The sequence below is a fragment of the Xanthobacter sp. 91 genome, from assembly GCF_000702385.1.
Taxonomy (GTDB): domain Bacteria; phylum Pseudomonadota; class Alphaproteobacteria; order Rhizobiales; family Xanthobacteraceae; genus Xanthobacter; species Xanthobacter aminoxidans.
In genome coordinates this window covers 3148578-3204244 of the sequence record NZ_JNIB01000001.1, presented here as the reverse complement: position 1 = coordinate 3204244, position 55667 = coordinate 3148578, and the positions used below count along the sequence as shown (strand labels likewise).

At 66.0% G+C, this 55667-nt stretch carries 56 protein-coding genes and 1 pseudogene (1 of these 57 only partly in view); 25 read left to right on the top strand and 32 right to left on the bottom strand.

The window, feature by feature from the left end; genetic code table 11:
* From A37E_RS0115105 to A37E_RS0115080, 6 genes are all read right to left on the bottom strand, one after another.
* Positions 1 to 1036: the 5' portion of a branched-chain amino acid ABC transporter ATP-binding protein/permease gene (locus tag A37E_RS0115105; RefSeq protein WP_081837609.1), read on the bottom strand. It extends 731 nt beyond the left edge of the window; the window shows 1036 of its 1767 coding nt (coding positions 1–1036); its start codon is at positions 1034 to 1036; its stop codon lies beyond the left edge, outside the window.
* Positions 1037 to 1046: 10 nt separating this feature from the next.
* The gene (locus tag A37E_RS0115100; protein WP_029557367.1) at positions 1047 to 1943 is read right to left on the bottom strand and encodes a branched-chain amino acid ABC transporter permease; all 897 of its coding nucleotides are present in this window, start codon (positions 1941 to 1943) and stop codon (positions 1047 to 1049) included.
* 116 nt (positions 1944 to 2059) lie between these two features.
* On the bottom strand, positions 2060 to 2425 hold the full coding sequence (locus tag A37E_RS26015) for an OB-fold domain-containing protein (RefSeq protein WP_051679060.1): 366 nt from the start codon (positions 2423 to 2425) through the stop codon (positions 2060 to 2062).
* Positions 2426 to 2468: 43 nt separating this feature from the next.
* Positions 2469 to 3263, bottom strand: coding sequence for an enoyl-CoA hydratase-related protein (locus A37E_RS0115090; RefSeq protein WP_029557365.1), 795 nt, complete (start codon positions 3261 to 3263; stop codon positions 2469 to 2471).
* 32 nt (positions 3264 to 3295) lie between these two features.
* Positions 3296 to 4459, bottom strand: a complete 1164-nt coding sequence (locus A37E_RS0115085) for a beta-ketoacyl synthase N-terminal-like domain-containing protein (protein ID WP_029557364.1) — start codon at positions 4457 to 4459, stop codon at positions 3296 to 3298.
* Entirely contained in the window at positions 4456 to 6012 is a 1557-nt protein-coding gene (locus A37E_RS0115080; protein WP_051679059.1) for a long-chain fatty acid--CoA ligase, read from the bottom strand. The genes A37E_RS0115085 and A37E_RS0115080 overlap by 4 nt, the downstream gene beginning before the upstream one ends.
* A gap of 166 nt (positions 6013 to 6178) precedes the next feature.
* On the opposite strand from A37E_RS0115080, the gene A37E_RS0115075 reads away from it, so the two are divergent.
* Complete coding sequence (locus A37E_RS0115075) at positions 6179 to 6859, top strand: TetR/AcrR family transcriptional regulator (protein ID WP_051679058.1); 681 nt, start codon at positions 6179 to 6181, stop codon at positions 6857 to 6859.
* A gap of 54 nt (positions 6860 to 6913) precedes the next feature.
* Here A37E_RS0115075 and A37E_RS0115070 read toward each other — a convergent pair whose 3' ends face one another.
* The 11 genes from A37E_RS0115070 to A37E_RS0115020 all read right to left on the bottom strand — a co-directional run bounded on the left by A37E_RS0115070 (position 6914) and on the right by A37E_RS0115020 (position 19297).
* Complete coding sequence (locus tag A37E_RS0115070) at positions 6914 to 8083, bottom strand: ABC transporter substrate-binding protein (RefSeq protein WP_081837607.1); 1170 nt, start codon at positions 8081 to 8083, stop codon at positions 6914 to 6916.
* A 402-nt stretch (positions 8084 to 8485) separates the two neighbouring features.
* Positions 8486 to 10363, bottom strand: a complete 1878-nt coding sequence (locus A37E_RS26010) for an NADH:flavin oxidoreductase (RefSeq protein ID WP_081837606.1) — start codon at positions 10361 to 10363, stop codon at positions 8486 to 8488.
* A gap of 121 nt (positions 10364 to 10484) precedes the next feature.
* Positions 10485 to 11711 (bottom strand): ABC transporter substrate-binding protein, encoded by a 1227-nt coding sequence (locus A37E_RS0115060; protein ID WP_051679056.1) that lies wholly within the window; start codon positions 11709 to 11711, stop codon positions 10485 to 10487.
* A gap of 77 nt (positions 11712 to 11788) precedes the next feature.
* Complete coding sequence (locus A37E_RS0115055) at positions 11789 to 12892, bottom strand: CaiB/BaiF CoA-transferase family protein (RefSeq protein ID WP_051679055.1); 1104 nt, start codon at positions 12890 to 12892, stop codon at positions 11789 to 11791.
* A gap of 42 nt (positions 12893 to 12934) precedes the next feature.
* Positions 12935 to 13747 (bottom strand): SDR family NAD(P)-dependent oxidoreductase, encoded by an 813-nt coding sequence (locus A37E_RS0115050; RefSeq protein ID WP_029557357.1) that lies wholly within the window; start codon positions 13745 to 13747, stop codon positions 12935 to 12937.
* A gap of 4 nt (positions 13748 to 13751) precedes the next feature.
* Positions 13752 to 14891, bottom strand: coding sequence for a thiolase family protein (locus A37E_RS0115045; RefSeq protein WP_029557356.1), 1140 nt, complete (start codon positions 14889 to 14891; stop codon positions 13752 to 13754).
* The gene (locus A37E_RS0115040) at positions 14888 to 15298 is read right to left on the bottom strand and encodes an OB-fold domain-containing protein (RefSeq protein WP_029557355.1); all 411 of its coding nucleotides are present in this window, start codon (positions 15296 to 15298) and stop codon (positions 14888 to 14890) included. Before A37E_RS0115040 ends, A37E_RS0115045 begins: the two co-directional genes overlap by 4 nt.
* Positions 15295 to 16059 carry an SDR family NAD(P)-dependent oxidoreductase gene (locus A37E_RS0115035; RefSeq protein WP_029557354.1) on the bottom strand — a complete coding sequence of 255 codons (765 nt, stop codon included), beginning with the start codon at positions 16057 to 16059 and terminating at the stop codon, positions 15295 to 15297. Before A37E_RS0115035 ends, A37E_RS0115040 begins: the two co-directional genes overlap by 4 nt.
* Positions 16056 to 17678, bottom strand: coding sequence for an AMP-binding protein (locus tag A37E_RS0115030; protein WP_029557353.1), 1623 nt, complete (start codon positions 17676 to 17678; stop codon positions 16056 to 16058). Before A37E_RS0115030 ends, A37E_RS0115035 begins: the two co-directional genes overlap by 4 nt.
* On the bottom strand, positions 17675 to 18361 hold the full coding sequence (locus A37E_RS0115025; RefSeq protein WP_051679436.1) for a 3-hydroxyacyl-CoA dehydrogenase family protein: 687 nt from the start codon (positions 18359 to 18361) through the stop codon (positions 17675 to 17677). The genes A37E_RS0115030 and A37E_RS0115025 overlap by 4 nt, the downstream gene beginning before the upstream one ends.
* 57 nt (positions 18362 to 18418) lie before the next feature.
* Positions 18419 to 19297, bottom strand: a complete 879-nt coding sequence (locus A37E_RS0115020) for a 3-hydroxyacyl-CoA dehydrogenase family protein (RefSeq protein WP_029557351.1) — start codon at positions 19295 to 19297, stop codon at positions 18419 to 18421.
* Positions 19298 to 19560: 263 nt separating this feature from the next.
* Here A37E_RS0115020 and A37E_RS0115015 point away from each other — a divergent pair, with 263 nt between their 5' ends.
* Genes A37E_RS0115015 through A37E_RS0114995 form a run of 5 tightly spaced genes read left to right on the top strand, consistent with a single transcriptional unit; the run spans position 19561 to position 24237 of the window.
* Positions 19561 to 20787 (top strand): CoA transferase, encoded by a 1227-nt coding sequence (locus tag A37E_RS0115015; RefSeq protein WP_348550897.1) that lies wholly within the window; start codon positions 19561 to 19563, stop codon positions 20785 to 20787.
* Positions 20788 to 20792: 5 nt separating this feature from the next.
* Positions 20793 to 21971, top strand: a complete 1179-nt coding sequence (locus A37E_RS0115010) for an acyl-CoA dehydrogenase family protein (RefSeq protein WP_029557349.1) — start codon at positions 20793 to 20795, stop codon at positions 21969 to 21971.
* Complete coding sequence (locus tag A37E_RS0115005) at positions 21971 to 22729, top strand: enoyl-CoA hydratase/isomerase family protein (RefSeq protein ID WP_029557348.1); 759 nt, start codon at positions 21971 to 21973, stop codon at positions 22727 to 22729. The genes A37E_RS0115010 and A37E_RS0115005 overlap by 1 nt, the downstream gene beginning before the upstream one ends.
* A 12-nt stretch (positions 22730 to 22741) precedes the next feature.
* Positions 22742 to 23530, top strand: a complete 789-nt coding sequence (locus A37E_RS0115000; protein WP_029557347.1) for an enoyl-CoA hydratase-related protein — start codon at positions 22742 to 22744, stop codon at positions 23528 to 23530.
* Positions 23531 to 23538: 8 nt separating this feature from the next.
* Positions 23539 to 24237: a TetR/AcrR family transcriptional regulator gene (locus A37E_RS0114995; protein ID WP_051679054.1), complete on the top strand. Its 699-nt coding sequence runs from the start codon at positions 23539 to 23541 to the stop codon at positions 24235 to 24237.
* 80 nt (positions 24238 to 24317) lie between these two features.
* On the opposite strand, the gene A37E_RS0114990 is transcribed toward A37E_RS0114995, so the two are convergent.
* Entirely contained in the window at positions 24318 to 25532 is a 1215-nt protein-coding gene (locus A37E_RS0114990) for an ABC transporter substrate-binding protein (protein WP_029557345.1), read from the bottom strand.
* A 57-nt stretch (positions 25533 to 25589) separates the two neighbouring features.
* Positions 25590 to 27251: an AMP-binding protein gene (locus A37E_RS0114985; RefSeq protein WP_051679053.1), complete on the bottom strand. Its 1662-nt coding sequence runs from the start codon at positions 27249 to 27251 to the stop codon at positions 25590 to 25592.
* Between the two features lie 128 nt (positions 27252 to 27379).
* Here A37E_RS0114985 and A37E_RS0114980 point away from each other — a divergent pair, with 128 nt between their 5' ends.
* Positions 27380 to 28252 (top strand): enoyl-CoA hydratase-related protein, encoded by an 873-nt coding sequence (locus tag A37E_RS0114980; RefSeq protein ID WP_051679052.1) that lies wholly within the window; start codon positions 27380 to 27382, stop codon positions 28250 to 28252.
* 76 nt (positions 28253 to 28328) lie between these two features.
* On the top strand, positions 28329 to 29312 hold the full coding sequence (locus A37E_RS0114975; RefSeq protein WP_029557342.1) for a tripartite tricarboxylate transporter substrate binding protein: 984 nt from the start codon (positions 28329 to 28331) through the stop codon (positions 29310 to 29312).
* A gap of 18 nt (positions 29313 to 29330) precedes the next feature.
* Here A37E_RS0114975 and A37E_RS0114970 read toward each other — a convergent pair whose 3' ends face one another.
* The 7 genes from A37E_RS0114970 to A37E_RS0114940 all read right to left on the bottom strand — a co-directional run bounded on the left by A37E_RS0114970 (position 29331) and on the right by A37E_RS0114940 (position 35202).
* Positions 29331 to 30089, bottom strand: coding sequence for an SDR family oxidoreductase (locus A37E_RS0114970; protein WP_029557341.1), 759 nt, complete (start codon positions 30087 to 30089; stop codon positions 29331 to 29333).
* An 81-nt stretch (positions 30090 to 30170) separates the two neighbouring features.
* Entirely contained in the window at positions 30171 to 30944 is a 774-nt protein-coding gene (locus A37E_RS0114965; protein ID WP_197022985.1) for an SDR family oxidoreductase, read from the bottom strand.
* Between the two features lie 68 nt (positions 30945 to 31012).
* Complete coding sequence (locus A37E_RS0114960) at positions 31013 to 32167, bottom strand: thiolase (protein WP_029557340.1); 1155 nt, start codon at positions 32165 to 32167, stop codon at positions 31013 to 31015.
* A 16-nt stretch (positions 32168 to 32183) separates the two neighbouring features.
* On the bottom strand, positions 32184 to 32555 hold the full coding sequence (locus A37E_RS0114955; RefSeq protein ID WP_029557339.1) for an OB-fold domain-containing protein: 372 nt from the start codon (positions 32553 to 32555) through the stop codon (positions 32184 to 32186).
* 52 nt (positions 32556 to 32607) lie between these two features.
* On the bottom strand, positions 32608 to 33783 hold the full coding sequence (locus A37E_RS0114950; RefSeq protein ID WP_197022984.1) for an acyl-CoA dehydrogenase family protein: 1176 nt from the start codon (positions 33781 to 33783) through the stop codon (positions 32608 to 32610).
* A complete protein-coding gene (locus A37E_RS0114945; RefSeq protein ID WP_029557337.1) occupies positions 33770 to 34891 on the bottom strand; it encodes an acyl-CoA dehydrogenase family protein in 1122 nt (373 codons plus the stop codon). The genes A37E_RS0114950 and A37E_RS0114945 overlap by 14 nt, the downstream gene beginning before the upstream one ends.
* Before the next feature lie 23 nt (positions 34892 to 34914).
* The gene (locus tag A37E_RS0114940; protein ID WP_029557336.1) at positions 34915 to 35202 is read right to left on the bottom strand and encodes a DUF1330 domain-containing protein; all 288 of its coding nucleotides are present in this window, start codon (positions 35200 to 35202) and stop codon (positions 34915 to 34917) included.
* A gap of 353 nt (positions 35203 to 35555) precedes the next feature.
* Here A37E_RS0114940 and A37E_RS25390 point away from each other — a divergent pair, with 353 nt between their 5' ends.
* The 15 genes from A37E_RS25390 to A37E_RS27435 all read left to right on the top strand — a co-directional run bounded on the left by A37E_RS25390 (position 35556) and on the right by A37E_RS27435 (position 48436).
* Positions 35556 to 36182 carry a tripartite tricarboxylate transporter substrate-binding protein gene (locus A37E_RS25390; RefSeq protein ID WP_156026330.1) on the top strand — a complete coding sequence of 209 codons (627 nt, stop codon included), beginning with the start codon at positions 35556 to 35558 and terminating at the stop codon, positions 36180 to 36182.
* Positions 36183 to 36303: 121 nt separating this feature from the next.
* Positions 36304 to 37560 carry an ABC transporter substrate-binding protein gene (locus A37E_RS0114930; protein ID WP_029557334.1) on the top strand — a complete coding sequence of 419 codons (1257 nt, stop codon included), beginning with the start codon at positions 36304 to 36306 and terminating at the stop codon, positions 37558 to 37560.
* Between the two features lie 148 nt (positions 37561 to 37708).
* Positions 37709 to 38593, top strand: coding sequence for a branched-chain amino acid ABC transporter permease (locus A37E_RS0114925; RefSeq protein ID WP_029557333.1), 885 nt, complete (start codon positions 37709 to 37711; stop codon positions 38591 to 38593).
* Entirely contained in the window at positions 38593 to 39636 is a 1044-nt protein-coding gene (locus tag A37E_RS0114920) for a branched-chain amino acid ABC transporter permease (protein ID WP_197022983.1), read from the top strand. The genes A37E_RS0114925 and A37E_RS0114920 overlap by 1 nt, the downstream gene beginning before the upstream one ends.
* Positions 39633 to 40376, top strand: coding sequence for an ABC transporter ATP-binding protein (locus A37E_RS0114915; protein WP_029557331.1), 744 nt, complete (start codon positions 39633 to 39635; stop codon positions 40374 to 40376). The genes A37E_RS0114920 and A37E_RS0114915 overlap by 4 nt, the downstream gene beginning before the upstream one ends.
* Complete coding sequence (locus A37E_RS0114910; RefSeq protein ID WP_029557330.1) at positions 40360 to 41073, top strand: ABC transporter ATP-binding protein; 714 nt, start codon at positions 40360 to 40362, stop codon at positions 41071 to 41073. The genes A37E_RS0114915 and A37E_RS0114910 overlap by 17 nt, the downstream gene beginning before the upstream one ends.
* 123 nt (positions 41074 to 41196) lie before the next feature.
* The gene (locus A37E_RS0114905; protein ID WP_156026328.1) at positions 41197 to 41976 is read left to right on the top strand and encodes a transketolase; all 780 of its coding nucleotides are present in this window, start codon (positions 41197 to 41199) and stop codon (positions 41974 to 41976) included.
* Positions 41969 to 42949 (top strand): transketolase C-terminal domain-containing protein, encoded by a 981-nt coding sequence (locus tag A37E_RS0114900; RefSeq protein ID WP_029557328.1) that lies wholly within the window; start codon positions 41969 to 41971, stop codon positions 42947 to 42949. The genes A37E_RS0114905 and A37E_RS0114900 overlap by 8 nt, the downstream gene beginning before the upstream one ends.
* A 6-nt stretch (positions 42950 to 42955) precedes the next feature.
* A complete protein-coding gene (locus A37E_RS0114895; protein WP_029557327.1) occupies positions 42956 to 43750 on the top strand; it encodes an SDR family oxidoreductase in 795 nt (264 codons plus the stop codon).
* A 17-nt stretch (positions 43751 to 43767) separates the two neighbouring features.
* Entirely contained in the window at positions 43768 to 44847 is a 1080-nt protein-coding gene (locus A37E_RS0114890; protein WP_029557326.1) for a glycerol dehydrogenase, read from the top strand.
* Between the two features lie 14 nt (positions 44848 to 44861).
* Positions 44862 to 46013 carry an epoxide hydrolase family protein gene (locus A37E_RS0114885; RefSeq protein ID WP_029557325.1) on the top strand — a complete coding sequence of 384 codons (1152 nt, stop codon included), beginning with the start codon at positions 44862 to 44864 and terminating at the stop codon, positions 46011 to 46013.
* 17 nt (positions 46014 to 46030) lie between these two features.
* Positions 46031 to 47389, top strand: a complete 1359-nt coding sequence (locus A37E_RS0114880) for an MmgE/PrpD family protein (RefSeq protein ID WP_210165119.1) — start codon at positions 46031 to 46033, stop codon at positions 47387 to 47389.
* An 89-nt stretch (positions 47390 to 47478) separates the two neighbouring features.
* Positions 47479 to 47685 carry a 2-hydroxymuconate tautomerase family protein gene (locus tag A37E_RS0114875; RefSeq protein ID WP_029557323.1) on the top strand — a complete coding sequence of 69 codons (207 nt, stop codon included), beginning with the start codon at positions 47479 to 47481 and terminating at the stop codon, positions 47683 to 47685.
* A 34-nt stretch (positions 47686 to 47719) separates the two neighbouring features.
* Positions 47720 to 47956, top strand: coding sequence for a hypothetical protein (locus tag A37E_RS0114870; RefSeq protein WP_029557322.1), 237 nt, complete (start codon positions 47720 to 47722; stop codon positions 47954 to 47956).
* Between the two features lie 45 nt (positions 47957 to 48001).
* On the top strand, positions 48002 to 48436 hold the full coding sequence (locus tag A37E_RS27435) for a helix-turn-helix domain-containing protein (RefSeq protein ID WP_245279338.1): 435 nt from the start codon (positions 48002 to 48004) through the stop codon (positions 48434 to 48436).
* Between the two features lie 68 nt (positions 48437 to 48504).
* Here the strand turns inward: A37E_RS27435 and A37E_RS27430 are convergent.
* Positions 48505 to 48600, bottom strand: a pseudogene (locus tag A37E_RS27430) (hypothetical protein); the annotation flags it as partial.
* 413 nt (positions 48601 to 49013) lie between these two features.
* On the opposite strand from A37E_RS27430, the gene A37E_RS0114860 reads away from it, so the two are divergent.
* Both A37E_RS0114860 and A37E_RS0114855 read left to right on the top strand, forming a co-directional pair.
* The gene (locus A37E_RS0114860; protein ID WP_029557320.1) at positions 49014 to 50249 is read left to right on the top strand and encodes an ABC transporter substrate-binding protein; all 1236 of its coding nucleotides are present in this window, start codon (positions 49014 to 49016) and stop codon (positions 50247 to 50249) included.
* Between the two features lie 56 nt (positions 50250 to 50305).
* Positions 50306 to 51076, top strand: coding sequence for an MOSC domain-containing protein (locus A37E_RS0114855; RefSeq protein WP_029557319.1), 771 nt, complete (start codon positions 50306 to 50308; stop codon positions 51074 to 51076).
* Positions 51077 to 51110: 34 nt separating this feature from the next.
* On the opposite strand, the gene A37E_RS0114850 is transcribed toward A37E_RS0114855, so the two are convergent.
* The 5 genes from A37E_RS0114850 to A37E_RS0114830 form a co-directional block, all read right to left on the bottom strand.
* Positions 51111 to 52040 (bottom strand): LysR substrate-binding domain-containing protein, encoded by a 930-nt coding sequence (locus A37E_RS0114850; RefSeq protein ID WP_051679050.1) that lies wholly within the window; start codon positions 52038 to 52040, stop codon positions 51111 to 51113.
* A gap of 68 nt (positions 52041 to 52108) precedes the next feature.
* On the bottom strand, positions 52109 to 53164 hold the full coding sequence (locus tag A37E_RS0114845) for a GTP-binding protein (RefSeq protein WP_029557317.1): 1056 nt from the start codon (positions 53162 to 53164) through the stop codon (positions 52109 to 52111).
* 29 nt (positions 53165 to 53193) lie between these two features.
* Positions 53194 to 53421: a hypothetical protein gene (locus A37E_RS0114840; protein WP_051679049.1), complete on the bottom strand. Its 228-nt coding sequence runs from the start codon at positions 53419 to 53421 to the stop codon at positions 53194 to 53196.
* A 106-nt stretch (positions 53422 to 53527) separates the two neighbouring features.
* The gene (locus tag A37E_RS0114835) at positions 53528 to 54409 is read right to left on the bottom strand and encodes a polysaccharide deacetylase (protein ID WP_029557315.1); all 882 of its coding nucleotides are present in this window, start codon (positions 54407 to 54409) and stop codon (positions 53528 to 53530) included.
* 20 nt (positions 54410 to 54429) lie between these two features.
* Entirely contained in the window at positions 54430 to 55398 is a 969-nt protein-coding gene (locus A37E_RS0114830) for a PDR/VanB family oxidoreductase (protein WP_197022981.1), read from the bottom strand.
* Between the last annotated feature and the right edge of the window lie 269 nt (positions 55399 to 55667).

Below are 55667 nucleotides of genomic sequence, written 5' to 3'. Positions count from 1 at the left end.
TCTTGGTCACGCCCTCCACGTCGAGCCGCCCGGCGGCCCGGCCGCGTGCGGCAAGGGCCGGAAGGAAGGCCGAAACGGCATCCGCCGCGACGCCGCTCTTCGCCCGCCGCCTGCCGAACAGGCCGATGGCGCCTTCGGGGAAGAGGAGCAGCACCACCAGCAAGATGCCGCCATAGAGCATGAGCCCGATGTCGTGGACGGCGGCGATGGCTTCGGCGATGCCGATCAGGATCGCTGTTCCGAGCAGGGGCCCCGCCGAGCGCCCGAGCCCACCGATGACGGTGGCGATCAGCAGCGAGATCGTGAGACGGATGTTAAAGGCATCGGAGGAGACGAACCCGCTCTGGTGTGCAAACAGCACGCCCGCCAGCCCCGCCAGCGCCGCACTGGCCGCAAACACACCGATGCGCCAGAGTGGCACGTTGAGCCCGACCGTCGCGGCGAAGGATTCGCTTTCCTTCACCGCATTGAGACGCCGGCCAATGGAGGATCCGAACACGTAATCGCTGGCGATCTGCACCAGCAGCAGCAGGCCGGCGGCGAACCAGAAGAAATAGGTTGGCCCCATGCGGAAATTGCCGAAGTCGACCTGCGGCACGCCCATAAGGCCCATGGTTCCACCGGTCACGCTCACCCAGCGCTGGGCCACGATCTCGACGATGAAACCGAAAGCGAGCGTCGCCATGGCGAGGTAGAGCCCCCGCGTGCGGAGCGCCACCGCCCCCACCAGCAGCCCCACGACGAGGCAGGCGGCGAGCGCCATCGCCATGGAGACGGTGAGCGGCCAGCCATAGGTGGTGGCAAGGATGGCGGAGACGTAGGCACCCACAGCATAGAAGCCGCCGTGACCGAGCGACATCTGCCCGGAGAGCCCCAGCAGGATGTTGAGGCCGATCACCGCGATGGCGGTGTAGGCGAAGGTCTGCCCCACATGGACGAAGAAGGGGTTCGGAGCGACCAGCGGGAATATCGCGATGGCGGCGGCGGCGAGGCCATAGACGGCAAGGCGGGGAATGCGTGGCATAAGGCTTGGCATCTGGGCCTCCTCAACGCACGTCGGCACGTCGCTCGCCGAACAGCCCGGACGGGCGCACAGCGAGGAGGGCCATGACGAAGAGCAGCGGGTAGAGGTCGCCGAAGGCGCTGTCCCAATAGTTGGAAAATGCCTCCGCGACCCCGAACAGCAGGCCACCGACCAGGATCCCGACGGGATTGGTGAAGCCACCCACCGCCGCGACCGCCAATGCCTTGATGGTGAAGATCAGCCCCATGTGCGGATGCACCGACACCAGCGGCCCGACCAGCACGCCGGAGATGCCGGCCATCAGCGCGGCGAGCACGAACACCAGCACCACCACGCCGCGCACGTCGATGCCGAAGAGGGAAGCCGCCTCCGGATTGAAGGCCACGGCATAGACGGCCTTGCCCCAGCGCGAGCCGAACAGGAACCAGTAGAAGGCGCCCACGACGACGAAGGCGGTGATGATGATCGCCGCCTCCTCGAAAAAGATTCCGACACCGAGGATGTTGATGACGTTGTCGCGGGTCTTGGAGAACAGGGGCGGCGCATATTGCGCGGACTTGCCGAAACCGAGCTCGACGATGTTCTGGAGGATCAGCGCCGATCCCGCTGTGGTGAGCACCCAGGAATAGGCTCCGGCGCGGTCGCCGAGCCGGTCCAGGGGGCGGATGGCGAAGCGCTCCAAGAGATAGCCGAGTACGCCCATGATGACGAGCACGCCGAGCACCGCGAGGGGCGCCGGAACGCCCGCGGTGAGCATGCCGATGGAGGCGAATGCGCCCACCATGAGGAAATCACCCTGGCCGAAATTCAGCCGGTGGGTGGCAAGATGGGTAATGAACAGGCCCTTGGCGGTGAGCGTGTAGATGGCGCCCATCGCGATGCCGCTGACGAGGAGCTGGAAGAAGTTGAGGAGGGTCATGACGCCCCTCCCCGGCAGGGCGGAAAGGACGGATGCGGTTCGGGCGGTCTCGTGTGCATGCGTTCTCCCGGAGGCTTTCTCCGGCCGGTCTTGCGCCGGCCTCGTCGTGCGAAAACTCAGCGGCCGGCGTCGGCCGGCGCGAACAGCGCCATGCCAGCGGTTCCGCCGCAGACGCGCATGCGGGCACCGAGCGGCGGCGCGTCGGCCTCCTCGAACGGCACGCTTGCAAGGCGCCCGGTCAGGCGCACACCGCAGTCGAGGTCCACCACCGCCACCGCATAGGGCCCGTCCGCCTGGAAGCGGGTCGGCGGACGGCGCACCAGCGTCCAGGAGACGAGGACACCGTCGCCATCGACCGTCACCGGTTCCATCCTGGGACTGTAGCAGGAGGCGCAAAGCTCGCGCGGGCCCGGATCGAGCTGGCCGCAGTCGGCACACCGCAGGATCTCGATGACAGGCGAGGCGGAGAGGACGGAGGACATGGGCGGGTTGTGATCCAAATGGCTGTGATCGATGGTGAAGAACTCAGCGACCCTGGAAATCGGCCTCGCGCTTCTCGCGGAAGGCGGTGGTGCCTTCGACGATGTCCTGGCTCTGGCCGAGATCGTAGAAGGAGCGGGATTCGAGCCGCAGGGCCTCGCCCATGGGCATGCCGACCGCACGGCGCATCACCTCCTTGGCGAAGCGGTGGGAGAGGGGCGAGCGCTTCGCCAGCATCTGCGCATAGTCGAGGGTGAAGGCCACCAGCTCTTCGGCCGGCACGATGCGATTGACGAGGCCGATGCGGAACGCATGCTCGGCATTCACGCGATCGCCGGAGAGGATGATCTCCATGGCATGGCCCAGCCCGACGATCTGCGGCAGCCGGATGAGCCCGCCGTCGCAGGCATGGAAGCCCCACTTGGCGTCCTGCAGGGCAAATTCCGCGTTGGGCGCGCAGAAGCGGAGGTCGCAGGCGAGCGCCAGCTCGAACCCGCCGGAGATGGCGAAGCCGTTCACCGCAGCGACGATGGGCTTGTCGATCTCCACCGAGCGGGTGATGCCGCCGAATCCCGGGCCGTTGGTGTAGCGGGTGCGGAACTCCGGGGCAGGCGTGCGGGCGAAGTTTACCGTGTAGGTCTTGAGGTCGGCGCCGGCGCAGAAGGCCTTGTCGCCCGCGCCCGTGACGACCGCCACGTGGGCGCCGTCGTCGCGGTCGAAGTCACGAAAGACTTCAACCAGTTCGTCATTGGCGGCGAAGTCGAGGGAGTTCATCACCGCAGGGCGGTCGATGGTGATGAGCCAGACCTTGCCGTGGCGGTCGCAGCGAATGTCGCCCATGGGATGTTCCGATGCTGTTGCGGGGGGCGCGCTCAGGCGTCGGTGGCGCGCAGGATATTGACGGTGCAGGCGACGCCCGTGCCGCCGAGATTGTGGGTGAGGGCCACCTTCGCCCCCTTCACCTGGTTGGGGTGCGCCCCGCGCAGCTGGAGCACGCTCTCATAGATCTGGCCGAGGCCGGTCGCACCCACCGGATGGCCCTTGGCCAGCAACCCGCCGCTGGCATTGATGGGCCTGTCGCCGTCGACGGCGGTGCGGCCCTCGGCGGCATAGGCGGCCCCCGCTCCACGCGGCATCAGGCCGAGATCCTCGGCATCGATGATCTCCGCGATGGAGAAGCAATCGTGCAGCTCCACGCAGCTCACCTCGTCGGCGGTGATGCCGGCCTGCGCATAGGCCGCCTGTGCGGCAGCAACGGTTGCCTCGAAGGTGCAGAGGTCCGGATGGCCGGCGATGCGTGCGCTGCCCCGCGCCTGTGCCGACGCCAGCACTTGCACCGGCTGCGGGATCACATCGCGCAGGCGATCGCCGGCGACGAGCAGCACGGCAGCCGCGCCGTCGCTGGCCGGGCAGCAATCGTAAAGTCGCAACGGATCGCAGATGAGGCGGGCGTTGCCGATCTCCTGGACCGAGAGCTCCGCGCCCATCTGGGCGAGCGGGTTCCGCAGGCCGTTGCCCTTGTTCTTGCGCACGACGGCAGAGATGTCGTCCCGCGTCGCGCCGTAACGCTGCTCATAGAGGCGCCAGGCGAGGCCGAACAGGCCGGGGAACGTGAGGCCGCTTACGCCATCGCTGCGGAAATCCATGGCGCAGTTGAGCGCCGAGGTGACGGCCGCCGTGTCGGCATGGGTCATCTTCTCCGCGCCCACGGCGAGCGCCATGTCGCACATGCCGGTCGCCACCGCGAGATAGGCGTGGCGGAAGGCGATGCCGCCGGAGGCGCAGGCACCCTCCACCTTGGTGCAGGGAATCTGCGGCAGGCCGAGCCCGTCCGCCACCAGCCCCGCCAGTACCTCCTGCCCGAGCAGCGGCCCCGCGACGAAATTGCCGAGATAGAGGGCTCCGACGTCGCCACGATCGAGCCCGGATTCGCGGATCGCCGCGTCCGCCGCGCGGATGGCGAGGGCCTCGATGGACGTTTCCGGATGACGGCCGAAGGCCGAGGAGCCGATGCCGGCGACGAAGACCGGCCTCATGAGGTGGCTCCCTGGTCCTGGACACCCGCTGCGGCATCGGCCTCGGCAAGCCGGTGGCGCAGCTCCGTCTTGAGGATCTTGCCGTAGTTGTTCTTCGGCAGCGTCGCCTCGAAGCGGTAGCGCTTGGGTCGCTTGAAGCGGGCGATGTTGTCGAGGCAGAGCTGGTCAAGCTCCGCGGCATCGACCTCCGCCCCCGGGCGGACGGCGACGAACGCCACCACCTCCTCGCCCCAGTCGGGATGCGGCGCGCCGATGACGGACACCTCCAGCACGCCTTCATGGCGCAGCAGCACCTCCTCCACTTCGCGGGGATAGATGTTGCTGCCGCCGGAGATGATGAGGTCCTTGGAGCGGTCGCGCAGCGTGAGGTAGCCGCGCGCGTCGAGACTGCCGACATCGCCGGTGTAGAGCCAGCCGTCGCGCAGGGCGGCCGCCGTGCCGGCGGGGTTGTTCCAGTAGCCTTCCATCACGCAGTCGCTGCGGGTGATGACCTCGCCCACCTCGCCGGGCGGGAGATCATGCCCGTTCTCGTCGACCACCCGCACCTCCTGCCCGGAGCGCGGGAAGCCGCAGGAGCCCAGTACGGCGTCATCGGCCGGGGCACCATCGGCGCGCACATGCAGCGCCTTCGGCAGCAAGGTGATGGTCATGGGGGATTCGCCCTGGCCGAAGATCTGGCACAGCTTCGGGCCGATGACGCGCAGGGCCTGCTTCAGGTCGGCGACGTACATGGGCGCGCCGCCATAGTAGATGGTCTTCAGGTTGGACAGATCCGCGCAGAGCGTCGCCGGATGGTTCACCATGCGCGTGAGCATGGTGGGGGCTGCGAAAAGCGCGACCTTGCTGTAGCGCGCGATGGCCTCCAGCACCTCCTCCACATCGAAGCCCGACAGCACCACCTGATGCGCGCCCTTCATCAGGAAGGGCAAGGCGTAGAGACCTGCGCCGTGGGAGACCGGCGCGCATGCGATGTGGGTGTCATCGGTGTCGATGGAATCGACATCGGCATAGTAGGCGAGCGACATGGCCAGGAGGTTGCGATGGCTGAGCATCGCGCCCTTGGGCTTGCCGGTGGTGCCGGAGGTGTAGAACAGCCAGGCGCGTTCTTCCGGCGCCGCATCCTCGCAGGCGATGGGCTCGGCGGCGACAAGGCGCGCATAGGCCTCGGAGCCGGTCGTTATGACCGCGAGCTGGGCGAGGGCATCGATCTCGGCCGCGAGGGCCTCGGACAGGCCGGGCGTGGTGAAGAGCGCTTCGGCCTCCGCATCTGCCGCGATGCCGATCACCTCGCGCGGATGCAGCTTGGCGTTGACCGGCACGGCGCAAAGGCCGGCGATCCAGCAGCCGAGGAGGCATTCGAAGAAAGCGCCGGTGTTCTCCATGAACAGCACGACACGCGCGCCCGGCTTGAGATCCATCGCGCGCAAACCGCCGGCGATCCGGGCCGACCGCTCGGCGAAGGCTGCGTAGGTAAGGGTACCGTCGGCGTCGGTGATCGCGGGTTTGTCCGGCAGGCGTCGCGCGGTCTGCAGGATGAGCGTGGCGATGCTCATCGGCCCTCCCTACCATTTAGTAGTTATATTTACTGATGAGTCAGGCTAGCTGTTTTGCGAGTTTTATGCAAGCATGCGACACAGTATTTGTTCGGAGGTCGGCGCGCCGGATGCGTTCTCCGGGAAGCCGCTCCTCGTTATCGCCGAAAGCAGGACCTGCCAGTTCATGAGTGACACTCCCAGCGCGGCGACCCGCGCTCCCGCGCCGGGGCGTGCGGCCTTCGACAGAGACGAGCAGCGCCGCCGCAAGCGCGAGGCGGTGCTGAGGGTGGCGGCATCCGCCTTCAACCGCCGCGGCTTCGCCAACACGTCCATGGATGATGTGGCGTCGGTTCTCGGCGTGTCGAAGCCGACGCTCTACCAGTATTTCAAGAGCAAGCAGGAGCTGCTCTACGCCTGCCACCAGGTGGCAATGGACAATGGCGAGGCGGGCCTCGCCCTCGCCGCGGCCCATGACGGGACGGGCCTCGAAAAGCTGATCATCTACCTGCGTCGCTACATGGAAGGCATCTTCGGCGACCTTGGAAACTGCCCGGTGCTCACCGACGTGGATTCGCTGGCACCTGAAGATCGCGCGAACGTGGTGGCGCGCCGAAAGCGCATCAGCGCCGCCACGAAGGAACTGATCGCCCTTGGCGTCGGCGACGGCTCCATCGGCCCCTGCGACCCGAAGCTCGCGAGCCTGTTCGCCCTCGGCGTGGTCAACTGGATTCCAGCTTGGTACCGGGACTCCGGCCCCAACACGCCGGAGGAGATCATGGAGAGCTTCGCGGCGCTCCTGATCTCCGGCCTTGCGGCCCCGGCGTCGCCGAAGCCCCCGCGCAAGAGGTCGAAGTCACAGGCCTGATCCCCTCCCCTCGCGCCGCCGGACCGTGATCGACCCGGCGGCCGAAAGGCGCGGCTACTTCTGGGGCATCACCTTCGGCGCGGGCACCACCGTGTCGCCCTTCCAGATACCGAGGAAGATGTCGCCCTGGCCGAGGCATTCGTGATCGTTCGGCCCGAACGGCTTCGCCGGCGTGGCGGAGACCGCCTGGACGCCGTCGATGTTCTCGATGGCATCCCGCAGCTTCGCCGGGTCCGACTTGCCGACCTTGTCCACGGCGGCGAACATGATCTGGCCCGCGTCATAGCCGAGCGCGGCGACCACCGGCCAGCGATAGTCCTTGCCGTATTTCTCGGTCATGCGCTTGTTGAAGGCCTGCGCCTTGGGATCGGAGAGGTCGAGAGCCTGGCCCATGGCGGTGCCCTGGATCGCTTCGACGCCGACGATATCCTTCACCTTCAGCGAGGAGAGGCCCCAGTTGCCGGCGAAGGTCGGCTTATAGTCGAGCCGTGGCAGGGGCCGATAGGGCAGCTCGAACGACTCGTGAAAGTGCAGGATGAGATCGACGCCGGCATCGCGCATCTTGATCATCTGTGGCGTCAGGTCGTTGACGCCGGGCGCTGCCGCCTCGACTGCCGCAAGCTCCACGCCGCGTGCCTTCAGGCCGGCGGTCGCCTCCTGTGCGGCGAAGTTGCCGTAGCCTGTGGTCGAGTGCAGCAGGCCGATCTTCTTGTAGTTTTTCACCGCCCAATCGAGGATCGCGTCGATCTGGTACTTTTCGATCATCGAGCAGCGGAAGATGAAGCTCGGCTTCTGGTCGATGAACTTGGTGGTGATGTCGGTCGCGGCTGACGGCCCGGCGATGAGCGGCACGCCGGCGCGCTGGAGCACGGGGGCAAAGGCCATGACATTGCCGCTCGACACCGTGCCGATGACGCCGGCGACGCCATCGTTCTGGATCAGGCGCTGGACCACCGAAACGGCGCGTTGGGGATTGGCCTCGTCGTCATAGACCACAAGCTCGATGGGCGTCTTGCCCCCCTTCGCCTTGTAGTCTTCCAGCGCCAGCTTGACGCCTTGCAGGTAGCTTTCGCCGAAGTCGACGATGGCCGGCGGTCCGCTCAGGCCTTCCACCACACCGATCTTGACCGGCGTCTGGGCCCGCGCGGCGCCAACGGGCGCGAGCAACAGCGCCATGGCGGCGCCCGCGAGCAGCGCGCCTCCTCCTGATCCCGTCCGAACCATACCCGCTCCTCCCCATCAAAACTCATCGGTTCCGCAGTTCAAGGCGACTGCAAAACTCGTGAGTAAGTTTTATATCTTTTTAGTAGGGGTATCGGATCAAACTGCGCACCGCAAGGGGGAAGTGCCCCCGAACGCAAACCGGCCGGAGCTCGGTGCGGTCCGGCCGGCACGTCGCAGTGTCGATCTCGCTGGCGCTGGTTTCCTGTCCAAGGGGCGCGCTTCGGCTGGACACCGGCGGAGGGTGCGGTGCGAGCCGATGGCGCTCCCGCCGATCACGTCAGGGCGCTTGAACCTGAGATCGGCCGCTGGCCGAATTTGGCTTCACGGGAGGGGGAGAACGGCCGGCCCTACCGCATTCTGCCGCCCTATGATCTAGAGCTCACCGTCGCAAACCGACGGATGTCAAAAGGATTGCGTCAGCTCTACGGCCCGATAGACGGCTTGAGCCAGGGCGCCCGGTTCGTAGCAATCGTCGATCTGGGCATCGGCCGGATTTCCCCAGTCGGTGTGCCAGAGCTGGGGATCGGCCGAAGATGCAGCGTCGAGCCTGCCGACAACGACAGCATCGAAGTTCTGCACGTGATCGAAGGGATCAGCGACCGACACCTCAATCTGCGCCCCGCGCTCCAGCAGCAGTCGGCGGTTGAGAACGCGAAAGCCCGGATGAGCGTCAAACCCGATGTCCCGCGCAGGAGTGCGGAGCGTGACGGCGAGGCCTCGATCCGCCAAGAGCAGGGCCGCATCCACGGCGGCAAGGTCATCCCCGGCAACCAGCACGCGGCCCTTGATCGAGCCCGCTGTGTCGGCAAGCACGGCGTAGGCGGTCACAACCGTCTTTGACGCCGATGCCGCATCGATGCGAGCCGGCTCAAGGCGGCGCTCGCGCCAGATCAGGTCGAAACCTGCGGGGGCCACGCTGCCGGGCCGGATGTCCACGCCCCCGGCGCGGGCGCGTTCCACGACCGCACGCACGGCGACGGCATATTCCGCCTGACCCGGCACCCGGCTGCGCCACGCCTGCATGCCTCCGAGCGGCTGCGCGCCATGGGCCAGAGTGACATCGAGGCCCCGGCGCGCCGCGAGCCAGGCGGCCGTGAGGGCCGCGAAGCCGGCGCCCTGCACCAGCAGCCGCATGCTCTGTTTCTGGGCGGGCGGAGCCAGATCCCGCTCGCGGCCGACGAAGGGATTGACGGGGCAGATCATCTCCGGTCGTGCGCTGCGGCCGAGGCAGAGATTGCACGACATGCAGGCAACCGCCGCCGGCCCCGCGCCTCGGTACAAACGGTTCGGAAAATCCGGGTCGGTGATCGATCCACGCCCGATCGCCGCGAGGTCGATCTTGCCTTCCGCCAGCGCCGCTTCGGCGCGTTCCGGGCGCTTGATGCGACCGACCCCCACCACCGGAATGCCGATGGCCCGCCGCACCACGCCGGCGCGGTCCAGCCAGGGGCCTTCCGGCTCGCCGGACAACATGGTCAGTTGGTTGTAGGATTCATAGACGCCCACGGACAGGGAGATCACGTCGCACCCCAGCGCCTCCAGCTGCCGGGAGATCGCCACGACGTCCTCCGGAACGAGTCCATCCGGGACGAATTCCTCCACGCTCATGCGCACGAAGAGAAGAAAGTCGGGACTGCAACGGGCCCGAATGCCCCCGACGATGCCCGCGAGGAAGCGCAGGCGGTTCTCCGGTGAGCCGCCATAGGCATCCTCGCGCCGGTTCGAATAGGCGGAAAGGAAAGAGGCGGCCAGATAGCCATGGGCGGCGTGGATCTCAACGCCGTCAAATCCCGCCTTCCCCAGCCTCTCCGCCGCCGCCACATAGGCCTCCTGCAACGCGGGGATCTCGTCCGCCGACAGAGCGCGGGGCATTTCACGCATCAGCGGGCATGCGATTGCCGAGGGGGCGACAAGCTCCTGCCCGGTCAGACGGCTGGAGGTTTGCCGGCCGCCGTGGTTGATCTGCCCGATGGCGAGGGTCCCGTGGCCGCGGATCGCCGTGGCGAGGCGCGCGAGACCCGCGATCCGGGACTCATCCTCCGCCATGAGCATCCGGGCCATCACCCGCCCTCCCGGGTGCACACCGATATTCTCCGTCACCACGATCCCGAAGCCGCCCTCGGCGCGGGCCTCCAGATAGGCGGCAAGGCGCTCGCCCGCTGAACCGTCGGGCTCGGCGAAATGGGTCGCCATGGCCGGTACGATCAACCGGTTGCGCGCCGTTTTCGCCCTGAGCTGGAGCGGTGTGAAGAGATGGGGAAAGCTGGCGTGGGCTGGCATCGGAAAAGGACTCGCTGAAGACCGCCGGCGGCGTCGGTCGCCGGCGTCGGAACAGGACCGGCGGCGCGCCGCCACCGGTTTGAAGCACTGGTGGATGGGCCGCACCCCGCCGTTCAGATCCTCACTGGCCAGAGACCAGGGGGCAGCCCCCCTCGCTCATCGGACGAAACGCATCCTTGCCGGGAATGGTCGCGACCTGCTCCAGCAGGTCCCATTCGCCCTTCGAATCCTCCGGCTTCTTCACGCGGAACAGATAAAGATCCCGGATGACGCGCCCATCCGCCCGCACTTCGCCGTTCTTCGTCATGAAATCATTGATGGGCGTGGCCTTCATCTTTGCCATCACTGGCTTTGCACTGTCCGTTCCGGCCGCCTGGACCGCCTTGAGATAGTGCATGACGGCGCCGTACATGCTCGCCTGCATCATGGTTGGAGGCTTGCCGTGAATGGCCTGGAAACGTTTGGAAAAGGCCCGCGTCTCCGGCGTCTGGTCCCAGTAGAAGGCCTCGGTGAAGGTCAGCCCCTGGGCGGCCTTGAGGCCGAGGCTGTGCACATCGGTGAGGGTCACCAGCAGACCGACGGGCCGCTGCCGATTCGCCGCGACACCGAATTCCACAAGCTGCTTCATCGTGTTGGTCATATCGGCGCCGGCATTGGCAAGGCCGATCACCTTCGCGCCCGATGCCTGCGCCTGAAGGATGAAGGATGAGAAGTCCGTAGTATTGATGGGCGCGCGGACGCCCCCCACGACCTTTCCGCCGCTGCCCTCCACCACCCGGCGCGTGCTCTCCTCAAGCGACTGGCCAAAGGCGTAGTCCGCAGTGATGAAGAACCAGGTGTTCCCGCCATCCTTCAGGGTCGCCAGAGCCGTGGCGCGCGGAATGGCGTAATTGTCGTAAGTCCAGTGGATGCCGTTCGGCGAACAGTTCTTGCCCGTCAGCGCCGGGGTCCCCGCCGCGATGACGATGTTGATCCGATCCTTCTCGCGGGTGATGTCCTGAACCGCCAGAGCGACGGCGGAATCGCCGAGGCCGAAGATGGCGTCCACCTTCTCCTGATCGTACCAGCGACGCGCGATGGTGCTGCCGACGTCCACCTTGTGCTGGAGATCACCGGCAACCACTTCCACCGGCTTGCCGAGCACCTTGCCGCCGAAATCCTCCACCGCCATCCGGGCGGCCACCACGTCCCCCGGGCCCTGCAGGTCGGCATAAGGGCCTGAAAGACCGTCGAGCACCCCGATCTTGACGATATCGTCGGAGACCTGTGCCTGGGCGATGTCGGCCCAGGCGATAAGCGCGCCGAGGGTCAACAGCGTGAATCCTATGGGATGCTTGCTCCTGGACATGGCGTTTCCTCCACCGTTGTTTTCTTTTCGTTTTTCTCGGGCACGGGCGACTGCGCGCCCTTCAACCCTTTGCGCCGTCACCCGAGATCGGGAAACGGCTTCGTCTCTTCAGGATCGCGGTAGGCTTCCACGAGCGGCAGCGGCAACGCGGCGATCGTTCCGGCCTTGCTCGCAATGCGGCGGCGAAAGAGGTCGCGGGCGGCGACATGGGGGTCCGACATGGCTTCCTCGATGGAGGCGACGAGCGACACGCAGGCGTCCTTGCCGGCGAATGCGGCCATGAGGTCGCCCGAGAGGCGCGCCGCCACGGCCGTCGCCACGTCGGCCTTGCTCGCGTTCTCGCTCAGGCCGAGCACCGCGCAGAAGGTCCGCCAGAACTGATCCTCCAGGGGAGCCGCCGCCAGGTGCCGGCCATCAGCGGTTCGATAGATGGCATAGCGGGGCGAGCCGCCGGTGATGAGTTCGCCATTGGGCGACGGCCATCGGCCAGCCACGGCGCCGGCGAGCGCCCAGTAGAGGAACGGGAACAGATTGTCCGTCATCGCGATGTCGAGATGGCGCCCGCGCCCGGTCCGGCTGCGTTCGATCACGGCCATCAGAATGTTGATGATGGCGGGATAGGTTCCCCCGCCGATATCGGCCAGCGGGATCGGCAGAAGCGACGGGGTGCCGTCGCTGTCGGACACCAGCGAGAGGAGCCCTGCGTCGGCGCCGTAGTTCATGTCGTGCGCGGCGACATACGCCTTCGGCCCATCCTGTCCGTAGCCCGTGATGGAGCAGTAGATGAGACGCGGATTTTCCGCCGAAAGCGCTTCGTAGGAGAGGCCGAGCCGCGCCATGACGCCAGGGCGGAACTGCTCGACGAGGATGTCCGCGCCGCGCGCAAGCTCCTTTGCCTGCGTAAGGCCGTCCGGGGACTTCAGGTCCATCGCCACGCTGGCCTTGCCGCGATTGAGCAGCGCGAATATGGCGCCGTCCGGCCCGACGCGCGGCTCGTAGCCGCGCATCTCGTCGCCCTTGCCCGGACGCTCGATCTTGACCACGTCCGCGCCGGCCTCTGCCAGCATCAGCGTGGCGAACGGGCCGGGCAGAAGGGTCGAGAAATCGACCACCTTCAGTCCACGCAGGGGCAAAGCTCCCCCCTCCGGGCGCGACGCCTCCTGCCCCTCGCGAGCATCCATCCTGGAGATCCTCCTCATTCGCCGTGCGTTGCCGCGCGCGGCTCAGACCATGACGAAGCCGCCATTCACCCCCAGCACCTGACCGGTGATGTAGGCGGCGCGGGCAGAGGCCAGAAAGGCGACCGCGTCAGCCGCGTCCTCCGGCCGGGTCAGGCGGCCCAGGCCTTCGCCGATGGGGTAGTTGCGCAGCACCTTGCGCAGGGTTTCATCGCTCTCCACCGTCGCCGTCAGCTTCTGGAAGCCGGCGATGGGATTTTCGTGGGCGACCGCCGACAGGGACACGGCATTGACCGTGATGCCGTGCGGCCCCAGCTCCTTGGCGATGGCGCGGGAGAAACCGATGATGGCGGCCTTCGCCCCCGAATAGACCGCCATGCGCGGTTCGCCGACACGGCCAGCGTCCGACACCATCGACACGATCTTGCCGGTGCGCCGCTCCACCATGGAATCCGCCACGGCGGCCACGCAGTTCATGACCCCGTAATAGTTGAGATCGACGATCTTCTTCCAGAAATGCGGCGCCATCTCCCGGAAGGTCGGCATGCCGATCTCTCCGGTGCGCCGCTCCGGCACCACGCCGGCATTGTTGACGAGAATGTCCACCGGACCGAGCGCTTCTGCGATCCCGGCCACGCCCGCACGGGCAGCGTCAAGGTCGATGATGTCGAACGGCACCGCCAGCGCCGTGCCGCCGGCCTCGGCGATCTCGGCCGCGACCGCCGCACAGCGTTCCGGCAGGATGTCGTTGACCGCGACCCGCGCGCCTTCGGCCGCGAGGCGCTTGCAGATGGCGCGCCCGACTCCCATGCCACCGCCGGTGACGAGGGCCACCTTCCCTTCGAGTTCGAGTTCCATCGCGTCATCCCACCAGAATATGAACCGAAGTGGCGCCCGCCTCGATCTGGGTGACGCCTCCGCCGACCGTGTGCGCGAGACCCACCCGCGCGCCCGGCACCTGCCGCTCGCCGGCTTCTCCGCGCAGTTGCCAGAACATTTCCGCGATCTGCGCGACCCCGGTCGCGCCCAGGGGATGACCGCGGGCGAGCAGGCCGCCCGAGGGCGACACCGCGACGCGCCCGCCGATGTCGAACCATCCTTCGTCGACGCCGCGCCCTCCCTCCCCCGGTGCGCAGAAGCCGAGGTCCTCGTAGTGCACCAGCTCGGCGATGGTGAAGGGATCATGCAGCTCGCACAGGTCCACGTCCTCCGGACCGATCCCGGCGACCTCATAGGCCCGGCGGGCCGCGCGGATGGTCATCTCGGAATGGTCGTCCGCCATGCCGGCGCCGTTGCGGATGCCGGACGCGAGAATGGCGGCGCGAACTTCCACCGGCCGCGCGGTGTAGCGCCGCGCCACCCGATCGGACGCGAGGATGACCGCGGCGGCGCCATCCGACACCGGGCAGCAGGACAGGCGGGTCAAGGGCTCGGCGATCATGGGCGCGGCGAGCACGTCCTCGACCGTGATCTCGTCGCGCCACGGGGAATAGGGATTGCGCACCCCACCGCGCCGGTTCTTCACCGCGATGCGGGCCAGCTGATCCAGCGTGGTGCCATAGCGGTCCATGTGCTTGCGCGCCATCATGGAGAAGACGGAGGGCATGACCCGGCCCATGCTGCTTTCGAGATCATCGGCGACGAGCGGGGTGAAGCCCCCCTTGGCCGAGGCGAGCTTTTCCGCACCGATGGCAATGCCGATATCCGCCTGACCGGCCTTGATGGCGTTGACGACGCCCCAGACCGCCGATGCACCGCTCGCGCAGGCGTTCTCGCAATTCACCACCGGCATGCCGGTCATGCCGATCTTCAGCAGCACCTTCTGGGCGAAACACTGCCCCTGATAGGCGTGGCCGGCATAGGCGAGCTCGATATCCTCCGGGCGCACGCCCGAACTCTCGATGGCCGCCCAGGCGGCCTGCCGCGCCAGTTCGTGAACCTCGACCGTGGGATGCGGCTTGAACTGCGTCATCCCGGCGCCAATCACATGGACCGCACTCATAGGTTCTCATCCTTGATCGGGCGGAATTTCGGTCCGAGAACTCGCGTGCCGTCGGGATCGGTGCGAATGGTGCCGATGACGAGATCCAGCCGCTGGCCGATGTGCAGGTCGGTTCCGGCCCAGTCGGTGATCTGGGCCGTCAATGTCGGGCCCGCGTCCAGCTCCACGATCCCCAGAACGAGAGGAGAGTCGTAGCCGGGCATGCCGCGGTGGATGCGGGTGAAGTTGAGGAGCCGCCCGGCCCCCTCCAGCTCGCAGGTTTCCATGGTCCCGGCCCGATGGGTCACCGGGTTCATCACCTGCACCGGGTAGAACAGCTCCCCCGTCTCGCGGCAGCGGCTGCCGAGAAGGCGCGGCGGCGGGCCGGCGACGAACAGGTCGTCCCTGAGATTGCGCGTGGCCGTCATGAATGCATGTATCCGTCGTCTACGGAGATGATGGCGCCGTTGATGACGGCGCCGGCTTCGGGCGAGGCGAGCAGCAGCAGGGTTCCGTCGAGATCATGCGGCTGCGCGATCCGGCGCTTCGGCAGGGCCGCCGTGATCTTCTGCCCAGCCTCGGAACCGAAGAACGCGGCATTGAGGTCGGTGGCGACATAGCCAGGGCAGATGGCATTGACGGAGATGCCGTGCCGCGCCCATTCGATGGCCAGCGCCCGCGTCATCTGCACCACCGCCGCCTTGGACATGCCGTAGACGCCGAGTTGCGGCATGGGCACGAGCCCCGCCACGGACGCGATGTTGACGATGCGGCCGGCAATGCCCCGCTCGATCATCCGCTGGCCGCAGACCTGGGCCACGAAGAAGGCGCCGCGGACGTTGGTGGAGAACACCCGATCGAATTCCGCCTCGGTGGTGGAAAGCGCCTTGGCCTGTACCGCGATGCCCGCATTGTTGACGAGGATATGGATCGGCCCCAGCGACGCCTCCACCTCGGCGACGCCGGCCTTGATGGCATCGACGGACGCCACGTCCATGGCGACCGGCACGACGGTGCAGCCCAGCACGTCCGCTTCGCGCGCGAGATCCTCGAGGAGGCTGGTGCGCCGAGCCGCGGCGGCGACGCGCGCGCCCTTGCGCGCCAGCATCAGCGCGAAATGCCGTCCGAGCCCGGAGGATGCCCCTGTGACAAGAACCGTCTTGCCCGCCAGCTCCCGCGCGTCGCTCATGCCGCATTCTCCCGAGCCTGCTGCCTCAGCAGGAATTTCTGAACCTTTCCCGTCGCCGTTTTGGGGATCGGCCCGAACGCGAAGCCGCAGGGAACCTTGAAGCTGGCGAGCCGCGCCCGGCAGTGCGCCTCAAGTTCCGCAGCATCGAGCGCCACACCGTCCCGGATCTCCACGAATGCGAACGGACTTTCGCCCCACCGCGCGCTCGAAACCCCGACAACGGCAGCGCTGAGCACATGGGGATGGGCGCAGATGGCATTCTCGATCTCGATGGACGAGATGTTCTCGCCGCCCGAGATGATGATGTCCTTGGACCGGTCCTTCAGCTCCATCGAACCATCCGGGTGCCAGACCGCGAGGTCGCCGGAATGGAAGTAGCCGCTGGCGAAGGCCTCGCGGGTCGCTTCCGGATTTTTGAGATAGCCGCGCATCACCACATTGCCGCGGAACATCACCTCGCCCAGCGTGGTGCCATCGCGCGGAACCGGCTCCAGGGTCAGCGGATCGGCCACGATGGCGCCGTCCAGAACAAGGTTGGGAATGCCCTGTCGCACCTTCAATGCCGCCCGCTCGGCAGGCGCCATGGCAGCCCATTCCTCCTGCGGCTCGCGGAAAATGGCTGGTCCCCACACTTCGGACAGGCCGTAGCCTTGATCGAGATCGATCCCCATCTGCTCCAAAGCGAGGAACTGCGCCGCGGTCGGTGGAGCGCCCGCCGTGAGCATGCGCACCTTGTGCGACAGGACGGGCCGTTCCGCCGCCGGAACCTGGGCGATCATCTGCGCGATGACCGGCGCGCCGAAGACATGGGTGGCACCGTGGCGGGCGATCAGTCCGAGGATCGCGCCGCCGGAGGGTTTGCGAACCAGAATGTTGGTGGCGCCCACCCCAGCCATGGGCCACAGATAGCACCAGCCGTTTGCGTGGAAGATGGGGACCACCCAGACCAGCCGGGGACGCCCGCTGACGCCGAGGGCGAGCATGTTGCCGAGGGATTCGACGAAGGCATTGCGGTGGTCATAGACCACGCCCTTCGGCTTTCCGGTGGTGCCGGACGTATAGCCGAGCGTGATGGGTTGCAGCTCGCTCGACGGCTGGGCCGAGCGGAAGGCGGGGTCGCCCTCCGCCAGCAAGTCCTCGTACTCGATCGAGCCGATCCGCGCGCCTCCGGGACCGCCGGGGTCGGCGATGTCGACGACCAGAGGCGGGTGCGCGAGCGTGGCGAGGGCCTGTCGGGCAAGCTCGGAGAATTCGGTATCGACAAGAAGCACCTTGGCTTCGCAATGGGCGAGGATGTAGGCGACGGTCTCGGGCTCGAGGCGCGTGTTGACGGCATTGAGCACGGCCCCCGTCATGGGCACGCCGAAGTGCGCCTCGTAGATGGCCAAGCCGTTGGGCGCCAGTACCGACACCGTGTCGCCGGGACCGACGCCGCGTCGCGCCAGCGCCGAGGCCAGCCGCCGGCATCGCGCGGCGGTCTCCCGCCACGTCAGCGCGATTTCGCCGCTGACAACGCTGGTTCGGTCGGCGAAATACTGCTCCGCCCGATCGAGGAAGCGCAGGGGCGTGAGCGGCGCATGGCATACCCGGTCCAGGGGCAGGTCGTCGTAGATGCTCATTCCCCGGCCTCCCGCAATAGGGAGGCATGGGAGGGTTCAGCCTTGTCCGCCTTCTGGCGCGCCACGACCGCCAGACGCGGCGGGGCGTACTGCGCCTGCCCGTACACCTCGAACAGCGCCCGCGTCACGTCGTAGTGGTCGGCGAGCCCGGAGCCGAGGAGCGGCGCGAGCAGGCCCTGCCGATATCCAAGCCCCAGCTTGAGGCACAGATCCATGTCCTCGGCCGTCGCAAGGCCGTCGTCGAGGGCCGTGAGGGCGAGGTTGAACTGCGGTCGCAGGAGGCGGTCGACGATGCGGCCGGCGCGGTCCGCGCACCGGCTGACGGTGAAGCCCGCCGCTTCGAAGACGGCCTGGGCGGCATCGAGCGCATCCGGGCGCGTGGTGCGGCCGGCCACCAGTTCGATCAGATCCGATGGAGGATTGGCGCCGAGCCGCCAGCGCGCGAAGCCGACCAGGTTCGACGACGCCGGCGGATCCTCCTCGCGCTCATAGGCCGCCAGGCATTCCGTACCAAGCTCCACCAGCACCGCCGTCCGCTCCGGCGCGCTGCAGCGCGCGGCTGTCGCGGGGCCGAGCAGCACAAGCACCGCACCTTCGGCAGTGGCACCATCGATGAAAGCGTGTGCGCCCGGAAATGCGCGACTTTCGCCTGTCCGCGCGATCGAATAGCTCAGGTCCGGCATCATACCTCCCCACGTTCGCGGCTGCCCATCCGGCGCCAGCGCTTGGTTTTTCTCGTCTTAGGCGCCGAACAGGGCGTCGGAACCGTAATCAAAGAACCCACGCCGGGTTTTGCGGCCGAGCTGCCCGGCCGCCACCATCCGGCGCAGCAGCGGAGGGGGGAACGTCCGCGGATTGTTGGTGACCGAGAAGAACGCCTCCGAGGCGCGCAGCTGCGTGTCCAGCCCGATGAGATCGATCAGCTCGCACGGCCCCATGGCGAAGCCCATGGCCGCCTTCACCGCCTTGTCGATGTCGGCGGGCTCGGCGACCCCGGCCTCCACCATGCGGATCACGTCGTTGTGGTAGGGCACGCAAAAGAAATTGAGCACGAAGCCCGGCCGGTCCTTGGTCTCGACAGGATGCTGGCCGGTGGCACGCTGGAAGGCCCAGGCTTGATCCCAGCTCGCCGCCGAGGTCTGGATCGCCGTTGACATCTCCACCAGCCGCATCAGCTGCGCCGGGAGGCAATAGTGCGCTCCGACCACCCGATCCGGCCGCCCCGAACCCGCCGCGAGTTCGGTGATGGAAAGCGTCGAGGTGTTGGTGAGAAAAAGGGTGTCATCCCGGCACACCGCATTCAGGGTCGAGAGCAGCCGCTGCTTGGCTGCCAGTTCCTCGTAGATCGCCTCGACGACCACGTCCGCCTCGGCGAGGGCTGAGACGTCCTTGACGTAGGACAGGCGCGCGGTCGCCGCGGCCGCGGCCGCGGCATCGAGCTTGCCCTTGCGCACCGAGCTTTCGAAAAACGCCTCCACCTGCCGCTTTGCGCGGTCGAGGGCATCGGGGCTCTCGTCGAACACGAAGGTGTTCAGCCCCGAGCGCGCAATGGTGATCGCGATGCCGGCGCCCATCGTTCCCGCACCGGCGACCGCGGCGGCGCTCCACTCCCAGGCCATCTGCAACTGCCTTTTTTGAATTTATATTCAGTTTTTATCGCGCCCCTCCGATCTTCGTCAAGACCTGAAGGCAGGCTTCCGTCCAAACCGGGCATTTCGCAGATCGGCGTTATCGTGCGCCGTAGCCTTTGCGAATGCGTGATCTGGCGCATCACCGGGCCGGCCTCGCAAAGGCAGGCGCGCGTGTTCCGCTATTGACAGCGCCAAGCGCCTTCAGTCAAAAATGATTGAACAAGTAATTATTTTATGACGGACGCTCCATGCTGCCGCTGCATCGCCTTCCCCCAGCACCTGACGCACCGCCCTGCACGCTGCTCGCCGGCGTCAGAGTGCTTGACCTCACCACCTCCATCGCCGCCCCCTATGCCACCATGCTGCTCGCCGACCTCGGCGCGGAGATCACGAAGATCGAGCGACCGGGGCGCGGCGACGACTCCCGGGCGTGGGGACCGCCTTTCCTCGACGGCGAGTCGCTCTGGTACCTGAGCGTGAACCGCAACAAGGCGAGCGTGACGCTGGACTATGCCCAGCCGGAGGGCCTCGCGGTGCTGCACCGCCTCGTGGCGGTCAGCGACGTGGTGGTGCTCAACCTCGTTCCGCGGGTTCAGAAAAAGCTGAAAGTGGACCGGGAGACGCTGCGCGCCCTCAACCCGAACCTCGTGTTCGTCTCCATCACCGGCTTTGGCCTCGATGGCGTGCGGGCCGACAAGACCTCCTACGATATCGTGGCGGAGGGCTTCAGCGGGGTCATGGACCTCACGGGCGAGCCGGACAGCCCGCCGCAGAAGGTGGGCACCCCTGCAGCCGATCTTCTCTCGGGCATGGATGCCGTCATCGGCACCCTCGCCGCCCTGTACGACCGCGCGAAGAACGCACGGGGCCACACCATCGACGTCTCCATGTTCGAGAGCATGAGCCGCTTTCTCACCCCACGTGTGGTCACCTATCTCGGCTCCGGCGAGGTGCCCCGCCGCTCCGGCGGCAAGGACAGCGTCATCGCCATCTACCAGGCGTTCGACACGGCCGACGATCCGATCACCCTCGGCCTCGGCAATGACGGCTTGTGGCGCCGCTTCTGGGAGGCGATCGGCGACCCGGCCTTCGGCGCCTATCCGCGTTTCGGGAGCAACGCCGACCGCCATGCGTCGCGGGCGGAGATCGTGGCGCAGATCCAGGCGCGCCTTCTCACGAAGCCACGCGCCCACTGGCTGGACCTCTTCGATGCCGCCGGCATCCCCTGCGGCCCCATCAACCGGATCGACCAGATGGTGGAGGACCCGGAACTTCAGGCTCGCGGCTTCCTCTACCGGATGGAGGACAACGGCCGCACCATTCCCCAGGTCGGGCTCGGCATCGGCATCGATGGGTCCACCTGCGGGCCACGCCGCGCCCCGCCGGTGCTGGGCGCCGATACGCGCGACGTGCTCGCCGGCTGGATCGGACTCGATGCCACAGAAATCGATCGCCTGAGTCGCCAAGGAGTGATCTGACCCCCATGACCATACTGGACAGGCTCGATGCTCAGCTGGACCTCAGCGAGAGCGAACGCATGCTATTCGACAGCGTCTGCACCCTCGCGCGGGACCAGTTCGCACCGAAGGCTTCGCATTACGACGAAACCAGCGCGTTTCCCTGGGAAAACGTGCAGGCGATCAACACCCTCGGCCTCAATGCCATGTTCATTCCGGAGGCCTATGGCGGCGCCGAGCTGAGCTATCGCGCCTATCTGGCCTGCGTCCGGGAGATCAGCCGCGCCTGCGCGTCCACCGGCATCATCTGGGCGACCAACTTCCACGCCATCAAGCCGGTGGTGGCCTTCGCCAGCGAGGAACAGAAGGCGCGTCTCCTGCCGCGCATCGCGGATGGCGGCCTCGCGGCCCTCGCCATCACCGAGCCCGGCGCGGGGTCCGACGCCACGGGCATGAAGACCCGGTTCACCCCCGATGGGGACGACATCATCATCGATGGCGGTAAGTGCTTCATCACCAACGGCGACGTGGCGGATCTCTATCTCCTGTTCGGCAAGTGGTCCGAGATCGAGGACCCCAAGGCGGCGATCTCTGTGCTGGTGCTCGAAAAGGGTACTCCCGGCCTTTCCGTGCTGGGCACGGAGAAGAAGATGGGACACCGCGCCTCCAGTACGGCGGTCCTCGCCTTTGACGGCTGCCGTGTCCCCCGTGCGAACCTCATCGGCGCGCCCGGTGAGGGGCTCGACATCCTTTTCGGCTCTCTCAACCGGTCGCGCCCGAGCGTCGCCGCCCATGCGCTGGGCATCGCGCGGAGCGCGTTCGAGCGGGCTGTCGCCTACGTCAACGAGCGCAGGCAGAACGGCCGGCGCATCATCGACAACCAGGGCATCCAGTTCCTGCTCGCCGATCTCGCCACGGACATCGTGCTGGCCGAGAGCTGGCTGTGGCGCGTGGCGGACATGGTGGAGAGCGGCACGGACGATTTCGGCATCGAATCCTCCATGCTGAAGATGAAGGCGACGGACGTCGCCATGCGCGTGACCGAAGAGGCCGTCCAGCTGTTCGGCGGCTACGGCTACTGCCGGGAATACGAGGTGGAGCGCCTGATGCGCGACGCCAAGATCACCCAGATCTGGGAGGGCACCAACCAGGTGCATCGCCAGCTGATCGGCCGATCGTTCGCGCAGAAGAAGAGCAACCGCTGATGTTCGACCTCAAGCCCGACGGCGCGAAGGCCGTCCTCACTTTGTGCCGCCCGCCGGTCAATGCCATCAACGCGGAATGGCTCACAGGCTTCCACGCCTTGCTGGACCAGCTGGAGGGCGCGGCTGGATTGTCGACCCTCCTGATCCGCTCTGATCAGAAGATCTTCTGCGCCGGCATGGATCTCGACCACGTCCGCGCCCTCTTCGCCCGTGCCGACGGCGCGGATGCCATGGTGGGCGACGTGTCCGAGTTCCAGCGCCTGTTCGCCCGCATCGAGGCCCTTCCGGCCGTGGTGGTGTGCGAGATCGGCGGCGCGGCACTCGGCGGCGGCCTCGAACTGGCGCTCGCCTGCGACATCCGCATCGCATCGCACAAGGCGAAGCTCGGCCTCCCCGAAGCGCGCCTCGGGCTCATCCCGGGTGCCGGCGGCACCCAGCGCCTGACGCGCCTGTGCGGACGGGGAATCGCCTCCCGCATCATCCTCTCCGCAGACACGCTTGACGGCGCGACGGCGGAGCGGCTCGGCCTCGTGCAATGGTCCTGCCCCCCGGAGGCGCTGGAGGCGACCGTAGAGGCGGTGGTCACCCGCATCGCCGGGCTCCCGCCGGCGGCCGTTCGCGAGGCGAAGGCCCTCATCGCCGCAGCCGGCGACCCGGCGCGAGACGGATACGCCGAGGAACGCGAGGCGGATCGCCGCTTGTTCGATCAGGCCGACACACGAACCCGCATCGCCGATTTTCTCGCCGGTGCCCGCTGAGGAGCGCGTTTCATGGACTACACGGATATCCGCTACGAGGTGGCAGACCGCATCGCCACCATCACCATCGACCGCGAAAAGCGGCTCAATGCCTTTCGCGGACGCACGGTGGAGGAGTTGCTGCACGCCTTCCGCGCCGCCTGGGCGGATGACGATGTGGGGGCGGTGATCTTCACCGGCGCGGGCAACAAGGCGTTCTGCGTCGGTGGAGACCAGAAGGAATTCGTCGAGACCGGAAGCTATGGCCTGAGCCAGAACGGGCGCTGGGAGATCGAGGACCTGCACGTCGCCATCCGCTCCATTCCCAAGCCGGTCATTGCCGCGGTGAACGGCTTCGCCATCGGTGGAGGCAACGTGCTGGCAGCGGTGTGCGACGTGGCGATCGCCGCCGAGCACGCCCGCTTCGGACAGGTCGGGCCGCGCGTCGGATCGTTCGATGCCGGCTGGGGCACCCATCTCACCCGGCTCATCGGCGAGCGCAGGGCACGCGAGATGTGGTTCTTCTGTCGCCAGTACACGGCGACGGAGGTGGAGCGCTGGGGCCTTGTCAACAAGGTGGTGCCGGGGGACAGCCTGATGGCCGAAGCCACGGCCTGGGCGCGGGAGACTGTCGCACTCAGCCCGACGGCATTGAAATTTCTTAAATGTGCGTTCAATTTGGAGACCGGTGGACTGGGCGCGCAGGCGCTGTTCGCCGATGCCGGCCTCCAGCTGTATCTGGAATCGCCGGAGTGCCAGGAGGGTCGGGTCGCCTTCGCCGAGAAGCGTGCCCCCGACTTCGCGGCCAGACGGAAGGGATAAGGGGCTGGATGGATCAGACCGTGCTGCCAACGCGTCGACCCGCCCGCAAGAGCGGGACGACGCCGACGCGCCGCCACCGCAAGACGGAGCAGCGGCGCCAGCAGATTTTCTCCGGGGCGCTCAGCTGCTTCGAGCAGAAGGGCTACCATGAGACCACGGTCGCCGATATCGCGGCCGCCGCGGGCGTCAGCTCGGGCCTGATCTACCAGTATTTCAACGACAAGCGAGACCTGCTTTTCCAGGTGATCCTGGAAATCCTCGAAGCCTACAACCGCGACGTCCCGAGCGCGCTGATCGGCGTCAAGGACCCGCTGGAACGGCTCCAGGCCGCGGCGATCGCCTATTACAAGGTGATCGATCAGCGCGTTCAGGCCACCCTGTTCGCCTATCGCGAGAGCGCCTCCCTTGAGAAGGAGCAGATCGCGATCCTGAAGTCCAAGGAGCTTCAGACCAACCAGTTGATCGTGGACTGCGTTCTGGAATGCGAACGCGCCGGCTTCTGCATGGACGTCGATCCGGAACTCGCCACCTACTGGATCATCAACTCCGCCCACGCCTGGGGGCTCAAGAACTGGCGGCTGCGCAAGGTCATCAGCTTCGAAGACTATGCCCGCAAGACCCTTGGCGTCATCATCCGCGGCATGTTGAACGACGCGGGCGAGGCGCATTTCTCACGCCACAACCTGCTGGATGGCCGCCCGCTCTGATTTCCGCCACCGCCCCTGTGCCAAGGGCCCGGCCGGAAGGGCGGATGCCGGACAATGAGCCGGCATCCGGTCGCCCGGGCCTACTTCTTCATGAGCAGAGGGCACTCCCCCTCGGCGAGCGGACGGAATGCATCCTGCGGATCGATGCGGGCGACGATCTCGTAGAGATCCCAGGGCTCTTTCTGCTGCGACGGCGCCTTGATCCGCGCGAGATACGCGGGGCGCATCAACCGGCCGTCGGCGCGGATTTCGAGGTTGTCGCTGTAGAAATCATTCACCGGCGTCGCCCGCATCTTGTCGACCACCGTCGTGACATCCGTGGTCCCCGCCGCCTTCACGGCTTTCAGATAATGGGTCACCGCGCTGTAGACGCCGGCGTGCGCCTCGGTCGGCATCACCTTGTTGCGGGCGAAGAAGCGGCGCGAGAAAGCCGCCGCCTCGGGGTTCTGGTTCCAGTAGAAGATGGTCGAGAATTCAAGCCCCTGCCCCAGCTGGGTGCCGATGGCATAAGCATCGGAGACCAGAAGCATGCCCACCACCAGGCGCTGGCGGAGGGTGATCTGGAATTCGGACGCCTGCTTGATGGCGTTCACCGTGTCGTTGCCCGAATTCAGGATGGCGACCGCCTTGGCCCCGGAGCCCTGCGCCTGGAGCAGGAAGGAAGAGAAGTCCGTGGTGCCCTGCGGATGATAGACGACCCCGACCACCTTGCCGCCCCGGGCCTCGATGACCTTGCGCGTCTCCTCCGCCAGCGAGCGCCCGAACGCATAGTCGGAAGCGATCAGGAACCAGCTGTCCACGCCCTGCGCCAGCAGCGTCTTCGGCAAGGCGTTGGCGAACATGTAAGTGTCGTGGGTCCAGTGCAGGCCGTTGCGGGTGCAACTCTTGCCGGTGATGGCCGTGCTCGCCGCCGAAGCGAAGAGCGCGATCCGGTTCTTTTCCGCCGCCAGCCCCTGCACGCTCAGGGCAACCGCAGAATTCCCCATGCCCGTCATCACCTGCACCTGATCCTCGTCGAACCAGCGGCGGGCGATGGCCGCGCCGATATCGGCCTTGTTCTGGTGATCGGCCCCGAGCACCTCGATCGGCCGACCGAGGACGGTGCCGCCGAAGTCTTCCGCAGCCATGCGGGCGGCATCGACCGTCGGCGGACCGAGGGCCGACGAAAGATAGCCGGAAATGTCGGTAAGCACGCCAACGCGGACCGGGCCGGTCGATCCGTCGGCCGATGCGGCCGGCAATCCGGACACCGCCATAAACCCTGCCGCAAGCGCAGCCAGCAGAACAGCTCGCATGTTTCCTCCTCCTGAATCTTGATTCATTTTTGAGGCGGCGCGGTATTCCGCCCGTCCCTACCCTGCCGAAGCGGTGGCCGTGTCCACCTCAGCCCGCTGTCGCAACAGGAACTTCTGGATCTTCCCGCTGGCCGTGCGGGGCATTTCCGCGATGATCTCGAGACGCTCGGGGAAATAGGTTCGGGTCACGCCGCACGTGGCGAGAAAGCGGGTCATTTCGGCCATGTCGAAGCCGTCCGTGCCCCGCAAGGTGACATAGGCACAGGCGCGTTCGCCGAGCCGCGGATCCGGCACGGCCACGATGGCCGCGTCGGCGATCGCCGGGTGGCGGTACAGCACGTTCTCCACGTCTGCGACCGGGATCTTCTCGCCACCGCGAATGACGATGTCCTTGGCGCGGCCGGTGATTCTGAGATAGCCGGCGTCATCCACGTAGCCGAGGTCGCCGGTCTCGAACCAGCCGTCCGCATCGGTGTCGTTGAGGTCGGGACGCTTGAGATAGCCGACGAAATTGAACGCCCCCCGCGCCTGCAATCGCCCCTCCACGCGGGGTGGCACTGGCACGCCGCTGGAATTCACGATGCGGATCTGCGTGCCGGGGAGCGGCGCGCCGTCGGTGGCGGAAACCCGCTCGGCGCTGTCCGAGGGGTGGGAGATGGTGACGAGTGCCACCTCAGTCATGCCCCATGCCGAGCCGATGCGGACGCCGAGGCGCTCCGCCGCCCGTTCCACAAGCACTTTCGGCACCGGTGCTCCGGCGAGCAGAAAGGCGTTCAGCGACCCAAGATCTGCCCCTTCCGCCTCCTGAACGCCGAGGAGATCCGTCAGGAAGGTGGGGGCGGCGACGCTGAACGTGGCGCGTTCCGCCGCAATCAGCTGCGCCGCACGCTGCGGCACCCACTGGTCCAGGTAGACGACGCGGGCACCAAGGAAGATCGGAAGGAAGATCCCCCAGAGATAGCCGGTCTGGTGCGCGAGGGGCGACGCCATGAAGATCGTGTCGCCGGCGCCGAGACCATTGCGCTCCGCAAAGGCACGGGTCGCGGCGAGAAGCGTGTTCGAGGTCTGCATCACACCCTTGGGCGCGCCCGTGGTGCCCGAGGTGAACATGATTTCCGTGACGGCGTCGGCATGGGTGAAGGCCTTCGGGATGGCCACACCGGACGGCAGCCCCTCGAAGCCGCCCGGTGCCGCCTCGTCGACCACGACCACATGGCGAAGCCCGGGAAGGTCCTTCCGCACTCCATCAAGGAGACACGGATAGTCCACCTGCCGGAAGCTGCGGGGAATGAAGAAAATCCGCGTGTCGCACAGGCTGAGCGCCGCCTTCAGCTCATGGGCCCTGGCGGTGGGCATGAGCGGATTGACGATGCAGCCGAGCCGCGTGCAGGCGAGCACGATGGCTGCGAACTGCCACCAGCACGGCAGTTGCACCGACACGATTGTGCCCGGTTGGGCGCCGAGTGCGGCAAGGCCGGCGGCGATGCGCTCCACTTCCCCGGCGAGTTCGCGATAGGTGAGGCGCGTCACGCAGCCCCCGTCCTTCCGGGCGGACACGATCGCCTCGGCATCCGGGTGGGCCAGGACGGCGCGATCGAGGCAATCGACGAGGCGTTCGTCCGTCCAGAAGCCCTGCTGCTTCATGCGCGCGATCCGCTCGGACTGAAGCACGACGCCCAGCCGGGCAGCGATCGTCTCGGGCGCAAGATCCTGATCCATCTTTCCCCACGATTATGAATAGGCATCCACATGCCAAATCCCCGCGGGAAAGGTATCAGCGAGGAACTGTTCACACAATAAAATTGACTACTCATTTATTTTTTGTTCGAGTGCCGATGGAGGGCTCAATGGAAAAGATGATCGAGACCGTGGTGGAAGACGGGGTTGCGCGGATAACGCTCAATCGCCCGCACGTCCTGAACGCGGTCAATCTTCAGATGATCGTGCAGCTTCGTGCTGTCCTGAGCGAACTGCGCCACAAACCCGATGCCCGGGTGCTCCTGCTTACCGGAGCGGGCCGCGCCTTCTGCGCCGGCATCGACCTCGGCGCGCCTTTCATGCAGGAGGAGGAGGGCCAAGCGGACCCGAGCCGGCGGTTCCGGGCCCTGATGGATGACGCCATCAACGGCCTGATGCGTGACCTCTATGCCTTCGACCGGCCGAAGATTGCGGCGGTCAACGGCGCCGCCGTCGGGGGCGGCTGCGGGCTTGCCCTGGTCTGCGACATGGTTCTTGCAGCCCGGTCGTCCTACTTCCTTTTCCCGTTCGCACTGCGTCTCGCGCGGGTGCCTGACATGGGGATGACCTGGTTCCTGCCGCGACTTCTCGGCCGCAGCCGGGCCCTCGGCCTTGCCATGCTTGGCGATCGGTTGCCGGCGGCACAGGCGGAGCAGTGGGGCCTCGTCTGGAAGTGCGTCGAGGACGAGGCGTTACAGGGCGAAGCGACGGCACTGGCGCATCGCCTCAGAGAAGGCCCGCCGCGGGCGTTCGCCGAACAGACCCGGATTCTCGATGCCGCCCCCTTCAACTCGTTCGGCGACCAGCTGGACCTTGAACGGGACGTTCAGGCCGCGCTGGTCTGCACGCCGGACGCCATTGAGGCGGTCCGGGCTTTCCGGGAGAAGCGCCCAGCCCATTTCGGCTGGCCGGCGAACCCCACCGAAGGCCAGTCCCAGCAAGAGACCCAGCCGCGCGTGAAACATCGCGGCGGCGGCGCCTGAGCCTCCCGAAGGCGGCGTCAGACCGCGCGGCCAGGACAACCCGAACCGACAAAACAAGAATGGGAGGAGAACCAAAATGGATCGCAGGACATTTCTGAAGGTCGGCGCCGGTGTTGCGGTGATGTCGCCGGGTGCCGTGCTGGCCAAGGACGATTTCCCGAACCGTCCGATCCGCCTCGTCGTGGGATTTCCGCCGGGCGGTCAGTCCGACATCTTCGCGCGCCGCTACGCCGAACGCGTCAGCCCCCTCCTCGGCGTCCCGGTCGTCATTGACAACAAGCCCGGAGCCTCGGCGAGCATCGCAAATGCGTCGGTGGCGCGGTCTACGCCGGATGGGTACACGCTGTCGTTCGCGACATCGAGCCTGATCCTCTACGCCCTGCTGAACTCCAAGGCCGGTTACGACCCCGTTTCGAGCTTTAGCCCCATCGCGATCGTGGGGGAGACGCCGATGGTCATCGGCGTCAACAAGGCCAAACTTCCGGCCGAGAATCTCGAAGCCCTCATCCGGGAGATCAAGGCCAATCCGGGGAAATACTCTGCCGCGTCCACCGGCATCGGCGCCATCGCGCACTATTCGCTCGAGCTTTTCAAGATGGAGGCGGGCGGCCTCGACCTCGTCCACGTGCCCTACACCGGAGGCGCGGCAGCCCTTTTGGGTCTCATCAGGGGAGAGGTGGACCTCTTCATCGAAACGCTGACGAGCATGCTGCCCTATTCCCAGGAGAGCGGCCCCCTTCGCCTGCTCGCCTATTGCAGCGACAAGCGGGCCTCATACGCGCCCGCCATACCGACGACCCGCGAGGCGGGCCTTCCCGGCATGCTGGCCAGCACCTTCAATGCCGTCCTCGCTCCGGCCGGCACCCCGGCCGCGGTCGTCGGCAAGCTGGCGGACATCACGCACGACGTCATGTCCAAGACCGCCTTCCAGGACGAGATTCGCGCCTCGCTGATCGACCCGATCGCGGATTCGAACCCCGTCAGCGCGAAAGACTACATCGCCAGCAATCTGGAAAAATGGCGGCTCGTCACGGCGAAGGCGAAGATTTCGCTGGAATGAAGCACAATCCGGGGCGCCTCAGTCCATGACATAGTTGAGGCAGAAGCGGCCGCCCTCCACATTGACCACCTCGCCGGTCATGAAGCTCGAGTCCGGGCCGGCGAGGAAGGCTACCACGCCTGCGATCTCCTCGGGAGTTCCCACCCTGCCGATTGGCGTGCGGGACAGAATACGGCGGCGCGCGGCTTCGTCTCCCAGCAGCCGCTCCCGGGTCATTTCCGTCACAACCGTGCCCGGCGCAACGGCGTTGACGCGGATGCCGTGGCCGGCAAGGCCGAGAGCCATGGATCTGGTCAGCGACACGACCGCCCCCTTGGACGTCGCATAGGGGACGCTGGTCGGCGTCGACATGGTCGCGCTCACGGAGGCGATGTTGACGATGGCGCCCCCGCCGTTTCCCATCATCAGCCGTGCCGCGGCCTGCCCGCACAGAAGGACGGACTTGACGTTGACCCGGAGCGTCTCGTCGAGGACGGCCTCTGTCAGCTCAAGGAAGTGGGCGGGAATGTTGATGGCGGCATTGTTGACCAGCACGTCGAGCCGGCCATGTTGGTCCCTGACCGCCTCGAAGACGGCGGCAACCGCCACGGCCGAGCCGACGTCGCACGCCATGAAGGAGGCCCGGGGTCCCAGCGAGCCGATGGTCTCCTTGGGCTCGACGCGGTCAAGCAGGATGGTGGAATAGCCATCGGCGAGGAAACGCCGGGCGCAGGCAAACCCGATGCCTCGCCCTGCTCCCGTCACCACCGCGACTTTTGGATCTGCGCGGGAATTCATTGGCATGTCCTCCGAAAGTTTGGCCTGCGTGAAGACTGGGCTGCGAGGCCGGAGGCGCCATCAACGCCGACGGCCCCCACTTCAGCCGCGGCTGACGGGAGGCGTCGGAAGGGGAACGGACGAGGTCAGGCCGCCATCGACCGGGAGGATCACACCCGTGATCCAGCGGGCCGCCTGGCTCGCCAGGAACAGGGTCGCATAACCCACGTCCCACCCCGTCCCCTCGATCTTCAGGAGGTTGTTCTCCCGGCGCTGCAGCCGCATCTCCTCCGACATGCCACGGGTTGTGACCATCGGCGTGAAGACGTTGCCCGGCATCACGCTGTTCACGCGAATGCCCGCCGGCCCATAGTGCGATGCCATGGCGGTGGTCATTCCCAGCACAGCGCTTTTCGTGGCGGGGTAACACAGGCTCGGATGTCCGCCGCGTTGCGCCACGATGGACGAGACATTGACGATCGCCGCGGCGGACGAACGCCGCAGCGCGGGAACCGCATGGCGGGCCATCAGCATCACCGACTTCACGTTGATCCGGAAGGCGTCGTCCCAGGCCTCCGGATCGACGTCCTCGGCGGTCCCGGCGGGGCCGACGATCCCGACATTGTTCACGAGCACGTCGAGCTGCCCGAACCGCTCCAGCGCGCCATTCACGATCTGCGCGCAGCCGGCCGGGTCCCCCACGTCCGCGACCACCCCCAGGCCGGGAACACCGGTCTCGGCGATCATCGCCAGCGTGGCGTCGAGCGCCGAAGCGTCGCGATCCGCGGCCACGACGCGCGCGCCCGCCTGCGCCATCAGCACCGCGATGGCGCGGCCGTTGCCGATCCCCTCGCCGCGCGATCCCGCACCGGTCACGACGACGGTGCGGCCATCCAGCCGAAACGGGTCCTGGCGCTGGGCCGCGTGATCGGTCTGCCGGGGGGTCAGAGGGTCGCCTCGCTGCCGAGGATCACCACGGCCTGACTGGACAGCATCCCGCCATTCCCCTGAGCGAACGCGAGGTTCACGTCGGCCTGCTGCCGCGCACCCGCCTCCCCGGCCAGCTGGCGGGTCGCCTCGATGATCGTGAACAGCCCATACATGCCGGGATGGACACACGAGAGCCCGCCGCCATTGGTGTTGACCGGCAGCCGGCCGCCAGGTCCGATTGCGCCATCCTCCACGAAGCGGCCGCCCTCGCCCTTCGGGCAGAAGCCGGCATCCTCCAGGAAGAGAATGGTGTTGATGGAGAAGGCGTCATAGAGCTCGACCACGTCGATATCCGTCGGCTTCACCCGAGCCTGCGCGTAGGCGCGGGGCGCAGCCTCGGCCACGCCCGTCACCGTGAGGTCGGGCATGTTGGTGATGTCGCGGTGCGTGACGGCGGAGGCCGCGCCGAGCACGTAGGCCGGCTTCGGCGTGAAGTCCCGCGCCCTGTCCGCCCGCACCATCACGATGGCACCGGCCCCGTCCGTAACGAGGCAACAATCCCTGAGCCCCAGCGGATCGGAAACCAGGCGCGCCGCGAGGCAGTCCTCAATGGTGAGGTCATCCCGCATGAATGCTTCCGGATTGAGCTTCGCCCAGCCGCGCGCGGCCACGGCGACCTCCGCGAGCTGCCGCCGCGTGGTGCCGTAGAGATGCATGTGGCGCGAGGCGGCAAGCGCATAGGAGGAGATCGGCAGGAGCTGCCGGTAGGGTCCCTCGTAGGGGGACGGGCGGTTCGACTGGACCAGCTTTCCCGAGGCGGTGCGCTGGTTGGACCCATAGGCGATGAGGGCCACGTCGCACTGGCCGGCGGCCAGCGCCATCGCGGCCCAGGCGACGTGGGTCTGGAAGGCCGACCCGCCGGTCCGGTTGTTGTCCGAGATGCGCGGCTTGATGCCGAGATACTCCGACAGGGTCAGTCCGGAGAGATAATCGTCGGGCAGGCCGATGAATACGCCATCCACGTCAGCCGGCGTCAGGCCGATGCGCGCGAGCGCGGCCACGCTCGCGTGCGCGGCGAGGTCCATGGAGCTGAGGCCCGGCGCCTCGCCCAACCCGTAGGTGGCATTGCTGACAATTGCGGTTCGACCGCGGGGAAAGGTGTCGTCCACGCTCTCGATCCTATCCTCAGATATTGGCTGGCTTGAACACGACGAGGGGCGCTCCGTCGCGCTCGATGATGGCAGCCTGGACAGGCATGCCGATGCGGATGTCCTCGTTCTCCATCTCGACGACGGTGGACATCATGCGAGGCCCCTCGGCGAGATCGACCAGAACGACGTTGTAGTTCGGCGTGGGCGGGCGCTGGCGCACGATGGTGCAGGCATAGATCGATCCCCGGCCCGAGGCTTCCACCCACTCGAGGTCGGTGGCTCCCGTCCGAGGCTCGGCGACGCGGGGATAGAAGACGTACCCACCCGTCGACCGTGACCTGAGAAGCATCAGCTTCCCCTTCGAAAGAAACTCCATGTAGTCCTGGAGTGGACGAATGTATCCCATGAGGCCTCCTGTTCGGCCGTCGCGATTGCTAGAAAAAAGGGGTGAACCCGCCTCAGACAGCGAGAAGGGAGCGGCTGATGATGTCGCGCTGGACCTCGCTGGTGCCGCCGAAAATCGTCACCGGTCGCGAGATCAGGTAGAGATGGTTGATCTCCTCAAACAGCACGCGCGTGGACTGGTCGTGATGTCCGGCCTGGTAGGGGGGCAGCACCTCCACCGCGTACTCCGCGGTGCGCTGGAAAAGCTCGGTGGATACAAGCTTCATCATGGAGAACTCGCTGTCGAGCTTCTCTCCGGCGACAAACCGCCCGCACAAGTCGGCATAGAGCAAACGCGCCACGTCAAGCTCGGACGCGAACCCCTTCATCCGGGCCGCAAACACGGGATCATCCGCGATGCTGCAGCGCTCCGCGAGGCTGTTCAGCATCTTCAGCGCGAGATCCGCGAGGAAGGGGCTTCCGATGCTGGTCCGCTCGAACTCCAGAAGAGACTTCGCGATGGACCACCCCTCGTCGAGCGTGCCAAGAAGCTGCGAAGACGGCACCCGGACATCGTCGAAGAAGACTTCGCCGAACTCGCTATCGCCTGCAATATTGCGGATGCCGCGCCGCGTGATTCCAGGCGCTTCAATGTCTATGAGAAGAAAGCTGATGCCCTGCTGCCTGCGTTCGTAGCGCCCGGTGCGGACCAGGGTGAAGATGTGCGTTGCGTCCTGAACGAACGTGGTCCAGATCTTCTGGCCATTGACGATAAAGTCGTCCCCGTCACGCACCGCTGTAGTCCGCAGGCTGGCGAGATCCGATCCTGCATTCGGCTCGGAATAGCCCTGACACCAGAAATTCGAGCAATCAAGAATGCGCGGCAGCAAAGTGGCCTTCTGCTCCTGCGTGCCATGACGCATGAGCATGGGGCCGAGCAGGGTTTCACCAAGGTCGAGCCAACGTGTGACACCAAGCCGTTCCAGCTCTTCGCGATAGATGAGCTGCTTGGCGAAGGACAGGCCCATGCCGCCGTGCTCTCGCGGCCAGCCCGGGGCGCGCCAGCCATGGACATTGAGCTTGCGCAGCCAAGCCTTCAGGGGGGCTCCGGCCAGCCGTCGCGCCGGACGCAGCATCTGCACATCGCAATGCTCTTCCAGCCACGCGCGCCACGCGGCCCGGAATTCGGCATCCGCCAGTTCCGACCGATGCGCCACGACGGAAGCGGAAATCTCTTCAAGCCGATTCACGGTCGCGTCCTCTGCCCTGGGTCGAGGTGGTCCGGTGAAGGCGCGCGCTGCCGAGCCATGCGGCCCCGGTCAACGCGGCCTTGTGGTAGAGCCCGATGTCGGCTTCATCGGAGAAGCCCATCGCGCCGTGCAGCTGAATGCCGGCACGGCTGGTTGCCACCGCCGCCTCCGATGCGCTCGCCTTGGCGGCGCTGATGGCTTCGTCTCCGGCCCCATGGGGACGACGAGCGTCCCGCAGCGCGGCCCGGGCCAGTTCAAGACCGATCTTCAGGTCCACCGCCCGATGCCTGAGGGATTGAAAGCGCGCGATCGCGCTGCCGAACTGGACCCGCGTCTCCATGTATCGCAATGAGATGTGCAGGCTCGCCTTGGCGATGCCGTACAGCTGCGCCGCCAGAGCGAGCTGGCCGCCGGCGATCATCCGCGCGGTTGCCCGCTCCACCTCTTCACCCCAAGCCAGAACCGCAGTCTCATCCAGGCGGACTTGCGCAAACGACACGGCGCCCATGCGGGTGCCGTCGACGAGCTGGACATGCTCCACCTCCACGCCCCGCAACGCGGGATCCACACGCAGCAACGCGCTCGCCCCGTCGAGCACGGCCGTGACGAGCCATTCGCCCGCGCTGGCAATGGCCGGAACGCAGACCTTGCGCCCGCGCAGCACAAGGTGATCACCGTTCCGCTCGACCACGGCATCCCTTGGAAGAGGAGCGAGGTTCTCCGCGGCCTCCTGCCAGGCGACGGTCACAAGGCGCTCCCCTGCGGCGATACCGGCTGCGATCTCATCCCCGGCACCCGGCAGGGCGGCGAGGAGAAGCGACGGCATCAGCGCCATGGCGATGAAGGGTTCGGGAAGGAGCGCGGCACCGAACGCCTCGGTGAGCACGCAAGCCGCGGAAGCGTCCATCCCGAGCCCGCCCTGGGCCTCGGGCAGACACATGCCGAGCCACCCCTGCTCGGCCATGGCGGCCCATATGTCCGAATCAAGGACCGGACCGCCCGCGCGTAGCCGCCCGCTGGATGCGCGCACCGCAAGGAAGGCCTCCGCGCTATCCCCGAGCAACCGCAATTCGCTGTCATCGACTATCTGGTCGTCTGGAAGCAACATAGCCGTCACGTCTTTTCCGCCCCTCAGAGACCATCCGCGAGGACGAGACGGGATTTCGTCGTTGCGCGACGAAGATCTCGCGGCGCCCGATACGCATCCGATTCATAGAACTGCATGGCGACGTCCATCGATGGGAACTCGATAACGACGATGCGGCCGGGCTGTTTTTCCCCTTCGACAAGCCGTGTTTCGCCGCCACGAGACAGATAGCGCCCCCCGAACGCGGAAATCGCTGCAGCGGCCTGGGGCAGATAGGTCGACGCGGCTTCCGCATCGATCTGATCCACCTCGCAAATCAAATACGCCGCCATTCGCGTCTCCCTGCCTGCATTTCACGGAATGCCTCGTGCCACGACGTGTCGCGGCCGATTTATGAACAGTGATTTATTGCGGGGTCGCGAATGTCAATGCCACGCCCGTCTCCAGGTCGCACGAACCTCAAAATGACACCATCGTGCAATCGATGGGGCGACCATTGACTTTATGCACCCACTCAACGCCATCTTGCTCTCTGGCGAGATGCGGAGCAGCCGCCCCACGCCACCTGACTGTCGCGTGGGTTCTGCGTTAAAAATGAATATATATTCATAAATTCCTCAGATCGCCGATCGCTTGAGGCGGAACAGAGAGGGAGGATTCCTTGCAGAAGCCACTTCGTCGTAGCTTGGCGACCCTGATCGCATTGGCTCTGGGGGCGGCCGCTCCGATCAGCGCGGCCCGCGCCGCCGACTACCCAACCCGCCCCGTAACGGTTGTGGTGCCCTATGCACCCGGCGGCCAGACCGACGCCTTCGCCCGTATCATGGCCGAAGCACTGCGGGAGAGCCTGGGCCAGCCGGTTATCGTCGACAACAAGCCCGGCGCGGGCACCATGATCGGCTCGGAATACGTGGCGAGGGCCGCACCCGACGGCTACACGATCCTGGTGGCCACGCCCGGCGTCGTCGTCGCGCCCTTCTTCACCGACCGTAGCAAGGACGTGATCAATCGCGGGGGACTCAAGGTCGCCTCCGTCGCGGTCGAAGAGGTGCTCTACCGCCATCCAGCCATCCGCGAAGCGGCGGTGGTGGCGATACCGCATCCCGCGCTTGGGGAGGATGTCGCGGCCTGTGTAGTCGCACGCGAGGGCGCGACGCTCGATGTCGAGGACCTGTCGGCCTTCTGCGCGCGCAGCCTCGCCGACTATGCCCGGCCGCGCCGCTGGCTCGTCATTGATGAACTGCCGAAGAACCCGATGGGCAAGGTCTTGAAGAAGGAGTTGCGCCAGCGTCTCGCCGCGACGGCCCCATAGGCCCGAATGGTCTTCGCAGCGGGCCAGCGTCCCCCTTGCCGCTCATGATGAAGCAGGTGAACCTGAAGCACTCAAAGGGCCGACAGAGCCCTCGGGAAACGCTCACCTCAGGGAGGAGACGATGACACATTCGATCTCGCGGCGCGGCGTGCTCGGCATAGCAGCGACGATGGCGCTCGGTTCGAAGGCTTTCGCGCAGCCGGCTGAGGTCGTGATCGGCTGGATTCTGCCTCTGACGGGCGTTTCGGCCTCGGTCGGCCAGCAGACGCGCGTCGGGGCCCAGATCGCCACGGACCAGATCAATGCCGCAGGCGGCATCAAATCGCTCGGTGGAGCCCGGATCAGGCTGGTCTTCGGCGATTCCCAGTCGAAACCCGATATCGGCGTCTCGGAAACCGAGCGGCTGATTCAGCGCGAGAACGTCGCCGCCGTGGCTGGTGCCTTCAACAGCGCCGTCACTTTCCCGGCCAGCGAAGTGGCGCAGCGCTACAAGACGCCCTGGCTCACCATGGGCGCAGTCAAGGATGAGATCACCGAGCGCGGCTTCGAATACGTGTTCCGCCTCAACAACAAGGCAATCTACGACGCCCGCGAGCAGCTCGACGCCATGGATTTCTTCAAGAAGGAGACGGGCAAGGGGCCGAAGACGCTCGCGATGTTCTACGAAGGCTCCGATTGGGGCCGCTCGCACGCCGCCAATGTCCGAAAGCTCGCCAAGGAGCGGGGCTACGACGTGGTGCTCGACGAGGCCGCCCCGCCAAACCAGGTCGATTTTTCCTCCCAGCTCCTCAAGATTCGCGCCGCCAAGCCCGACGCCCTCATCGTCGCGTTCTACACCCCGGACCAGCTGCTGCTCTCGCGCCAGATGATGGAGCAGCGACTGGATCTGCCCTACGGCGTCCATTCGGTCGGCGGCGGCACCGAAGATCCAGCCTTCTATAAGGCAATCTCACCCAGGGCCGTCGCCTATTATTTCGTGCAGGAGGACCGGCAGGTCGACGCCCTGCAGGGCGTGCGCTACCCTGAATACGACGATCTCGAGAAGAAATTCCGCGAATTGCTCGGATACAACATGAGCGCCTATGGCGCGCAGGGCTTCGCGACGATGTACGTGCTGAAGGACGCGCTGGAGCGTGCCGCGACGAGCGATCGCGACAAGCTGCGCGACGCACTCGCCAAGACCGACATCACCTCGGGCCCAGCCCTCTATGTCGGCTACCAACGCATCAAGTTCGACGAGCACGGCCAGAACACCTTCGCGCACGGCGCCATCTCACAGAATCTCGATGGCCAGCGCCGCACCGTATGGCCGGCAGAGAGCAGGGCGAAGGACATCAAGCCGATCTGGCCGGTGCCTGCCTTCGGGGCGCGATCCTGAGCGGAGCAGCCGATCCAGGCCCCCACCTGGTCAGCCGCGTCACGCGACGACGGCAGCGCAACTGCGCTCCGTCGTCACCCTCAACCTCCTGCTGGAGCAGGACAGCTTTCCTGCGCTGTCGGGAAAGCGAGAGGCAACCGACGATTTCATGGATCCACTCATTCTTGGCTTCGCCGTGGTCAACGGTTTGCTGATTGGCGGCATCTACGGAGGCGTCGCTCTCGGCCTGAGCCTGATCTTCGGCGTCCTGCGCGTGGTCAACTTCGCGCACGGATCGCTGCTGATGGTCGGCCTCTATACTGCCTACTGGCTGCAAGCACTGGCGGGCATCGACCCCTATGCCAGCGTGATATTCACCGTGCCACTGCTCTTCTGCATGGGCTATTTCATCCAGCGCGTCATCATCGCGCCGCTGATTTGGCGCGAGAGCGCGCTGGTCGTCGAGCCGCTGTCGGCGCTGCTGCTAACCGCCGGCGTCTATCTCGTCATCGATAACCTCGCCCTGATGGCATTCGGGCCCGATGTCCGTTCGGCCTCGACCAGCCTGGACATGCCGCCGATCATGCTGGGGCCGATTCCGGTCAACATGCAGCGTTTCATCGGTTTTTCGGCCGCCATCCTGGCCGCGATCGGATTGGTGGTCTGGCTGCGCCAGACCCGCATGGGCCGCGCCATCCGGGCGACGGCACAGAACCGTGACGCCGCCGCGCTCTCCGGCATCGACGTGCCGATGATCTATGCGGTGACTTTCGGCGTCGGCACGGCACTGCTCGGGCTCTTCGGCTCGCTGCTCGCGACCTTCATCCCGATCACGCCCAATGTCGGCCTGTCCTTCGGCATCCGCTCCTTCATCGTCGTGGTGCTCGGTGGCATCGGCTCGATACCGGGTTCGATCCTGGGCGGTCTCGTCATCGGCGTGTTCGAGGCCATCGCCTCTCAGTTCGTGCCCGCGACCTCGGCCGCGATTCTCTCGCTTGGTCTCTTCATCCTGATCCTGCTGGTGCGTCCCGGTGGCCTCATGGGGAAATTGTGATGGCGCTCAGGATCAGCAAAAACATGGGCGCCCCACAGTTGGCGACGAAGTCGGGATATGGCCGCATGGCAACTCTGCTCGTGGTCGCGGCAGGGGTGGTCGCGCTTGCGCTGCCGATCGCAATGCCCGATCCGTACTTCGTCCATTCCTGCATCGTCGTTCTCCTCTTCGCCTACATGGCGACATCCTGGAACTTCGTCTGCGGCTATGTCGGGCAGCTTTCGATCGGCCATGCGATGTTCGCCGGCGTTGGCGGCTATGCCACGGTGCTGATCTTTTCCCGCCTGGGCATTTCGCCCTGGCTCGGGATGCTGGTGGGAGGCGTCTTCGCGGCCATGCTGTCGGTCGTTGTGGGCTACCCCACCTTCCGGCTGAAGGGGCCGTACTTCGCCCTCACCACGATCGCCTTCGCCGAGATGATCCGGATCTGGGTCGAGAACACCGACACCTTTCTCGGCATTCCGCTCAACGGCGCGGCCGGCATCACGGTGCCGCTCGTCGGCGAAAGCTGGGTGGCCTTCCAGTTCAACGGCAAGACGCCCTATTACTATGTCATCCTTGTCATGTTGGTGTTGGCCCTGCTCGCCACCTGGCGGCTGGAACGGTCCAAGCTCGGCTTCTATCTCAAGGCGATCCGCGGTGATCGCGACGCGGCGGAAGCGCTCGGCATCAGCCCGGCGCGCTATCAGCTCGTCGCGTTGGCCATCAGCGCGTTCATGACCGGAGTGGGCGGCGGCTTCTACGCCCAGTTCTTTCGCTACGTGAACGCGGATCGTCTGATCGGGGTCGAATTCTCCATAGACTTGGCACTGATGAGCATTATCGGCGGCCAAGGCACGGTCTTCGGCCCGCTGCTTGGCGCGGTACTGCTCACGCCGATCGCGGAGATCACGCGCGGTCATCTCGGTGGCGTGCTGCCCGGCCTGCACATCGTGATCTACGGGATCATCCTGATCCTGGCCGTACTCTACCTGCCGAAGGGTCTGATCGAACCTCTCAGGAGCATCCTGTCGCGCCTGTCGAAGAACGGGAGGTCGGCATGAGTGGCGACGGCACGCCCCTGCTCCAGGTGCGCGGCATCTCCAAGCGCTTCGGCGGATTGCAGGCCGTCCATGATCTTTCTTTCGACCTGCGCCGGGGCGAGATCCTGGCGCTGCTCGGCCCCAACGGTGCCGGCAAGACGACCGCCTTCAACATGATCGCCGGCTATTTCCGCACCGATCAGGGCCGCATCCTGTTCGAGGGGCGCGACATCGCCGGGCGCAAGCCCTGGGACATCTGCCGGATCGGCATCGCGCGCACCTTTCAGCTGTCGAAGCCCTTCAGCGACCTGACCGTCGCCGAGAACTTGATGGTCGGCGGTTTCGTCCGCAGAAGCGAGATCGACGAGATCCGGGCAAAAGCGCTGGAGATCGCGGACTTTCTCGGGATGGGGCATCAGGCTGCGATGGAGGTTCAGCACCTGACGGCCTTCGATCGGCGCAAGCTTGAACTCGGCCGAGCCCTCTCAACCGAACCGAAGCTGCTGCTCATGGACGAGGTCGTGGCAGGCGCCACCCCCTCGGAAGCGCAGGAGATGGTCGAGCTGGTCCGCCGGATTCGCGACCGGGGCGTGACGATCCTGATCGTCGAGCACGTGATGAAAGTAATCATGGCGCTCTCGGAACGCGTCATCGTGATGGAGTCGGGCCGGCTCATCGCCAACGGGAAGCCCAAGGACGTCGTCCGTCAGCCCGAGGTCCTCAAAGCCTATTTCGGTGAGGGATATGCAGCCCGCGCTTGAACTCGATGAACTCCGCTCGGGCTATGGCGACGTCCAGGTTCTGGACGGCGTGTCGCTCGCGCTGATGCCCGGCGAGATCGTCGCCCTGATCGGGGCCAACGGCGTCGGCAAGACGACGCTGCTGCGCACGGTATCCGGCCTCGTCCGCGCGACGGCGGGAACGGTTACGCTTTATGGCGAGCGCATCGACAAGCTGCCGGCGCATAGGATCACGGCCGCCGGCTTCGTCCAGTCCCCCGAGGGCAAGCAGCTTTTCACGGGCATGACCATCGAGGAGAACCTGATGGTCGGTGCCCATAATGACCGCGCCTACCCGCGCATAAAGACGACGATGGAGGAGGTCTACCAGCTTTTCCCCATCCTGGCGGAACGCCGGCACAAGCTGGCCTCGACGCTGTCGGGCGGCCAGCAGCAGATGCTGGCCGTCGGGCGCGCGCTGATGGCCCGACCGAAGGTGCTGGCGCTCGACGAACCCTCGCTTGGCCTCGCGCCCTTGATGGTGGACCGGCTGTTCGAGGCGATCGGCGAGGTCCGGAAGCTCGACATCTCGATCCTCATCATCGAGCAGAACGTCTTTCAAGTGCTGTCGATGGCTGACCGCGGCTACGTGCTGGAGCGCGGCAAGGTCATGCTCTCCGGCACGGGTCGCGAACTGCTCGAGAACGAGCATCTGCGCTCGACCTATCTGGGCATCTGAGATGGCACGGCCATCAGCACCTCCTCCTTCACCGTCACGATCGCGGACCCTCCTGCCATGACGCACACAAACCATCCTCCGACGGAGCCCGACCTAAAGGCCTTGGCGGAGCGGGCCCACAATATGCGCCGCCTGATGATGCGGATGGCGAGCGGCAAAGGCGAGGGCTACATCGCCCAGGGCCTGGCGATCGCCGACTTTCTCTCGGCGATGTATTTCCACGAGCTTCGCTACGACCCCGCCGATCCGCACTGGCCGGGTCGCGACCGGTTCGTGCTCTCCACGGGGCACTACTCGATCGCCTTCTACGCCTGCCTCGCCGAGGCGGGCATGTTGCAGGTCGAGGAACTGCCGACCTACGGCTTGAACGGCTCGCGCCTGCCGATGAGCACCTTCGAGAACGTGCCGGGCATCGAGGTTTGCGGCGGCTCGCTGGGGCAGGGACTGGGGCAATCGGTCGGCATGGCACTGGCAGCCCGGCTGGACCGCAACGGCGCCCGCGTCTTCAGCGAGCTCTCGGACGGGGAGCTCCAGGAAGGCTCGACGTGGGAGGCGGCCATGTCGGCGACGACCTTCAAGCTCGACAATCTCGTCGCGCTCATCGACTGCAACGGTATCCAGGCCGACGGCGCGGTCCACGTCGCGATCGAGTCGGTCGCGGAGAAATGGCGCAGCTTCGGCTGGGACACGCGCGAGGTTGACGGCAACGATATGGCCGCATTGACGGCGGCGCTCGCCGCCTCCCGAGAGCCGGACGGCGCTCCCAAGGCGATCGTCATGCGGACCGTTCCGGGCAAGGGCATTCCGACACTGGAAAAGCGCGAGCGGGCGCATTTCGTCCGCGTCGGCAACGACGAATGGGATGACCTCACCGCCGAGATGGAGGCTCACTATCATGGCTGAGCAAGTTTCCGGGCGCACGCTCGGCATGGGCGAGATCGTCGACACCGGTGCGAAGCCCTTCGAGCTCGCCCCCTTCGGCACGGAGCTCGCGCAGCTCGGGAAGGAACGCACCGAAATCGTCGGATTGACCGCCGACATGGGACGCTACAGCGACATCCTGCCGTTCCGCGACGCGCATCCCGAGCGCTTCTTCAACGTCGGCGTCGCCGAGCAGTCCCTGATCATGACCGCAGCCGGCCTCGCGAAGGCGGGCAAGATCTCATACTGCACCAGCTATTCGGCCTTCATCACGCGGCGCGCCTATGACTTCGTGGCCATCGCTTGTGCGCACGCCCTGGCGGAGGTCAAGATCTTCGCCGGCATGCCTGGCTTCATGAACGGCTACGGCGCCACCCATCAGGCGACCGAGGACATCTCGATGATGCGGGGCATCGCGGACCTGACCGTGATCGACCCATGCGACGCGACCGAACTCAAGCAGGTCGTCCGGGCCGTCGCCGACATTCCCGGCACCGTGTATGTCCGCAACCTGCGCGGCAAGGTGCCGGTGGAACTCGGCGCGGATTATCGCTTCATTCCCGGCAAGGCGCAGGTGATCCACGAGGGCGAGAGTGTCGGCGTGATCGGGACGGGCTTCATGTCGGCCCGGGCGCGCGACGCGGCCAAGGTCGCGGCCGAACGCGGCGTGAGTGCCGCCGTCCTCCATGTCTCCACCCTCAAGCCCTTCGACAAGGACGGTGTCATCGCTTTCGCCAAGCGCTTTGACAGGCTGGTCGTCACCGAGAACCACAAGATCTCGGGCGGTCTTTGCACGCTGGTGGTGGAGGCGCTCTACGAGGCCGGCCTGATGAAGCCGATGGTCAAGGTCGCGCTTGCTGACAGCTTCTTCGAATGCGGTGCTCAAGCCTGGCTTGAGCACAAATACGGCATCGACCTGCCGCGCTTGGTCCAGGCGATTGTCGAGGGGAGGTAGGTGCCGATGCAACTCGAGAACAAGGTCGCTCTGATCACCGGTGCCGGCTCGGGGCTCGGTCTCGCGACAGCGCAGGCCTTCGCGCGAGAGGGCGCGTGCATGATGATCAACGACCTCCGCGAGGAGGTTGCGCGCAACGCCGCGTCTGCGCTGGGAGGGGGACATGCCTCCATCGGCGGCGATGTCTCGCGGGAAGCCGATGTCGACGCCATGGTCCGGGCGACTCTTGAGCGCTACGGCCGGATCGACATTCTCATCAACAACGCCGGCGTGCCCGACAGCTTCGTGCCGACGGTCGATCAGCCGCTGGAGCACTGGCAGCGGCTGATCGACATCCATCTCACCGGGACCTACCTGGTTTCCAAGAAGGTCGCGCCGCACATGATCGCGCAGGGCAGCGGCTCAATCGTCAACCTGTCGTCGATCGCCGGCGTGCTCGGCCTGCCGGTGCGCACGGCCTACAGTGCCGCGAAGGCCGGCATCAGCATGCTGACGCGCGTGCTCGGCTGCGAATGGGGCCCCCACAACGTCCGCGTCAATGCGATCGCGCCGGGCTACATCCTGACGCCGATGACGGAGGAGCTGATCCGCGAGGGCAAGATCGACTCCGATCGCGTCCGGCGGCGCACGCCGATGGGCAAGCTCGGGCGGCCCGAAGACATCGCCGAAGCGATGATCTTCCTCTGCTCCGACCGCGCCCGCTTCATCACCACCGTCATCATCCCTGTCGACGGCGGCTACTGCGCCTGGGGTGCCCCGAGCGACGCCTATACAGGCGAGCTGACCGTCGCCATCGGCTGAACCACGGAACGCGCATCATGAGGATATTCGGATCGCCGGGGCGCTATATCCAGGGGCCGGGCGTGCTCGCGGACATCGGCCGGATCGCCAGGACAATCGGCGCAAGCGCCTGCGTGATCGTCGACGACGGCGTAAGGGATCTGGTCGGCGCGCCGATCGAGCGTAGCCTGAGGGAGGCGGGTGTCGCGGCCCTCGTCCTGCCCTTCTCCAGCGAGATCACCTATGCCCGGATCGAGGCTTTGACGGAGCGCGCGCGTCCCGTCTCGCCCGCCCTCATCATCGCCGCCGGCGGTGGCAAGGGGCTGGACGTCGGCAAGGGCGTCGGCGAGCGCCTTGGCGTGCCGACCGTGACCGTGCCGACCATTGCCTCCAACGACGCGCCGACCAGCGCGACCTATGCCGTCTACGACGACAGCCATACGATGATCGCGACCGATCGCATGATCGGCAACCCGCACACCGTGCTGGTCGACACCCGACTGATCGCCAACGCGCCCGCGAAATTCCTGCGCTGGGGCATCGGCGACGCGCTGACCAAGAAGTTCGAGGCGGACGGCTGCTGGGCGGGGCGGGGCAAGACGCCCTTCGGCACCCGTCCGCTGCGGACCGGCATGGTGATCGCGGATGCTGGCTATCGAACCCTGCGTGCCCATGCGGCCGCAGCGCTCGCCGCGGTCGAGCGTCGGGAGGTGACCGACGATGTCGAGGCGACTGTGGAGGCCTGCATCCTGATGAGCGGGCTCGGTTTCGAGAACGGCGGGCTGTCGCTCGCCCATTCGATGACGCGCGGCCTGGTCAAGGCGCGCGACGCCATGAAGGCTCCCCACGGAGAGCAGGTCGCCTACGGCACTCTCGTGCAACTCGCCGCGGAAAACCGCCCCGATGCGGAGGTCCTCGATCTCATGGGCTTCAATCGCGAGATCGGCCTGCCGGTGCGGCTGGCCGATCTCGGCATGAAGAACGTCACGAACGAGGAGATCGACGAGATCGCGCGCCGCACCATGACCGCCCCGCACATTCCCAATTTGGCCATCGAGCTCGACCAAGCCGGGATCGCTGCCGCCATGCGGCGGATCGAGCGGCTGGCGGCGGGCTGAGCCGCGTCGGCGCCATGACGGAACCCCGCCCCTTCACCTATCACGTCCCGGACGTGGCCATCGCCGATCTGCACGAGCGGCTTGCCCGCACGCGGCTGCCGGATCGCCCCCCCTGCGCCGCGTGGGAGCTTGGAACCGACAACGATTATCTGGCCGACCTTCTTGCCTATTGGCGGGACCAATTCGACTGGCGCGCGCAGGAAAGCCTGATGAACGGCTTCCCGCAATTCCGGCTGCGTCTCCCGGACGTCGATCTGCATTGCCTGCGTGTCGAGGGGCGTGGCCCCGATCCCGTTCCACTGCTGCTCTGCCATGGCTGGCCGGGATCGGTCTTCGAATTCCTGGAGCTGATCCCGCGCCTGACCGATCCGGAGCGCTTCGGGCTCGACCCACGGCTCTCCTTCACGGTCGTTGCCCCCTCGCTGCCGGGCTACGGCCTTTCCTTCGAACCCGGTCAGGCGCGTTTCGGCGTCGAGGAAATGGCCGACAGGCTCGTCGATCTCATGGGCGCCTTCGGTCACGAGCGCTTCCTGGTCCAAGGCGGGGACTGGGGCGCCTTCGTCGCTGCCCGAATGGCCCACGCCCATCCCAACCGGATCGTCGGCCTGCACCTCAACCTGCTGCCGCTGCCACGCGATGGCGGCCCATCCCCAGACGCTTCGCCGGAGGAAATTGCCCATTTTGACCGGCTGCGCGTCTGGCTGCGGGAAGAGACCGGCTATCAGTGGATCCAGGGCACGAAGCCGCAGACCCTCGCCTTCGCCATGACGGATTCTCCGGCCGGCCTCGCCGCCTGGCAGGTCGAAAAATTCCGCTCCTGGTCGGATTGCCACGGGACAATCGAGAACGCCATCCCGCGCGACAGACTGCTGGCGAACATTGCCTTCTACTGGTTCACCGGCGCGATCGGCTCCTCCTTCCATCCTTACTACGCGCGCATGCACCGGGACTGGCCGATACCGCGCGGTACCCGCATCGCCGTACCCATGGGCTATGCGCAATTTCCCCACGAGATGGTACGGCCGCCCCGCACGCTCGCCAGCGCGATGTTCGCCGACATCCGTCAGTGGAACTCAATGCCCCAGGGTGGGCATTTCGCGGCGCTCGAGCAACCCGAACTGCTGGCGCACGAGATCCGCTCCTTCGCCGAGGCCCTGCAATCATGAATGGGGGCAAGGCCGGAGTGATCCTGTCTGCCGGCGCCATGCCCAACGGAGCGATGGACACAATGCCCAAGCCTATCCCGCGCCTCGTCTGGGCGGACCTGCCACCTGCGGTCCAGCGCCGTGCCGTCTGGCTCGTGCGGGATCTCGTCGCCGCCTCTCTGCCAGGTGCAGGCGTGGCTTCGGCAGCGATCACCGCGGCACATGTGGAGCGCAATTTCAGATCGGGTGGCGCGACCATCCTCGCCTCGGGCGCGCGCTCGACGGTGTCAGGCGCGGCGCTGGCCAACGGCATGCTCTCGGATGCGCTGAGCCTCAATGACGGCCATGTCCTCGCCAAGGGCCATCCGGGCGCGAACATTATTCCCGCGGTGCTCGCTGCGGCGGAGGAGGCCGACGCAACGCTCAGCGAGTTCCTGGCTTCAGTCGTTTTCGGCTATGAGCTCGCGGTGCGCGCGGCGATGGATTTGCACGCCCGCAGCCCAGTTTATCGCGCAGCGGGCGCCTGGGGCCCGATGGCATCCGCCGCCGCCATCTGCCATCTGCGGCGCCTGTCGGACAATATCATCCGGCACGCGATCGGCTTCGCCGAGTTCCACGCGCCGCATGCGCCGCTTCTGCCCTCGCTCTCGCAGCCGGCGATGACGAAGGACGCCATCGGCTGGGGCGCGTTCCTTGGCGCGACGGCGGCAGAACTCGCCGAGGCGGGCTTCACCGCGCATGATTCCGAGTTCTTCGATGCGGACCCTTTCGAAGATATCGGCCGGACCTGGCGATGCCTCGACGGCTACGTCAAGCCATTCCCCGTGATCCGGCTCTCGCAGCCGGCGATCAAGGCGGCACTCGACCTGCGCGACCGGCACGCGCTCGATCACCACCGCATCGCGCGCGTTGCCATCCGTACCTTCGCCAACTCAGCAAATCTGCCGCGCCTCATCCCCACCGTGACGGAGGAGGCGCAGTACGGCCTGCCATGGCCCGTGGCCTACGCCCTCGTGCATGGTCGCTTCGACGTACAGGACGTCATCGACGGCCTCTCCGATCCTGACGCGGCGACACTCATGGCCAGGATCGAGGTCTCCATCCTGGCCGAATACGACGCTCTCTATCCGGCGAAGCGCGTGTCCGATGTCTCCATCGAAACCGATAGCGGCGAACTCTTCAACTCCGACCCGGTCACCGCCGACGGCGACGCCGGCGATCCAGGCTGGGAGGACATCGTCGCGGCGAAGTTCCGCGCGCATGTCGGGCTAGAACCGGACGATCTCGACGCGCCTCTCTGCGATCGTCCCCTCGGCCGTTTGCCTCGAGACGAGCTCATCGCCGCGATCTGCCGAGCCTCAGGCCCGATACGGTACGGGACGCGCTCCGGGCCCTGACCCATGACTGGTCTGGCGCCCGGACCAGGTCTCACCTTGCCACCCCGCGCCCGCGGCGGTGAGCTGTATCGCCAGCGAATGGAAAGATCATGCCGATCGTTACTGTGGCTCTCATGGAAGGGCGTACGCAGGAGCAGAAGGACGCAATGTTCGCACGCGTGACAGAAGCGCTGTGCGCGACACTGGACTGCCAGCCGGAGCAGGTCCGCATCAGGGTTGAGGACATGTCCGACGGCGACTTCGCAGTCGCCGGCAAGTCCGTTGCCAGGAGCAACGCGGAACGGGAATCGCCATGAAACATCGCATGCACGCCGACCAGAAAACGACCGCATGAAGGACGAGAGTGGCGAAGGTACGATCAGAACCGAAAGGCGCGGCGCGCTGATGCTGATCGGGATCGACCGGCGGCGGAAGCTCAACGGCTTCTCAGGCAGGATGGTGACTGCCCTCGCCGACGCCTACCAGGTCATGGAGGATGAGCCGGATGTCCGTGTCGGCGTGCTGCAGGCCTTCAGCCCGCATTTCACCGCGGGGTCCAGCTTGACCTGGAGTGGGCCCTTCCGGTAGACGGATTGAACTTTAGGAATTGACCGTGGGCCGGGCTTTCAGAGGATGAGAGCCCATGACACGCATCGATCTCACAGCATCGCGTTCAAACGTCAGGTCGCGCAGGAGTTCATCTCCGGCGAGACGCTGCATGGCCTTGCTAAGCGGCACGACCTGTCGTGCAACCTGATCCGTTTGTGGGTGCAGAAACACGAGACCGGCGCCTTCGATGAGGACGCCGAGGCTGCGGACCGGATGCAGGAATACCAGATGGCCTACGAGACATTCGCCGACGTCGCCGAGAGCCTTCCGACATTCATCGACGACGTCTACAACACCAAGAGGCGTCACTCGGCGCTCGGCTATCTCAGCCCGCCAGTTCGAGGATCATCACGCCCGGCAGACGGTCCAAACCGAAGCTTGACCACTGTCCAGCTCAAAGGGCCCACTCCAATAGGGGCAGGTTCCACGCCGATTGAAAGCCCATGCATCGGAAAGTGACCTGAGACGGCGCCTCGCTCACTCACCTCGGCCAGCACATTGAGCAGATCGCGCGTGGAGCGCGCAAGGCGGTCGAGCCGCACGACAATGAGCACATATCCGGCCTTCAGCGAGGTGATGCAACGTCGCAACTTTGGCGCCGCTTGCCGCCTCAGAAAAGACATTCTGGCAGCCAGATGCCCTGAGGTGCTCGATCTGTCTATCCACCATCTTCCTCCAGTAGATAGAGCGCACAGACACCGATCACGAATGCATTATTAACTACAATTCTATGCACCAAACATATTATATTTTGATATTTCGTCTCGCGCATAGAATATTTTGTGATTATATACATATCATCAATTGCACAATTATCGCCTCGCGTTATCGGAAAGCCAATCCGATAATCGGGCACCCAACCTCGATGTGAAAACAGAGTTCACCTCCGCAGCAAAAGCAGGCCGTCGAAGCGACCGATGAGCTTAGCTCATTCATTGGCGCCAAAAAATGGCTTGTAACCTGCAAGCATCCGGTGGGATTCAGTCATCAACGAGAAGGAAAAATCCCCCAGAGACCGTGGAACGGGGAATCGCAGATGACTAAATCGAGGTCGATTACCTATACAGCAGCCGTATTCGTTAGCTTGGCGTCCTTTCTGCAGGCAAATGCGCAGAGTGGCGGCAATCCGGCGTTCTCCGACGGGGTGATCAAGCTCGGGGTCCTCACCGATATGTCAGGGCCCTATGCCGATTACGCTGGTAACGGCTCCTTCACGGCTGTGAAGATGGCGGTGGAAGATTTTGGCGGAAAGCTCGGCGGAAAGCCCATCGAAGTGATCGTCGCGGACCATCAGAACAAGAGCGACGTCGGGGTCTCCATCGCGCGGGCCTGGTACGACGTGGACAAGGTGGACGCCATCTTCGACATCTCGAACTCCGCGGTCGCCCTCGCCGTTACAGGGGTGACGAAGGAAAAGAACAAGGTGGTCATTCTGGGCGGCGTCAGCACCCCAAAAATCACCACCGACACCTGCACGCCCAATAGCGTCCAGTACATTTACGACGCGAACGCGCTCTCCAACGTCGTCGGAAAGGCGATCGTGCGCGACGGCGGCGACACCTGGTTCTTTCTCACGGTGGACTTCGCCTTCGGGCACGGGCTTGAGAAAACCACTGCCGACGTGGTCAAGGCGAGCGGCGGCAAGGTGCTTGGCAGTGTTCGTTTCCCCCTGAATACGGCGGATTTCTCCTCCTTCCTGCTTCAGGCGCAGGCCTCCAACGCGAAGGTCATCGCCCTCGCCAGCGCCGGCTCTGACACGACCAACGCGATCAAGGGAGCAAACGAGTTCGGCATCTCCAACGCCGGCCGCCAGCGGGTGGCGACGCTGCTCACCTTCATCACTGACGTGCACAGCATGGGGCTGACCCAGGCGCAGAATCTGCTGCTTGCCACCGCCTTCTACTGGGACCGGGATGAAGAGGCGCGCAAGTTTGCAAAGCGCTTTCAGGAGCGCATGGGAAAAATGCCAACCATGGTGCAGGCAGGCATGTATTCGGCTGCCATGCACTATCTCAGGAGTGCCGAAAAGGCGGGGACCGATGCCGGTACGGAAGTCGTCGCCCGGATGAAAGCCGAGCCTATCAACGATTTCTTCTCAAGGGGCGGCCACATCCGGCCAGATGGCCTTCATGAGCACGAGATGCAGCTGATGCGGGTGAAGATTCCTGCGGAATCCAAGGGGCCGTGGGATTACTACGCTCCGCTGTTCACCGTTACTGCTGCGGATGCCTTCTCGCCGATGGTTCCGGGCGCCTGCGCCGCCATCAAGTGACGTATGGGTGCGGCGGCCAACCCTGCCGCCGCGCCCATTTTCTAATCGAGGTCAGAATGCGCATCGTCAATCTGTTCCGCTATCCGGTGAAGGGCCTGTCTGCCGAAGCCATGGGCGAGGTGGTGCTGGAGGCCGGTTTCGGCTTTCCCCTGGATCGCAAGTATGCGGTAACGGACGGGTCATTGCAGTTCGACCCTGCCGCGCCGAAGCCGGCACCCAAGACGCAATTCCTCATGCTGGCCAAGCATGAGAACCTCGCCCGGCTGAAGTCACGTCTCATTGAGGCCGATAACCGGCTGGAGCTCCGCAACGGGGCTGACGTGCGCACCTTCGCGCTTGACGATGCCGCGGAGCGGAGCGCCCTGGCACGCTTACTCGCCGGCGTGGTGGATGTGCCACTGCCTGGCGAGCCGGAGGTCGTCCATGCCCCCGGCCATCAGTTCACCGATGTCAGCGTCCACTCGGTCGCGCTTATGCGCTCCATTTCCCTGATCAACCTGACCACTGTAGGGGACCTGTCGGCCCATCTCGCCTTGCCACTCGACCCCATCCGTTTCCGCGCCAACCTCTATTTCGAAGGTCCGGCCGCCTGGAGCGAACTGGATTGGGTGGGGCGGCGCCTCGGCATTGGCGAAGTGGCGCTGAAGGTCGTCCGGCGCACCAAAAGATGCGCCGCGACCAGCGTCGATCCAGATCGGGCGGTGCGCGACATCAACCTGCCCATCGCCATCCGCGAGTATCAGGGCCATGGCGACCTCGGGATCTACGCAGAGGTCGAGGCCGGAGGCAGGATCGCGGCCGGCGATCGTATCGAGCTGCTCGACTGAGGCGCGAGCGCGCGGCTCCGGGGGCCGCACGCACTCAGCACTGGCCCACCAGCCAGCCTGAAAAGAGCTTCACCTCGCTCGTCAGGGCCTTGTCCCTCGGGCAGAGCAGGTAGTATCCGCCAGCGCTGCGGACGCTGAGTTCGAACGGCTTAACCAGCTCATCGCGCCAGTCCACATTGTCGATCTCGATGGTGGGCACACAGGCGATGCCCTCCCCGTCGCGCGCCGCCATAACCGCCATGAAGGAATGGCCGACATCCACGCGCCCTGCGCCTTGCGTGGGAGCGGCACCGGCAGCGTGGAGCCAGGCAGCCCAGCAGTCAGGCCGCTTCTGGTTGTGGATCAGGCGGAACCGCCCGAGGTCGTCCAGCGAGGTGAGCGGGCCGTGCCGCTCGAACAGACGGCGGCTCATCACCGGCGTGATGCGATCCTCCCAAAGGGGCGTGACCGATACATCGTCCCACGTGTCCGTCATCCGGAAATCGATCTGCGGGGCGTTGGGATCGAAGGTTGCGCCCGGAAGCTTGCCGACGCGTAGGGCCACATCGACGCCTTCCCTCTTGAAATTCACGGGCTCCAGTGAGGACGAGACCTGCAGGCGGATCTCAGGATAGGTCATCATGAAGGTAGTCAGCCGCTGCATCAGCCACAGGACGCCGATGGTGGGCAGGACGCTGACCGAAAGAGAGCGCGCTTCCTGCAGACTCTGCACGGTGGCGCGCTCAATCTCATCGAGCGCCGAGATGGCGGCTGCGAGATAGCTCTGGCCGAAGGGGGTCAGTTCCACCTGCCGAGTGAGGCGCCGGAAGAGCGGCGCGTGGAGGAAGTCCTCGAGCAGCTTGATCTGACGGCTGATGGCGCCCTGGGTTACGTTGAGTTCGTCGGCAGCCTTGGAGAAGCTCAGATGGCGACCGGCGGCCTCGAATGCGCGCAGAGCCAGCAGCGGCGGCAGACGGCGCTTCATCGGCGGCCCGCGTCGGCGTCACGTCCTGAAATGCCACGTCGAATATGAAGCGTCAGCATGGCGGAACTCTAACCCTCCGGATCAGCGGATTTCAACGTGTCCTCTGGCTGATGGGGCATCGTTTCCCATGCAGCAACCCCCTCGCCGACGCAGGCTGCGAACGAACGGACGATCCGCTCCTTAGGCAGGCCGTCCACGATGAACACGAGGAAGGATGGCATGCCCGCATCGCCCTCCCGCTCCATGTGCTCGGGGAAATAGGCGATGTGCCGGACGCAATTAATGAGCACCGGCGCATCCGCTCCCTTTAGGGTCAGGAAGCCCTTGATGCGCAAGATGCGGTCGCCATGACGGTGCAGCAGCAGCGATAGCCACAGGGCGAGGCGGCTCCAGTCCAGCGGCTGCCCCACACGGAGGCAGAAGGTCTCGGGTCCCGCCGGCAGACATGCGAAGGCGCCGGCAGGCGGCCGCAGGGCCGGCCGGAGGCTTTCCCGCCGCCAGCGTCCTGCGACGGCACTGCGGGCGATGCGGTCGGCCCTTAAGTCCGTGGCCTGCTCGACCAGCCAGCCGAACTGTGTCTCGACGGCCGGACGGCGGGGCGCGAGCGGCTGCACGCGGACCACATGGGCATCCACCGCCGCCAAGGAGTCGGGGGCGGCCATATCGGTCTTGGTGATCAGGACAACGTCGGAGGCCTCGATCTGGCGCCGGTGCTCTGCGGCATCGAGACTCTCCAGAGCGTGGACCCCATCGACGAGCGTGACGACGAGGGCGATCCGCAGCTGGCCATTGAGATAGGGATCCGACGTGATGGTCGCAATCACCGCGAGCGAATCCGCGAGCCCGCTCAACTCGAGGATCACACGATCGAAGTCCTTCCGCGTACGATGCAGGGCAAGCACCCCATGCAACTCTTCCTTGACCCCGCGGTCGATACGGCAGCACAGGCACCCATTGGCGAGGAGCGCGACCGCGCCGGTATCATTGCGCAGCAGATGGTCGTCAACGCCGAGAGCCGCTGCCTCGTTCACGAGCAGCAACGTACGCGTGAAGGCAGCCTCATCGAGCGCCCTACGCAGGAAGGTTGTCTTGCCGCTGCCGAGGTAGCCGGTGACGATGAACACGGGAAGGCGGAGATCGCCCGTCGGTCCTTTCACCGTGCGCCGGCGGTGCCGGCCTCCATGCGGGCGATGAAGGCGTCGTCCAGCGGGTCGACGGGACGACCCGACAGGCGCGCGACGCCCTCCCAAACCTCAGGCAATGTCTCGACGATCAATGTGCCGCCGGCCCTGTCCTCAAGGATCCACGAGGTGAGCATCCAGTCCCGCACCGCGATGCCGGCGTGGGCGCAGATCATCGCAAGCGCGCGCGCCTGGGCCATGCGCGCGGCGGCCGGAAGCGGATCGCGCCCTTCGCCTGCGGGGTACCGACCGGGGCTCGACCAGTGGCCCATGCCACTCCAAATGCCGCACATGCCGCACACGGGTTCAGCCCGCGAATGGGTGGGCGCGGTCGAATTCGCGGGCAATGGTCTCCAGCGTCTTGAATTCGACGCCCGGAAGCCGTGCCATGTGCTCGACTAGTCGTGAGAGCATCCGCAACACCTGCGGCCGGCCGGCCACGTCCGGGTGCAGGCAGAAGCAGAAAACCGCCTCGTCCAACTCCTCGTAGACCCAGTCGAACTGCTCGCGCCACAGCTCCTCGATGTCCTTCGGGTTCATGAAGCCGTGGCTGTTCGGCGACTTCTTGATGAACATCATGGGCGGCAGGTCGTCGAGATACCAGCTCACCGGAATCTCGATCAGCGGCGTCTCCTTGCCCCGTGACAGGGGCTTCATCCAGCCCGATGCCGGCTGGCCATAGTCGATGGCAGTCCAGCTGTCCCCCACGCGCAGGCGATAGCAGGAGAAGTCGCGATGCATCATGGAGTGGTCGTAGAGAATGCCACGTTCCATCAGAAGGCCGGGGGTGTTGGGGCTCAGCTCCCACCATGGCGCGGCATAGCCCACGGGCCGCCGCCCCGCGAGGCCGGTCAAAAGCTCGATGCAACGATCCAGGACGTCTGCCTCCTGAGCCGGCGACATGGCGAGCGGGTTCTCATGGGTGTAGCCATGCAGCGCGATCTCGTGTCCGCGTGCCGCGACCTGCGCCATCTCGGCCGGAAACGTCTCGACCGAATGGCCGGGGATGAACCAGGTGGTCTTCAGGCCGTAGCGATCGAACAGGTCGAGAAGCCGGAGGCTTCCCACCTCGCCCGCAAAGAGGCCGCGAGAAATGTCGTGCGGGGAATCCGCACCGCCGAACGTGCCTATCCACGCGGCAACCGCATCTACATCGACGCCGAATGCACAGGTGATTTTCTTCGTCATGTCATGTCGCCCGGAAGGTTTCAGATATCGAGAACGAGAACCGATCCGGCCTCGGCGCGGGCCGTGCACACTGCCACGTAGCGGCTGCGCTCCACCTCTCCAAGGCAGGTGTCGCGGTGGATCGGTTCGCCGGAAAGCCAGCGCGTCAAGCAGGTGCCGCAATAGCCCTCCCGGCAGGAGTGGTCGACGTCGAGGCCCGCCACCAGGAGCCCGTCGAGGATCGTATCGCCCGGCGGGATTTCGAGGGTGACCCCGCTTTGCGCGCACGAGACGCTGAACGGCGCATCCTGCGCTTCGGATGCAGCAAGCGGCGCCGCACCGAATGCCTCGAAGTGAAGGCTCAACCCTCCGATCTCCGTGCCGACCCGGCTCACGGCCGTCATCAGGCCGGCTGGCCCGCAACAATAGACGCGAGTCCCCGCGGGTTGCGCACGTAGCAGAGACGCGACGTCGAGACCGCGGGAGGGATCTCCGTCATCCAGCACAAACTTCACTTGGCCATGGCGGCGTGGCGCCAGGAGCTCCTCAAAATAGACAACGTTCTCCTCGCGCCGGCTGCACACGATCAGATCATAGGAGCGCCCTTCGCGCTCGCAGGTATCTGCCATGCAGATGAGCGGGGTCAGGCCGATCCCGCCGGCAATGAGCAAGGTCCGCTCCGCCGGGCGAAGCGGGAAATGATTGCGGGGGCCACCGATCTCGACCGTGGCGCCGACATGAAGATGCTGGTGGACCCAGCTCGACCCTCCGCGCCCGTCCAGTGCAGCCTGCACCGCCACAACATAGGGCTCCCCCGGACTATACGGCCGGACGAGCGAGTATTGCCGCACGCCAACTTCGGGAATGTGAATGTCTATATGCGCGCCAGCTTCATATGGAGCGAGAAAACCCGCATCATCTACGTCGATTTCCAGTTCAACAACAGCTGAATTCAATGCCCTTCTGGCTAATATGTGACCTATTGTTTTTCCTCGACCAACCGTCTTCATCCCGAAAAATCTCATTTTATTCTCTAAATTATGGTTTCATGCACGCTATTGCATGACAAACGATTTGTGATTTTGTATGGATTAGTTTCCCTCATGCTTGCCCCCTTGGCGGAGGAGAGCAAGGAGAGGGAGGCTCCGGCCCAGCTTGCAGGGCTCATCTGCTGAGGGCGAGACGCCTGAGAGCACGCGCCCGTTGGCGCAGTCGCCTTCGGGCGACCTCAAAGATGAATGGCGCGATTGTCGCCCGCCCGGGTATCGATGACCAACGG

Bases quoted from the DNA above. Each gene is read 5' to 3' on its own strand.
- A37E_RS0115100 (WP_029557367.1), bottom strand. From the start codon at position 1,943: ATGACCCTCCTCAACTTCTTCCAGCTCCTCGTCAGCGGCATCGCGATG.
- A37E_RS26015 (WP_051679060.1), bottom strand. From the start codon at position 2,425: ATGTCCTCCGTCCTCTCCGCCTCGCCTGTCATCGAGATCCTGCGGTGT.
- A37E_RS0115090 (WP_029557365.1), bottom strand. From the start codon at position 3,263: ATGGGCGACATTCGCTGCGACCGCCACGGCAAGGTCTGGCTCATCACC.
- A37E_RS0115085 (WP_029557364.1), bottom strand. From the start codon at position 4,459: ATGAGGCCGGTCTTCGTCGCCGGCATCGGCTCCTCGGCCTTCGGCCGT.
- A37E_RS0115080 (WP_051679059.1), bottom strand. From the start codon at position 6,012: ATGAGCATCGCCACGCTCATCCTGCAGACCGCGCGACGCCTGCCGGAC.
- A37E_RS0115075 (WP_051679058.1), top strand. From the start codon at position 6,179: ATGAGTGACACTCCCAGCGCGGCGACCCGCGCTCCCGCGCCGGGGCGT.
- A37E_RS0115070 (WP_081837607.1), bottom strand. From the start codon at position 8,083: ATGGTTCGGACGGGATCAGGAGGAGGCGCGCTGCTCGCGGGCGCCGCC.
- A37E_RS26010 (WP_081837606.1), bottom strand. From the start codon at position 10,363: ATGCCAGCCCACGCCAGCTTTCCCCATCTCTTCACACCGCTCCAGCTC.
- A37E_RS0115060 (WP_051679056.1), bottom strand. From the start codon at position 11,711: ATGTCCAGGAGCAAGCATCCCATAGGATTCACGCTGTTGACCCTCGGC.
- A37E_RS0115055 (WP_051679055.1), bottom strand. From the start codon at position 12,892: ATGGATGCTCGCGAGGGGCAGGAGGCGTCGCGCCCGGAGGGGGGAGCT.
- A37E_RS0115050 (WP_029557357.1), bottom strand. From the start codon at position 13,747: ATGGAACTCGAACTCGAAGGGAAGGTGGCCCTCGTCACCGGCGGTGGC.
- A37E_RS0115045 (WP_029557356.1), bottom strand. From the start codon at position 14,891: ATGAGTGCGGTCCATGTGATTGGCGCCGGGATGACGCAGTTCAAGCCG.
- A37E_RS0115040 (WP_029557355.1), bottom strand. From the start codon at position 15,298: ATGACGGCCACGCGCAATCTCAGGGACGACCTGTTCGTCGCCGGCCCG.
- A37E_RS0115035 (WP_029557354.1), bottom strand. From the start codon at position 16,059: ATGAGCGACGCGCGGGAGCTGGCGGGCAAGACGGTTCTTGTCACAGGG.
- A37E_RS0115030 (WP_029557353.1), bottom strand. From the start codon at position 17,678: ATGAGCATCTACGACGACCTGCCCCTGGACCGGGTATGCCATGCGCCG.
- A37E_RS0115025 (WP_051679436.1), bottom strand. From the start codon at position 18,361: ATGCCGGACCTGAGCTATTCGATCGCGCGGACAGGCGAAAGTCGCGCA.
- A37E_RS0115020 (WP_029557351.1), bottom strand. From the start codon at position 19,297: ATGGCCTGGGAGTGGAGCGCCGCCGCGGTCGCCGGTGCGGGAACGATG.
- A37E_RS0115010 (WP_029557349.1), top strand. From the start codon at position 20,793: ATGACCATACTGGACAGGCTCGATGCTCAGCTGGACCTCAGCGAGAGC.
- A37E_RS0115005 (WP_029557348.1), top strand. From the start codon at position 21,971: ATGTTCGACCTCAAGCCCGACGGCGCGAAGGCCGTCCTCACTTTGTGC.
- A37E_RS0115000 (WP_029557347.1), top strand. From the start codon at position 22,742: ATGGACTACACGGATATCCGCTACGAGGTGGCAGACCGCATCGCCACC.
- A37E_RS0114995 (WP_051679054.1), top strand. From the start codon at position 23,539: ATGGATCAGACCGTGCTGCCAACGCGTCGACCCGCCCGCAAGAGCGGG.
- A37E_RS0114990 (WP_029557345.1), bottom strand. From the start codon at position 25,532: ATGCGAGCTGTTCTGCTGGCTGCGCTTGCGGCAGGGTTTATGGCGGTG.
- A37E_RS0114985 (WP_051679053.1), bottom strand. From the start codon at position 27,251: ATGGATCAGGATCTTGCGCCCGAGACGATCGCTGCCCGGCTGGGCGTC.
- A37E_RS0114980 (WP_051679052.1), top strand. From the start codon at position 27,380: ATGGAAAAGATGATCGAGACCGTGGTGGAAGACGGGGTTGCGCGGATA.
- A37E_RS0114975 (WP_029557342.1), top strand. From the start codon at position 28,329: ATGGATCGCAGGACATTTCTGAAGGTCGGCGCCGGTGTTGCGGTGATG.
- A37E_RS0114970 (WP_029557341.1), bottom strand. From the start codon at position 30,089: ATGAATTCCCGCGCAGATCCAAAAGTCGCGGTGGTGACGGGAGCAGGG.
- A37E_RS0114955 (WP_029557339.1), bottom strand. From the start codon at position 32,555: ATGGGATACATTCGTCCACTCCAGGACTACATGGAGTTTCTTTCGAAG.
- A37E_RS0114945 (WP_029557337.1), bottom strand. From the start codon at position 34,891: ATGTTGCTTCCAGACGACCAGATAGTCGATGACAGCGAATTGCGGTTG.
- A37E_RS0114940 (WP_029557336.1), bottom strand. From the start codon at position 35,202: ATGGCGGCGTATTTGATTTGCGAGGTGGATCAGATCGATGCGGAAGCC.
- A37E_RS0114930 (WP_029557334.1), top strand. From the start codon at position 36,304: ATGACACATTCGATCTCGCGGCGCGGCGTGCTCGGCATAGCAGCGACG.
- A37E_RS0114925 (WP_029557333.1), top strand. From the start codon at position 37,709: ATGGATCCACTCATTCTTGGCTTCGCCGTGGTCAACGGTTTGCTGATT.
- A37E_RS0114920 (WP_197022983.1), top strand. From the start codon at position 38,593: ATGGCGCTCAGGATCAGCAAAAACATGGGCGCCCCACAGTTGGCGACG.
- A37E_RS0114915 (WP_029557331.1), top strand. From the start codon at position 39,633: ATGAGTGGCGACGGCACGCCCCTGCTCCAGGTGCGCGGCATCTCCAAG.
- A37E_RS0114910 (WP_029557330.1), top strand. From the start codon at position 40,360: ATGCAGCCCGCGCTTGAACTCGATGAACTCCGCTCGGGCTATGGCGAC.
- A37E_RS0114905 (WP_156026328.1), top strand. From the start codon at position 41,197: ATGCGCCGCCTGATGATGCGGATGGCGAGCGGCAAAGGCGAGGGCTAC.
- A37E_RS0114900 (WP_029557328.1), top strand. From the start codon at position 41,969: ATGGCTGAGCAAGTTTCCGGGCGCACGCTCGGCATGGGCGAGATCGTC.
- A37E_RS0114895 (WP_029557327.1), top strand. From the start codon at position 42,956: ATGCAACTCGAGAACAAGGTCGCTCTGATCACCGGTGCCGGCTCGGGG.
- A37E_RS0114890 (WP_029557326.1), top strand. From the start codon at position 43,768: ATGAGGATATTCGGATCGCCGGGGCGCTATATCCAGGGGCCGGGCGTG.
- A37E_RS0114885 (WP_029557325.1), top strand. From the start codon at position 44,862: ATGACGGAACCCCGCCCCTTCACCTATCACGTCCCGGACGTGGCCATC.
- A37E_RS0114875 (WP_029557323.1), top strand. From the start codon at position 47,479: ATGCCGATCGTTACTGTGGCTCTCATGGAAGGGCGTACGCAGGAGCAG.
- A37E_RS0114870 (WP_029557322.1), top strand. From the start codon at position 47,720: ATGAAGGACGAGAGTGGCGAAGGTACGATCAGAACCGAAAGGCGCGGC.
- A37E_RS27435 (WP_245279338.1), top strand. From the start codon at position 48,002: ATGAGAGCCCATGACACGCATCGATCTCACAGCATCGCGTTCAAACGT.
- A37E_RS0114860 (WP_029557320.1), top strand. From the start codon at position 49,014: ATGACTAAATCGAGGTCGATTACCTATACAGCAGCCGTATTCGTTAGC.
- A37E_RS0114855 (WP_029557319.1), top strand. From the start codon at position 50,306: ATGCGCATCGTCAATCTGTTCCGCTATCCGGTGAAGGGCCTGTCTGCC.
- A37E_RS0114850 (WP_051679050.1), bottom strand. From the start codon at position 52,040: ATGAAGCGCCGTCTGCCGCCGCTGCTGGCTCTGCGCGCATTCGAGGCC.
- A37E_RS0114840 (WP_051679049.1), bottom strand. From the start codon at position 53,421: ATGGCCCAGGCGCGCGCGCTTGCGATGATCTGCGCCCACGCCGGCATC.
- A37E_RS0114835 (WP_029557315.1), bottom strand. From the start codon at position 54,409: ATGACGAAGAAAATCACCTGTGCATTCGGCGTCGATGTAGATGCGGTT.
- A37E_RS0114830 (WP_197022981.1), bottom strand. From the start codon at position 55,398: ATGAAGACGGTTGGTCGAGGAAAAACAATAGGTCACATATTAGCCAGA.